A 57,205-nucleotide genomic window follows, 5' to 3' on the forward strand; every position below is an offset into this window, starting at 1 on the left:
AAGGATACTTGTTGGGAAATACAGTCAATACCGACACCAATGCACTGGATATCCGTTATTTCTTCAATCCTAAGACACGTGTAACAGATAGTCTGACAATAGATACGTATGAGGAATCTGATTCTCTGATGAAAGAACTGGCTAATTATTTTACCGTTCGTTTTGGAGAACCCGTTATTAAAGAAAAGAAATTATTAACCTGGAATCTCAATAACAACCAGATCGTCATTCGGGATGTAGGTGTAAAACTCTCACCAGGCTTACAAGTTGTAGCTAGAAAGTCTCCCAAGCATCACTAACGAATTAGTGATGCTTTATTTTAATGAAAAAGTTACCGGCAAAGAATATTTGACAGGTACAGCACGTTCACTCTGAATACCAGGAAGCCAGCGAGGCATCAGTTTTAGCATACGAATTACTTCTTCGTCACAACCATAGCCCAGTCCTTTTGTAATAGTTATATCAGAGATAAACCTGTCTGCACCTACTACAAACTCAACAAATACTTTTCCTGTAATGTGGTGTGCACGAGCCTGATCCGGATAAATAATAGTTGTACTGATAAATTTTCCAAACTCCGCTATCCCGCCCGGAAACTCAGGCATGATTTCTCCGACGTCAAATTTTCTTTCATATACATTCTTTTGTCCATCATTGTCATATCGTACACCCTTTACAAGTAAACCATCCTTATATAGTTCTTTATAAAGTAACTTCGTTTCTTCTTTGTCCTTATACACAATTATCTCTCCATTCCCATCTGTTACAGTTTGGTTACCATTAACATCCCAATAATTTATCAATACTTCTTTTACCCTTGGTGCAGCCCATTCTGTTTCTTTTTGTAGTTGACCATTGCTATACCAGTAGCATCCTTTTCCTACTGGATAACCACTCAACCACTCTACCCGACTCTCAAGAATACCATTTTGATAATAAGAAATAGTAACCCCTTCCGGCTTCCCATTTACATGGGGCTTCAGTTCTTTTAAAGTACCATCACGATAATATGTCTTTAGATCGCCTGTTATCTTTCCGCTATTATCACGAAAACCTTCCTGATAATAGATAGCCATTTCCATATCTTTTATTTGTATCCAGATTTCATCAAAATACTCTTTAAAATGTCCTTTAGAAACAACTTGCTTGTCGGTAAAACTTACAGGTTTAGATAAAAGAGATTTTAGGTAGTTAAATAATCTCATACAAGAATGTATTTTATTGAAGATATGGATTTGCCCGCTTCTCCTCTCCTACTGTAGTCATTGGGCCATGCCCAGGATAAACTTTTACAGCATCTCCTAATGGAAATACTTTTTCCCGAATGCTTCTCAGTAATGTCTGATGGTCTCCTCCTGGTAAGTCAGTTCGTCCAATACTGTGTTGAAATAATACATCACCTCCAATTAAAACACCTTCTTTTTCAGCATAAAAGCCTATATGGCCAGGAGCATGTCCGGGTAGAAAAAGCACTTTGAGTTGTGTATTGCCAAAATATACAACGTCTCCCTCTTCCAGGAGACCATCCGGCTCAGCAGGCTCATACCGCACAAAGCCATAGATAGAAGCATACGTTATGACAGATCGTAAGGTAGCTTCGTCCAATGGATGAATAAATAAGGAGACGCCAAATGTTCGCTTCACATAGGCATTGCCAAACACATGATCAAAATGTCCATGTGTATTCAACAATTTCATTACTTTCAATCCTTTCTCTTCAATAAATGCTGCCAATGTTTCCTGCTCATCCCGTTCATAACAACCTGGATCAATAATTACACACTCCAGCGTATCATCATAAAGCACATAGGTATTTTCGGCAAGAGGATTGAAAGTAAAAGTCTGAATATGAAGCATACGTAGTAGATTGTAACTGGTTTAGGATAAGTAGTTAGAGATAGGGCTAAAAGAATACTTAGGCATACAACAAAAAAATTGTTGGCTTTTTATGCAAATCAGGTTTACCGGCGTTCCACTGCTTAACAGTTTTGGTAACAATCATCTCGTCCGGAGCGGTTACCTGAGTAGCAATGCAAAGCAATGTCTGTGGTTGACAGTTCTGTAGAATATCTTTCAGCAAAGAATTGTTGCGATAGGGAGTCTCCATAAAAATCTGTGTCTGTTTTTTTTGGATAGCCTCTTTCTCAATATTTTTTAATGACTTAACACGTTGAGCCTGATCTATGGGCAAATAACCATGAAACACAAAAGACTGCCCATTCATACCCGAAGCCATTAACGCCAACAGAATAGATGACGGACCAATCAGCGGTACAACCTGAACACCCTGCTGATGTGCCCATCGAACTGCCACATTACCAGGGTCAGCCACTCCAGGGCAACCCGCTTCTGATAAAATACCAGCATCCTTTCCCTCCAATACGATCTTCAACTGTTGCGTAGTCTCCGATTCAGGTGTATTCTTATTGAGTTCATAAAATGTCATGGACTCAATACGACGTCCGGTTTGCAATTCGCTGATAAATCGACGGGATGTCCGCAACTCTTCTGCAAAGAAATAATCCAGTTGTGTGATAACCTCTTTAATTTGTGGAGATAACACACGAGTAGACGTATCTGGAGCCAGTACCGTCGGAATCAAATATAGTTTACCTTTGTTCAAAACAATGAAGATTTATTCTGGAGGGCGAAGTTCGGATTTATTTAGATAGTACGATAATACAAAGGCTTAAAAATCGCAAAACACAGCTCAGCAGCTTTCCGGATTAGTATTTATATTATCGGGTTATTATAAAACATGGGAAGGACACTTATTATTCTCGGCATTATTCTGGTCATAGTGGGTATAGGAATTACCTATGGTCCTCGTTTACCTTTTCTGGGGAAGCTACCAGGAGATATACTGGTGAAGAAAGAAAACTTTACATTCTATTTTCCGCTGGCAACCAGTATTTTATTAAGTGTAGTATTTTCACTGGTGTTATATCTGATCCGCAAGTTCGGGCAATAGATAAACCAAACATTGAGTCATCCTGAATTTTGGATGTGAGTAACCCAAGCCCACGCTTTTGAGAAGAGTGCAGGCTTGGGTTATTTTTGAGAAATGTTTCTTTCACAGTTGGTTTATTGTTCCTTACATTCTTCTTCTTGCGGCTTCTTCATTTTTTGCTTGTCCAAAAAATGAAGCAAAAAAGGACACCTTTTCCCGATTCTCCCACCCGCAAGGCCAAAGGCCAACCTCGCGGGAAAAGGAAACCCTACGCACCTACACTACCATCCACGATTAAAGTCATCACCACTCTCTTTGTAGCTTAGCTTTCTAGAAAATTCGGGATGAATCATCTTGTATTCTGGAATTTATTTCTTTTTTGCACTCTCATCTACCCTCAGTACCAATACCCAGTCGTTTTTATCAGGAGATTCGAACAACATTTTGTAGCCAATAGGGTATGGGTCAGAACCTCGTTTTTCTCCTGTGCGTGGGTTGTACCAGCTTGGAATTAGTAAGCGGCCATCCAGCATACCCGTATTTACTGTGATTCCCCGTGCAGAAGGCACATAAATAACAGCGACTTTATGGTCTCTGGTAATAGCGGCTGTAGCAAAATCGTTGGTGGCGTATTTTTCATTGCCTTTGGCAATCAGCGCTCCGGCAATATCAGGTTCCAGCGCAGTCCAGTCAAATGTCTGAAATAACTCTGTCAGATGTTTTAACGACTTAGCTCCCGGTAAATCCAGATACGATTTCCAGCTGGCATCTACCTTCCAGAATGGAGAACCGTAGGAATGCCCACCAGCACCTGATAACATAGCCCAGTATGCCTGCTTGCGAACTTGCAAATCTGATCCTAGTGTGCCATGTTCTCCTTCATAGGTAGACTCACCCAGTACAAAAGGCCGTACCGGACTCTTTCTGTACTCGTTGTACCCTACCTCATATACATCAGGCTGTACTTTGTTCCATGCCTTGGTAAATCCTCTGAAATAGGTATATGTCATAGATATGTCCAGCCAGCTTTCGTTGGCAGGCCATACATCAGTGCTGGAATGTGAGGCTGCCGCATGGTATGTAATCAAATGTTGAGGATCTGCCTGTTTCAGGCCACGTGCCATTTGTCGCACTTCCTCCAGATTATCATACGGATCGTTATCCCCACCAATGATCCAGAGTATATTGTTAAACTTTTTATAGCGATTACCGACAAATTGTCCCAACAAATACGACTTCTCTTTTCCATTCTTTTGCATATATTTTTGTGGACTTGTAGCCCAGCCATCATTACAGCAACTATACCAGAGCGGTGCAATTGCCAGCAACATATTGAGAGAGTCTGCCAGGCTGACAATCCGATCTACATGTTTGAAATAGGCTTCATTAGGCTTTACAAAATCGTATTCCACAAAGGGTTCCTGTCCCTGCTTGTTTTTATCGCCTGGAATAGAGGTCAGCATCACATGTATTGTATTGAAACCCTGCTCTTTTCGCTTTAGCAAATATTCTCTGGCTTCAGTCTCAGTCAACCCCATAAAAAGCCGCCATCCGGAATCTGAAACATAGAGAAACGGATTGTTATTCTGATCTACCAGATGCCTTTTGTCAGGACTGATTTTCAGTGGAAATACTACTTTAGTTTGAGCAATAGAAAAGCTACATGCAAGCCATATAGCAAAAAAAACAGGCAGTATTTTGCGCATAGATGTCGTTAGTTAGATAGAAACTTAACGTATAAAATCCTGTACCAGGGTAAGCAATTCTTCAGGTTTCTCTGCATGAACCCAATGTCCTGCCCCTGCTACTGTTTCCAAACGCGCATTGGGAAAATGTTTTAAGATCAAATCCATATCACCGTCCTTGATGTAATGAGAAAGCCCACCACGAATAAATAAAAACGGTCGTTCTGAATAAAAATGTTCAGGTAGTCCTTCCCCTACATTTTCTATCTCCTGATTCAATATATTCAGATTAAAACGCCAGCCAAAACCTCCTTCATCTTTTCTATATAGGTTTTTCAGCAAGAATTGTCGTACATCCATCTCTGGTATAGAACGCGCCAATACCTCATCTGCCTGAGTACGACTTTGTAAACTCTGTAAATCAACACTTTGCAAAGCGTCGAGTATAGAACGATGATGTACAGGATAATATTTTGGAGCAATATCCACTATCACCATTTTATCAAATAATTCGGGCTGAAAACGACCAGCAAAATACATAGCCACCTTCCCTCCCATCGAATGTCCGATGATATGAGGATTCTCAATGGCATGTTCTTCCATGAACTTACGCAAATCCTGACTCATGGCCTCATAATCAAACTCATCCGAATGAGGTGAACGTCCATGGTTGCGCAAATCCAGCAGATAGACTGTATAGTTTTGAGAAAGAACCTTCGACAGTCCCATCCAGTTATCCATTAGCCCAAAAATGCCATGCATAATGATGAGAGGTTTTCCTTCTCCCAGTACTTTGTAGTTTAATTGCATGAAAAATAAATATAGAGATTATATAAGCAAAAAATAGTAAAATTTCTGTTCTTGTTTTAGTATAGAAGGTAAAATTCAGGATGTTAGTTCTACAACAACATATATCTATTTTTTCTATCCCATTTTACTCTTTACTTCCCCATTATTTTTTGTACAAACTGACACTGACATATAAAAAATTAAATTTTTTGGTTTCAGAAAATAAGCATATTTTTGAACAAACATTATACTTATACGTCTTTCTGCCTCTAAAAAAGTCTTCTTTTATATAAAACCAGCTCAAATTTATAAAAAATGCCCTTTAATTTACTAGGTAAGGGTTAAAGACAACGGATTTCTCAAATTCATTTTATCTAAGTATTAATAAAAATAATACAAATTCCAAGCAATTCAATTAACAATTAATTAATATTAATCATTATCGAAAGATAATTGCAGGAAGTAGTTTTGCAAGGTAAAAGGGGTGTAAGATTTCACTACTCTTACCTGTAAAATCCAACTATCAAAGACAAATTGTTTCACACCTTTTCTCATCATCTAAATCCAATTTCTTCATTTATCTTAAACCTTAATTATGCTTAAAAGATTACTCACGCTTTCAATCCTGTTCTTAGCTTTATTAGCTGGAAAGGAAGTTGTAGCACAGGGGATTACCACGGCATCTATCAGCGGGGTTGTTACAGACACCAAAGGAGAAGTACTGCCGGGGGCTACCGTAGTTGCTGTACATACTCCTTCCGGAACACAATATGCACAAATCACACGTGCAGATGGACGTTATAACTTTCCAACTGCCCGCGTTGGTGGTCCGTATACCATCACTGTTACATTTGTTGGATACAAAGAACAAAAGCAGGAAGGTGTTCAGCTTAGTCTTGGACAAAGCTTTACTGCCAACTTCAAGCTTTCTGATGAAAGTACACAACTGTCAGAAGTTGTTGTTTCCGGAGCCAAAGATCCGATTCTTAACTCTGATAGAACAGGTGCTGCAACAAACATACGCCGTGAGCAGTTTGAAAGGCTTCCATCTATTACACGTAGCTTTCAGGATTTTAGTGCGTTGACACCACAGGCAGGTACAAACTTTACCTTTGGAGGAAGAAGTAACCAGTACAATAACTTCTCTATTGATGGTTCTACTTCCAATAACGTATTTGGTTTGAGTGCACTTCCAGGAGGGCAATCCAATGCACAACCAATCAGTGTGGATGCTATTCAGGAAATTAATGTATCTGTAGCCCCTTATGATGTACGCCAGGGAGCTTTTACAGGTGCTGGAATTAACGCAGTTACTCGTAGTGGGACAAACGAATTCCAGGGTTCTGCTTATTGGTTCTATCGTAACGAAAGTTTTGCAGGAAAAAAGATTGAGGGAGTAAAACAACCACTGGTTGAGTTCCGCAATCGCAACATGGGTTTCCGTTTGGGTGGCCCAATCGTAAAAAACAAACTATTTTTCTTTGTAAACGTAGAGTTGGAGAAACGAATTGATCCAGCAGTAACATTCCCTGCTGATGGACAATCTGCCAGTGGAACACCTTATCAGCAGACTTCAGCAGAATTAAATCGTTTAAGAGATTTTCTAATAAACACTGAAACTGGGAAGGATTGGACATTTGACCCGGGCACTTTTGCTAACTTTGATGCACCAAGCCAAAGCAGCAAGTATCTGGCTAAATTAGACTGGAACATTAATCAGTCTCATAAATTAACGTTGCGTTATAACCAGTTGAACTCATACAGAGATGTGCCTCCAAGCAATTCAGGTGGTTTCGGTTCCTCACCTCCCGGTGGACGTCAAAACAGCAACAATGCGCTGCCATTCTCTAGTTCCTGGTATCGCATCAACAACAATATGTTGTCTGTCATCGCAGAATTAAACTCCAGCTTTGGAAATAAATACTCTAACACATTAACTGCAGGTTACACACGTTTCCGGGATTTCAGAGAGCAAGCAGGTGGAGGAGCCGTTCCAAAATTCCCAACGGTTGACATTCTGGGACCTAACGGACAAACATTAACAACTTTTGGTCCTGATCCGTTTACGCCTAATAACTTACTTAACCAGGATGTATTCCAGCTTAATGATAACTTTAGCATCTATCTGAAGAACAATACAGTTACAGTGGGAACAGCAAATGAGTTCTTCCACTTCAACAACGTATTTACACAACAGATACAGGGTGTTTATCAATTTAATAGCGTTAGTGATTTTATTGAGAATGTTAGAAACCAAAGTCGCACTAGTACAAATAACAATTATGCTAGTCAATATTTATTACAGTATTCAGCCCTAAAAGATCAACCTGCACCAAGAGCAGAATGGTCAGCCTTGCAATTAGGATTTTATGCTCAGGATGAATATACGGGTATTAAGAATCTAAAATTAACAGGTGGTATTCGTGTAGACATTCCTATTTTCCCGACAAAACTGGATGGCAACCCTGTGTCTGATACAATGAAATTTGCAGGTAAAGAACAAATTCTTGTAGGAAAGCTACCTAAATCCACACCATTGTTCTCTCCTCGATTAGGGTTTAACTGGGATGTAAAAGGTGATAAAACGACTCAATTACGTGGAGGAACAGGTATCTTTACAGGTCGTATTCCATTTGTTTGGGTCTCTAACCAGATTAGTAACAATGGTTTATTCTTTGGAACTATTAATGCAACCAGCAATGCTGCGACTCCTGTATTTAGCCCAAATCCGAATGCAAACAATCCTTCACCTGAGACTATTCAATCTCCACCAGCAACATTCTCTATTAACTCAACTGTGAGAAACTTTAAATTCCCGCAAGTATGGAGAAGCAACATTGCGATTGATCAACAACTACCATGGGGCCTTGTTGGTACATTGGAATTTATCTATACCAAAGACCTCAATGCAGTGTATATTCGTGATGCAAACTTAGCAGATCCTGTAGGTACTCTTGTGGGTGATGGTCGTCCATTATTTGGAGGAGTTGCAGGAGATGCGACTGTTATTGCACCTAAAGACAGACGTATCAATGACAGAATCGTACAGGCATTGGTATTGGATAATACAAACAAAGGATATCAGTGGAGTATTACAGCTCAGTTACAGAAAAACTTTAGTAATGGTATCTATGCTTCTGCAGCCTATACGTATACAGATTCCAGAGATTTGAATAGTCAGAGTGGATCTACTGCTGGAGGTCTATTCTCAGGTAACCAGGTTGTAGGAAATCCTAATTCACCTGTATTATCATACTCAAGTAACCTTACTCCTCACAGAGTTATAGCTAGTGCTTCGTATCGTGTTGAATACTTAAGCCGTTTAGCCACTACAATCTCTGCTATTTATGAAGGACGTTCAGGCGCTAACTTCTCTTATGTATATGGTAATAGCCCTAATAGTGATGGTGTTAATTCTAATGACCTGATCTATATCCCTAGAAATCAGAATGAAATTATTCTGACAACAACAGATGCAAACGATAAACGTACACCTACTCAGATTTGGGAACAGTTAGATGCATACATTAGCCAGGATAAATACCTGAATAGCCGTCGTGGCCAATATGCACAACGTAATGGAGCTATTGCCCCATGGGTACACCGTCTGAACTTACGTCTATTGCAAGATGTATTCCAAAACATTGGAGGTAAACGTAATAGCTTACAAATATCTGTAGAGTTAATCAATGCACTGAATCTGATCAACTCTGATTTGGGATTAGTTAAGAACCCTGCAAGAAGCAGTATCCTTAACTTTGTTGGATACGAAACAACTCATAATGCAACACCAACAACTGGCAGACCAATCTATACATTTGCTACCAACTCTAATGGCACACCATTGAGCAAATCATATTTATCAGGTACTGACATCAATTCTCGTTGGCAGCTACAGATTGGCTTACGTTATACTTTTAATTAATCTATACTTACAGAAGGCCTTAGCATAGTAATAGGTCTTCTGTATAGTTCTTAAAACATTAAGCTATAAAAAGAAGATATCATGAAAATTACAAGATATAGCCTTATTGCTGGTGTGATGGCAAGTATGTTGGCTGCATGTAGTGAACCGGAAACTCCAACTCCTGTTCCTGCAACGGCACCATCCTCTTTAACAGCAAACATTTTGTTTGTTAATGCATCACCTGATGCTCCACAATTAAATTTCTTTATCAATAACATAGCTGCAGGAACAGGATTAACATTTCCAAATATTCAGGAAAGTTACAATACTCCACAAGCAGGTCCCCTCCAGTTTCGTGCTAAAGCAGCTTCAGGACAAATCGGAGGTACTCTTGGCTCAAATGATGTAGTATATAGAGCAGGATCAACTAATAATACCAACTTTACGACTACAGCAGGTAAGTACTACACTGTATTTGTAACAGACACAACCACTCGTCCAAAACCTACTACACCTGCCGGTGTAACGGATCAGGGAGGATTACGTTTATTTCCGGTAGAAGATATTGTACGTAGTGCAGTTGCAGGAAAAGCGTTTGTTCGTTTTATTAACTTATCACCAAATGCACAAGCGTTAGAACTTGTAGATGCAGATACAAAAGCAAGTATCCTTCCAACGAAAATTGCAGTAAAAAATACAAGAACTAACAAGACAGATACAGTTAGAAACGCACAAAGAAGACCCTATCTGGAAATATCAAAAAGTGTGACAATTGATAATGATAGAGTAAGCACAAATACAGCTGCATTTACTGCCATTGATGCAGGAAGTTATGCATTGCAAATCATCAATAGCAATGTAACACTAGGCACAGGTGTTAAACCGCTAACAGCACCTATTGACTTTACTGAAAACTTTGAAGAAGGAAAACTATACACAATTTTTGTGAGAGGTTTGATTGGTGGAGGTGGAGCAAAAGAAATAGATGTTGAATCGATAAAACACCCAACCAAATAAAATTTCATACTAGATTTTATTACGTATACAAACTGCCCGGCTTTTAAGTCGGGCAGTTTTATTTCAATAATACTATAAAATAGCAGATCCAGGACAAGAAATTAAAATTTGTAGTCCTATCAATTTTAAACTGTTTAAAGCTATCGCTTATTAACCTTTTCGATTCCCAAGTTTAAAATAAGAGAGTAGATTATGCTATTGAAGTCAGCCTCTACTTTTTGGTTTTCCTTTAATTCACTATCTTTCCTATCTGATTCCAGCCTCTATGCTCTACTCTAAACAGTTCATTAAAAACTCCACTGCCGAATGGGTCGTGTTTATCCATGGTGCGGGAGGAAGCTCCTCTATCTGGTTTAAACAACTACGGGAATTTCGTCAGCATTTTAATGTATTACTGATTGATCTGAGAGGCCATGGAAAATCCAAAAACCTGTTACAGGAACACCTTCGGAAAACGTACACTTTTACAGATGTGACAAAAGATGTACTGGAAGTATTGGATGATAGACGAATCAAAGCGGCTCACTTTATCGGTATATCTCTGGGTTGCCTGATTATCCGTACACTCGGAGAGTTACAGCCTGAACGTATCAAGTCTATGATTCTGGGTGGAGCCATTACAAGGCTTACCATACGATCAAAAGTACTCATGCATGCAGGGAATGTACTGAAGCGGGTTATGCCCTATATGTGGCTATATAAGTTGCTGGCCTGGATTATTATGCCTAAAAAACGACACGAGCAATCCCGGCACTTATTTATTGAGGAAGCTAAACGCCTGGCACGAAAAGAGTTTCTTCGCTGGACACGCCTGACAGGAGAAATCAATCCATTGCTCAGATACTTTCATGAAAAAGAGATTTTCATCCCAACTCTTTATCTGATGGGAGAAGAAGACTATATGTTTCTGGCTCCGGTACGGGCAATTGTCAAACAACACCAATCTGCTATACTGGAAGTAGTTTCCAACTCAGGCCATGTGGTCAATGTAGACCAGCCTGACATTTTCAATCAGCTTTCCATACAGTTCATCCAGAAACATAGCTAAGCCAGTGGATTATTCACCATGTGTCTTATTCTTCATACCGAAGATGCCCCTGCCCTATCTTTAAGACAACAACGGCCTTTTCCTTTTTGAAAACTTCCTGAATATGTAAAGGTAGTAGTTCTTTCATCACAAAGTCATACTCCCCAAAGATTTGTGTACTCAGACCATTGGTTTCAACAACCACTTCAGGATGCCTTCTTAATTTCTCAATAAACGCCAGTACAGAGCTTTCATATTGCTCATGCAATGGATACAAGCTAATTTCTACAGTTACTTTCATAATGCTAGTTGTCAATAAAAAAGGAGCAAGAACGATAGTAGCGAAACTACAATCATTTTCTTGCTCCTCCATGATATTTATTGAAAAAACAACAAGAATCGCTTACATCATGCGATACCAGTTCATAATTTTCTCCTTGGTTAATACATTGCGCCAGTCTGGACCGTAGGCATGTATCCACATGTGTTCCAATGCAATAGCTACATCTGCCATTTTAGAAATCTCTTCCTCAGTCCAGGTAGCAGCCAGATTTTTAGGCAGCGTTACTTTATGTAACGCCAGCATCTGACGAAATTCATTTACGTAATCACCGTATACTTCATCCAGTACATCAAATGCAATACAGTTGGCAATACCATGACGGTAGCCAAATACAAACGACAAGCCGTAAGACAAAGCGTGGCAAGCACCTACTTCAGAATAGGTAAGACTCAATCCTCCCATATAGGAAGCAATCATCAGTTTTTCATCTGCTTCCAGGCGAGAAATATCTTCCCGTAAAAATACTTCCTGGCACAAAGTCAACGCCTTCTCTCCAAACGCTGTACTGAATGCATTATTCTTTGTACCTGTCAGTGACTCTACACAGTGGATATAGGAATCCATACCTGTATAGAAACGTTGATCAATAGGAGCATCTGCGACTACTTCCGGGTCCAGGATGATCTGGTCAAAAATGGTATAATCACACTTGATACCCAACTTCTTTACAGGACCTGTCAATACAGCTGTCATCGATACCTCAGCCCCTGTACCTGCCAGTGTAGGTACACCTACTTTGTAAATACCTCTGTTTTTAATCAGATTCAGTCCCTGATATTGTGTAGCAGGTCCGGGATTGGTCAACAACATAGATACAGCTTTCACAATATCCATTGTACTTCCTCCACCTATACCAATCAATCCAGCAGGCAATTTGCCAAATCCATGAATTTTAGCAGTCAGTGCATCTACCTGTTCGGTGGTAGGCTCTTTGTCTACGTTTACCCAAATCAGTTTGTCCTGATCTTCGAGTACAGGGATACGTTGTGCAAATGCTTTATTCTCAAATACATCATCTACTACAAACACAAAATAGTCATCTGCACTCTGTTTCTTTGCATCTATAATTTCACGCAACTGGTTAAAGCTTCCATTGCCGAATACACATTTTTCGACACTCTTAAAGTTTTTGTAATTCATATCCTTAAATAAAAAAGAAAATCAATAAAAGGAATTGTATAGGGACGCAAAGGTAGACTGATTTATAGATTATTCATACATAAAAATAGGGAATAATACTACCTCAGGCAGGGATAACGACCCCAGTTCTATTTGTTCTTTCCTTTATTCAATCCCATTCACAGTTTACAGAAAGGAAATAACTAAAAACAGTTTGTGTCAGTTCAAGTAAAAGCTTTTATTACCAGATGTTTTCTCAATATGAATGATATAATCAAAATCCTCAATAGCATCACCTGTAACATATTGACTCTCTGGAAGACCAGATGGGAGTAATCTGTATTTTTTTGGTCTCTCATTGACTTTTACCAAGTTGGAAATACGGGCAGTTTCTATTAGAAAAACAGGTTTTTGGGTCAACGAAAAATAGTACTCAAATGTATCAGGATCAGGTGTTGTGAGAGGATTCGTATTTGAAATCTTTCCAATTGATGGATTGAAAGATGTAAATGATCCCTTCGATGTTGTTAAGCCGATTACTTTATAATTGCCACCCAAGCTTCTTTTCAAGAAATATCCCATTGATTTTGAGTAGACATTTATCGTTTTCTGAACATGTGCATTGTGCGCCAGAATAATTATCTTAGAATTGCTGGTGACTTGGTTGAGCACATTTACGGCCATCAAAGAATCTCTTATCTCCGACATTATACCTGTATCCCAGTTAGTCACTGGGTCATTCAACGCTAGAAATTGCCGATAATTAGTTTGATAATCACGAATAGATAAACCATTTTTTGTTGAGGTAAATACACCTGAAAGAAGAGGTTGACTGATATATTTTAAGGAGTCAAAATCCTCTCTGGAAAAGTTATGAGAATATACCTGATTATTCAATAAAGTATAATCGGATAATAATTTGCTGATCGACTCGACAGGAATAGAGGTATCCTCTTTGGCAAACTCTCTGATTTTCTCCAAAGATCTAAATGGGCTTTGAATATCAAACCCAAAGAAAGTAATCTTGGTTTTTCTATTCTTATTTATTTCCTGGACTTGATTGACCAGATCAACAAACTCGGCACATTCATAGTTATAAAGTCTAAAACTTTTCAGAATACTTTTCAAATCTCCCCGACCATCCAATACATACCCATTCAGATCTTCGACTTCTGCCATAGGCGCTTCCAAACCAATCTTTGAGAGTTTAGGATCTGAAGAGAAAAGTTTGATTAGCTTTTTTCGGACCTCAAAAAATTCGCTGGTTCCATGTGACTGTTCACCAATTGCAATAACCTTACTATCTACGCTAGTAAAAACAGCTTGTAGTTTTTTCAAATCATCTTGAGACTCGTTGCCAAGAAGTGTTGGTACACTAACCAGATTTGCATTCAGGATGGCAACCAATTGGTTGTCCAAATTCCGAAAAGATGTAAACAGCAGGAGTACACAAGTGGCTGTGAGTGACCATCTCCACTTCGCATTGTTTTTTTCAGGTGTTGAGTTCATAAGTAACATTCAGATTGCGACTGTGTTATGATAAAAACCAAATCAATATAAATATATTTCTATATTTTCTACAATTAATAGAGTAATTGAATGATTTGTAGTAACCAGTTATTAGTATGTTATTCTTTTTCAATAGACGACTCCTCGTTTATCATACTAACAAAATAGTACTTGTTTATAGAGTGAGCCTTTATCATTGATAAAATGTTGGAATAAACCTATGTTACCAACCACAGATAATACACCTTGAAAATCTCGCTGTCCTCCTGAAAGGAACCCGTGACAAGATCGGCAGCCTTTCCGATTGGAATTATTTTCTCTCTCAGAAAGGAAATGTGACTCTATTTGTCACAAGATTCTTTCAGAAGGACAAAAAAGTAAGAGGAATTTTTAGGAAGATAGGTGGGAGTAATCGTTTATTAAGATAAAGAGGAGGTTGTTCAAAAAGGTAACGGACACAAAATCAGTAAAATACCTTCAGAATAACAGAAATGGGAATGTTATTTTCTTGCAGATAAAGGGGAGACTGATTCTTTCAGAAAGATAGACAGCAAGAGTGTTCTACAGGAATATCAAACAGATAAAAGGGAGATAAAGGAGACCATTGCTCTTACATTGACATCACTGAATGAGAATCCAAATCAGCATCTTGGTCTTAGAGCCACAATTGCTCTCCACAAAAATACAGAGACAGGTTAAGAGGGAAGATTTCCCCTTCTATTGGCATTGGCTTTAGAAGGGGAAAATAAGAAGACTTATTTAGTTAGATATAATGTGAACAAACTTGAATACAACAAGGTATCCGGGTCATCCAGGAAAGCCATGTATTTGGTTTTTAACTGTTGTGCAGCTTCTTCACTACCCAAAGCCTCAGCAGCCTGCGGCATAAAGATATCAAACTTCATCTCCCATAACCAGCGATTGTAATCATCAATCTTGCCAGGGAATAAGTGATATGCCCGCACATCCATTTTGTCTAACACTAATCCAGCCTGACGGGAATAAGCAAATAGTTTACGTCCAATGTACGGATCAAAGCCAGTCTTCTTATTCAGGTAATCAAACACCTGTTCCATTTCAGGTACACTGAACGGATATTGGAACAATAACTGTCCATCCAGATCCTGTAATACTACTTTACCTCCCGGACGGATGATACGCTTCAGCTCACGAATAGCAGCAACTGGTTCTTTCAGGTATTCAAGCAGAAAGCGGGTATATACCACATCTACCGAGTCTGATTCCAGTGGAATTTCATAAATAGATCCCTCACGGAAAGAAATGTTGGTAAGTGCATTTCCTTCTTCTGTAAAGCATTTCAGCTGTGCCTGTTCCAAACGGGCTGCACTGACATCTACTCCAAAAAACTGCTTTTCAGGAAATTTCGCTGCCAATGCAGAAATAATAGCACCTGCCCCACAACCCAAATCTGCAATAGTTTGTGCACCTTCTGTCAATACAGGTGACAAGAAAGTAGAAATAAACTCATCCGGATTTACTTTAGCATCCAGGCGTTTTGCTTCGCGAGGATCATCCATCAGATAACGGGAACGACTATAAGCCTCAGAGGAGTTTACAGTGGAATTCTGTTTCGTAGCAGAATTCGTAGAAAGAGATTGAATAAGTTCAGACATGAATAACTAATAGTAAAATATAGAAAATATGTGTGCTTCGTATTAAGAGGTTAACTAAAGGCTAAGTAACTTTAGAATTATCAACAGATATATCAACCGAAAAGCTTACGCAGCTTCAATAGTCATTGTATCAGATTGATTTATTGAATAATTCAGAGATTTCTCGTACTCCTGCATCAGATACGTAATCCAGTTTATAAAATTGGCCCGGTTACAAATCATCAGATTATATTGTCTCTGAAATACCAGTCCAGGCACTGACATTTGTTCCGCCTGTGAAGATTTAATCAAAAGAGGCACTACCTCCAGTTCACAATCTGCATAGGCTTCTTTGCTGGCCTGAATAAGGGTACTCAGAACTTCGGATAATTCTGTAGGAGACAACAGGCTATTGCCAATAAATTCAGCGGCATTTTCAATTTGCGAAAAGTGCAGACCTACAGACCCTCGGTTAATGACCAACGCACCAGCTAAAAGACCAGATTCTCTGGCATAACATAACAAAATTGCCCGGCGACGAGTAAGCCCTTGCTGCTGATAACGCCCATCCAGTTTGCTCAGAGTCATATCTTCGCCTTCCAGATCCAATGCCTGAGTATATAACTGGCCTCTTTCAGCCTGCAAAAGATCAGCGAAAGCAGCATGATCCTCTCGCTGAATGGATTGGATTTGCCAACGTCCTGTATTATTAGTGCCAACTGGAGAAGTCGCATTTCTCTCTTTATCCTGTATACCCTTGTTAAGCCATTTTTCCACCAGAGGTTTTATAACCTTTTTAGCACCAGCAGAAGAGGATTCATATCCGGGTATAGCAGAACCATTGACATATACTAATTGACGGTCAAGCTCTTTTATGATATTATAGGTAGACGGTGAATTCTGACCCTGTGTGTTGTCTATGCTGTTACGCTGAAAGGCATAAAAGTGAAAAGGCTCAATCAGTACCCCTTCATCTACACGTCTTTCATATAGATGTGTAAACATGCGATGCGCAAAACGCGTCTTTGGCTGATAATATGTTAATATCGCCTGTACTGGCTCCTGCTCAATAGCAGCCAGCTTTAAGATGTGGTAGAAAAAGATCTCACGGGTTTTTACGGGTTGATTGGATACCAGATGCAGAATAATCATGGAAGAAGGTGTATACTTCCAGGCTGCAATAGAAGCAAACATCTGTTCGGCTCCATCATAGAAGGTAAGCGTACGATACATTGAATCAGGAAGACCAAACGCACGTTGCAGATTTTGTTTGATAGCTCCCAATACGGGAATAAGTTTCTCCTTTTTGGCAGGATACAAAAAGTTATTCCGCTCCATTAAGTCAAGCAGTTGCTCGACTTCCATGGCATTTATCCGAATTCGGTTCATGCTCAGATTATGGGATAAACTGTAAATGAAGATAAACTACTATTAAATGATCCTTAGGAATGGTTTAGCGCTGTAAGATGTGAATACACTATCTGTACTGATCGTTTATGAATCGACCGTTTGAAACGAAATACACGAATGAGATTGAGTTCTGACTAGAAGCTTATCAGAGAAGTTGTTTAGGATAATTTTATAAGGCTACAAAGGCAGATTTAATACAAGTTCTATAAGAACTAAAAATACATGTGCTGCGCCTTCTCCCATCGTTGGTGTTATCACCAACGAGTTGTTTCTCATTATGCAGGTTGGTGAGAACACCAACCTGGGGGCGTGAAATTGAGGCTCGCCACAAAATCTGTTCGTTGAGCGTATTTAAAAATTATCCTAAACAACTTCAGAGAAATTAATTGCAGAATACGAGCATTGATAGAATCTTTCTATCAATGCGGATATAAGAAAGTACTATATGAGTGTAGCGTAAAACCCCGGTATCGTTGTTGAGTAAGTAATGCTTTTCAATGTATTCTCACACTGGATATACATTGAAAAGCCATCAAACTATAGTCTTTAGTAAGCTTGTACCAGCCCTATTTTACAGTTGCTCCTTCAAGAAGCCAATCTGTAGCCTTATTCATCTCTCCAAAAATCCGGTAACCTAAACCAAGTCTCTTGAAGTCAGCATTTTCTTTCAATTGCTCTACAGAAAGTTGAGTAAAGTAACTACCACTCATCAACACACCTGCTTTTTTAAGACCTACTTTTAATGCAGCAGGAACCCAGTAAGAAATAAACCACTGATTAACTTCTGTAAAAGGTCCTGTAAAGTTTACTACGTCTTCTACCAACCCGGTCACATTATGATCTTTTATTACGGTTAACGCTTTTTCGTGAGCTTCTTTAATCAAATCAGCCTTAACAAAGCCCTTCCACTCCATAATTAATACGTTATCTTTCCGTAAAAGAAATTTAACAAAAGGTATATCAAAACCTTCTTTTTTCAGTGCGCCGATTTCTTTCATTATTGAATACTATTTTTAAGATGAATAAAATTAATAGTCAAAAATAAAAAAGTGTCTGCTCTCCTATTGAGTGAAAAAAGCAAAAACATTACCGTGTCATTTCATCACACTTTATTTATGCTAAAAAAATACACACTGAAATATCAGTAAAAAGGTAACAGCAATTTATGAATATTATCTTAAAAGTATATACCTGAAAAATAAGTACATTCTCTAAAGTAAACATATACATCAAAAAACAGCCATATTATACTACACCATCTCTATTTAAAAATAATCAATAAAATAACATCTATATTTTTACAATATTATCATCAAAACTCTAAAAAAATACCCAAAAAAATCTACAAAATAAATATATAAAAATTAAAAAATTATTTATATACATATTTAATTCACTACCTATTAGCGATTGATAAACTTTTTTATTTTTACAGACATATGTATTTTAGTTTCTCCTCAAAAAATTTAAAAAACCCCTAATCAAGCTCATAGTAAATATTCAATATAAAAACTCTTCTTTTTATTTTCTAATTAGTAATACTACTAGTAAATTAATTAACCATTATTAATCCTCCCGGCAACAATATCCTAAAACAACGAATGTAAGTTTCAAAAAAAATACCCATTTTTTATGTGTTATCTATCCACTCATTTATTCAAAACGCTAATTTATACCATTACCACACATAAAATTATAAAAACCATTACAAGTAAATTGTCGTACATGGAGAGATGAAAATGCAAAAGTGCCCTGTAATATAGTCATGCTTAGCTTGTTTGGTCTGTAGCATGACTATATTACAGGGCACTTTCAGGCTTTATATACACCTAACTCTTCTTTACATCCTTTACCTTCTTCAGGTCTTTAAGTCGCAATGTACCTCCCGGATGAGTAAAGCTAACACTTTGGCTACTATTGTCCTGCGATTGCTGTACACCAGTTAGCTGATATCCTGTTGTATCGTATTTTGCTTTTTTTCCGTTATCATCAATTTCAAGTACGTTTTCAGAAGCGTAGTAGCTATAATGAAGACCATTCTGACTCCCCTGAAACGAAGCACTTCTGGTAGAAGTAGCTTTTGTTGTAGATTTATCAGGAGTAGCTTTATGATGATCAGGTAGAATCTGAGTTTCAGCCTGTGTCTCTGCATTTCTTACCCATACTGCCAGTTCTGTGCAAATCTGATTCACTTTATCTTTGAGGCTGGAGTTAAACATATCTCCAATCATAACCATTCCGGATTGCCATTGTCCCATACCTCCCAGTTCCGGAATATTAAACTGTACCTGCGTTCCACCTGATAGCCGTAAGCCATATAAGAGAACTTTTACAGTTTCTTCACTGACATGATACTTGGCGGCAATTTCTTTGCTGTTGTCCATAATTGTTTTAGTTACCTACGTTGTAAATGCATGCATTATTCTACAGCATACAAGATACATTATTATCTATAAAATAATGTACCTCAGTGTATTCCAGTCAATACTTATACGCAGTATCCTCGTAAAAGATTAGTTTTTCTATCCCATACCATATTTACGCCACAGTTCAGGCATGGGAGCTTCCAGTATAATCTCCTCTTTTTGTACCGGATGAATAAACTTAGTATAACGGGAATGCAGAAAAATACTGCCGTCCGGACTGCTGCGTGCAAAACCATATTTAAGATCGCCTACTATCGGGCATCCTATAGCTGATAGCTGCGCCCTGATCTGATGGTGCCGGCCTGTCATCAGATGAACTTCCAGCAAGCTGTATCTGTCCGAACGTTGAATCAACTTATACTGTAATTCTGCTCGCAAGCTACCCTTTACTTCCGTTTTATGTGCTTTTGATAAATTGCTTTTTTCACTCCGGGTAATCCAGTGCACCAGTTTCCCTTCTGGCTCAGCAGGTGTATTCCCAACCACAGCCCAGTATACTTTCTCAATATCCCGCTGTTTAAACAGTTCATTCATACGCACCAGAGCTTTGGACGTTTTGGCAAATATCACCAGTCCACTTACGGGCCTGTCCAGCCGATGTACTACACCCAGAAATACTTCTCCTGGTTTAGTATATTTTTCTTTGATGTATTGTTTGATCAGTTGCTCCAGTGCAGGGTCACCATTCTTATCAGGTTGTACTAATACACCAGAAGCTTTATTTACGACAATCAGGTGATTGTCTTCATAGATAACAGTAAAAGGAGGTTGATTCACAAATTTTTTGTTTGGAATAATTTTAATAGCCTATTATGCCAATTGTCTCTCAAAGATCGTATACTCTTTCAAGTCGGCTCCATACAGCAACCCCAGAGAATGTTTATCTGCCAATAGCAACAGATTGTAAAAATCCTCATCATATACCTTCTGATCCAAATCATCTCCAGGGTTACTTCTAAGTTTTAGATTATCAAAATCTATAAGCAATAGTTTCACATCTTCATTCGTAATCCAGTTAACAATACCTATGTTATAGTACGTATGGATAGTTTCATTGGCGATGTCTCCTAGTATATCATCTGCTATTGAACCTCGCGTTGTATTTCCAAAACGTGAATTTATACCAAACTTACCACAATAAAGTTCGGGCTTATAGTAGGCGCATTCATGAAAAACGACAAGCTCAAATAAGGCTGACCATTCATAATACCAAGGATTTTCTTTTTCAAAAGCAGACAGTTCGTTTGAAAAGGGATCATATCCTGGATAAGATTTAAACTCTGCATTAAGGCGTAAAGCTATGGATGCAATAATTTCAGTAGTCAGACTGGTATGATGATCGAGACGCGTCTGTTTATACAAATCAAACAAATCCTGTCGATCTGCAAGACCTCGTTTCAAAGAAGGTACTACAGCTTCAGTAAATTTCTCTTCATCAAAAGGATACAAAGAGTACCAGGTTCCCATTTTATTTATTGGAAGATTTGTAAGAAATAATAGTGAAAACACTTTGCTTGTACAAAAATAACAAAGCCTCACGGATTCTGAGAATCTGTGAGGCTTTCGATTATTCAGATTATACTTAAGCTGTTACAGACAATTTTTTGGCAACAGCTTCAAATGCGTTGGAAAGCTTCTGACAACGTTCAGTTAGTTGTTCGTCAGTCCAGCCCACCTTTACCTGCAAGGAGATCAAACGACTGATCAGATTGTCAGTTTTAGGAATATAGCTACGGATTTTAGACCAATCCTGTGGCTTCTCCTGGTGGTGGATAGGCATAGGATTTACACTGGTCAGACTGATCAGGTGATCCCAGTTTTTGATGTAGTGATAGTTATTGTCAAACCAGTAAGCATAGCTATCCAGGTTTTGTGCTTTAAATTCTTCTACGGCCAAACGGGCAGTGGCTTCATCCGGCATGAAGAACGACAGAAAGGTAGCAGAATCACCTGCTTCATCTGTCATCTGACGGAACTGGATAAACGGAAACTTACTTAACGTATTAACCAGAGTAGCTTTGTTTTTGCGTTGGATCTCGATAAACTGTTTGATTTTACGCATCTGAGCCAGACCTACAGCAGCATTGAACTCACCAATACGGAAGTTGATACCCAGTGCAGGGTGTTTTTCCATCCCCCGGTTGTTTCCTATGTGATCGTGTCCGTGATCGGAGAATACGTCTGCGTTTTTATACAGTTGTTCGTCGTTGGTAACCAATACACCCCCTTCACCACAAGTAGTAATCTTAAAGAAGTCAAAAGAGTAACAGCCCATACGTCCCCACAATCCTGCCGATTTACCTTTGTAGCTTGCACCCAATGCCTGTGCTGTATCTTCAATCAGCATGACATTGTTATCCTGGCATACCTTTACTATCTCATCCATCTTAGCCATCGCACCACACATCTGCACCAATAGAACAGCTTTGGTTTTAGGAGTAATACAGGCTTTGATACCTTCTGGTGAAAGATTTAAGGTTTCGTCAATCTCAGCAAATACAGGGATGGCACCTAACCACAATACGGCTTCAACAGTCGCAATAAAGGTGAAAGGAGGCACAATTACTTCATCATTATAACCCACTCCGCATGCAGCCAGTGCACATACAACGGCAGCACTTCCATTACTTACAGCATGCGCATATTTAGCACCTACAAAATCAGCCACTGACTTTTCAAAATCACGGGCTTTCCAGTGCCCTTTACGCTCTGCATCATGGTTGTAGCGAAACATTACACCAGTTTCCAGTACATCCATTACTTCGCGGCGTTCTTCTTCGCCAAAAAACTCTATTCCAGGCATAATAAAATCAGTTTTAAAGTTCTTAGTTCACAGTTAAGAGGTACAAAGGAACGACTTAACCCAGAGAAAAACAAAAATGCAGCCAGTACATGTCGGGTATTCTATTATTACATGGTAAAACACCTTTCTAACAGCCCACCATAAATGCCTATAACATACTGAAAATCAATCGATAAACAAACCACAACTATCCTACAAATCTGTTGAATACCAACGTAATTTTTTGTATATTTAAGGTAACAAAACTATATAATAAACCATTTTACACGTCTTACCTAGATGCCTCGTTATCACAGCAATACAATAGCCATTCGCAAATACAGATCTGAGTACTATCGTTTGAGAAAGCAGGAAGCCCGTATGAATCATGAACTGTTTCGTATGAAAAAACGCATGAAAGATCTTGCTGAAGATGAAGAAAATTCTCTAACCAACCATAAACTTCTAACAAGGTTAGTAGCTCATGCCGAACACCAAAAAGCTGAACTGGAAGCCCAACCCGTTTCAAAACAACGAGACAAACAACTCAAAAAAGCGGAAAGAGAGTTGAAAGATGTTCGTGTAAAATACAAACGCAGTGACCTCCACCTGGCTGTGATTGACCAGAAGAAAGATAAGGACAATGCGTCTAAGTATATTCTCAAAGAAGCCAAACGTGATGATGTGACTATCCGTATTGAAGCAGCCTATGAGGCATGGCAAAAATTTGAGCAACTTGAGCAACAGGAAAATGCTGATTTTGAAGCGTATGTATTGCAGCAACAAGCACAAGTAACTACTGAGGTGAAATCTTTGACTCAGGAAACACCTTCTTTACCGAAAACTCCTTTGTCTGAGGTGCAAACATCTACCCGATTTACAGCCTACGTTTACCCAGCCAAAACACAGAGGTTGGTGTTTCAATCTTATCAAACCTGTACCTATCAACACCATAAACAGGAACAAATCTGTGATTCTTTTGCAGTGATTCCAAATTCAGGAGAATCAATACGAAAAGGAAATGCACTGATTACCAACAATTCCTTTAGATAACAATCTTCAGATAATCAATCTGTTCTGAAATAGTTTCTTATTCCCGGCAAATACATATTTACTGGGTGGCTATCTTATTTTATATTAGCCAGGAAATAAGAAACTACCTATGCGATTTGTTACCTGCCTAACCCTGTTTATCTTTCTAAGTATGTCTTTATCTGCTCAACAATGGAATAAAGCTGAAACACATCAGTTGTTAAATCAATTGCACCAATCAGGAGTGATCTCTAAGCAAGGTGTAGATTATTTTTATTCATCTCTGGCATCTTTTGATAATAGCTTATATGCAGATTATTTAGAGATCTCCAAGCCATCAATGTATTTCAGTTCCGTTAGTGATTCTACACAACAGGATACAGCATTCAGCCTTTCCCTTACCTACCTATTATCTCAATTTAGCTTTGTCACAAAAATAATAAATCAGTCTGGGATCAATTTATCTCTGACACCTGGACAAAAAACAGAGAATAAAGCATTTGTGCAAAAGTATGAAAGTATCATAGGTCCTGTATGGCGTAATACTTTATTTTCGCCATACAAGCTCAAATCTTTATCAGATAAAGACCAAGTATATAAACAACTACAGACTGATTGTCATGCATTAAATGACACCTTGCACAAATACCATGTTCTTGAAGATAAAGTATATCAGGAAGTGAAAACCTGGATCGAAAATGAATTTATAAGTAGTACTATATTTACTTCTCTGTTTGAAAGAGCATTTGTACAAAGTAGTTTCTATGATGACTATGAACAGAGTAAACAGAAACAACTTGCCTATATAGACACTCTGCATATGGCAGGGATTATATCCACACACAATCTCCAAGCACTGAAGAGATCATACAAACCATACAAATTACTGAGTCCTCCTGAAGTGTTAACCTATGCTCACCGAGCATTTGTATTAGATTTTAAGGCATTACCTAACGACAGTCTCCAAGCACTTTTACAAGTCTATACAATGCTACGGGATTCTCTGTTACCGGAGTTTGATTTTACCTATCAAAAGACCTTTGACGAAATTGTTATAGATGAGTATGACAAAGAATACAAAGATACTTTCGTTGACTTTGTAATTAATAAAACATCATATCAGCAAAGTCTATCTTTTACTCCTATGAAAGTAATAAACCGTACTCTAAATGATATTACAACAGAAAGTGGTGTAAACATTAGTAACTTTAAGATTATAAATGACTTTCTGGCAGACCAAAATAGTTCTTTGAGATTATTTGTCATTGACGACAAAGACGAAAAGCAGCTAAAGCTTGGTACTCATATTAGCTTTATACTAATGGATAGTTTACAAGCTACTGCCCTAGACAAGGCATACCCCATAATTACAGAAATAATCCTGCACTCTACGACTTTTGATAAAAAATACAACAGACAAGGTTTAGAAAAGATGATTCGGGAATATCAATCAATTGGTATTATTCCATCTCTGTATCAAGATACGCTAAAGGTTTTATTGACTAAGATGATCAGGGATAATGTAAATTCACAAGAGCGGCTGCTTAGATATATGTCCAATATAATAACATGTCCGGATTATAGCGCATCTGATGATGACACAGAAGAACTTAAAAATAAGTATAAAACATTCCTCCTCGATTTACAGAATATTTCTCGAAATAGTTTTATGCCAACAAAGAGTATAGATATGAAAATCATAAAAGGAAAACACAAAACCTCTTACGAATATAGATTTACCCTAAATGGCAAAACATATACTCAGAAAACAATTGATAACTATTCATTTTTCTGGGAAGGAAAGCTTATCCAATCAATCAATCAGGTATTAAAAGAAAATAATGTAAAAGGAGCTTTTTACCAGATAGGGTATAATAAATACTTTATTTTTCTATCACCTCAGCAATACCAACACTTAAAAACAGCTCAACCTGAACTCTTTCCAGAATCGCATTAGAAAGATAACCTTTGGTTAAGTACATCCCTTTCATATAGGTAATCTGAAAGATACAGAGTATCTTTTGCCAGTTTATCTACCTATTTCCCATGATAAAAGATTTTGATTCGCTGGAAACTCAGCTTGCAGATGCTATCGATGCCTATGATTTGTCTGCTATTGTACATATATCCCAGCAACTTCCGGCAGATGCTCCCGAAGACTGGAGGCAGTATGTACTGGAATCCGGGTTTCTGGTTTTGCTTTCCTATCTTGAGTACGATCAGATGTGTGGCAAATTAAGTGATGGAGGCCTCGATTTTATGGATGAAGTTATTGAAGAGGCAGAGAAGTTTTATGGTTCTCCTTTGCCATTTCAACGGGCTCAAGTGTTGTACCAACGTTATGAGGAACTTGAATCTACAGACATAACACTCGCACAAGTATATCTCCGACAGGCTATTGCCGAACTAACAGAGGCATTAGAGGTTCACCCAGATGACACATTAGCCAGATCCCTTAAAGCCCGGTTATACGATCAACAGGCGCAGTTGGATGTAGAGAATGCGTATTCTTACTGGAAGTCCGCATTGGATGATATCAATAAGCTAGAAGAATCCATAGAACTAAAATTGTGGATTCTTTATCATTCCTGGGAGAAACCAGATCCTTCTTTACTAAAGGCACAAGAACTGGCACAGAAACAGTTTGAAGTAAAGATTGAATATCAATTAACGACGAATCCGGATCTGATCTGGCAATTGTTGGAAGGAGGCATACGCATTTTAGAATGGAAAGACATGCCCGAACTGAAAGAGGCGGTATCGATGTGGCTCGACCAATCTCTGGATTGGTATAACCCTCAGGCAACACCTTCTGTCTTACGCAGTGCAGGTTTACTTCTGAGTGGTCAGGGTAAGAAACACCAACGGGTAGATTACCTGGATAAGGCGGCAGAATGTTTTGAACAATTTATCCAGAAAGAACCTGCCCATGCTATGGAGGTATACTATCTGGCAGAAGTATGGAAAAGCTATGCGGACATTATCGACAAACAAGGCGAATCAGGACTGAAGTATATTGCCAAGGCATGGCTTGTCTATCGGGAGCATGAAGAGATTGTGAAAATCAACTTCTCTCCGTTGTTTCATTATGCGGAGTTTATGGAATACTTGTATTACCAGGATGATTTTCCCAATCGTCCTTCAGAAGAAGAAGTATTATCATTGGCAAAAGAAGTAGAAGAGGCAGGCAATGGTCACTATAGTGGTCCAGGAATGATACAAACACGTATGGCATTAGTTAACAACGATACAGATACAGCCCTATATCATATTTCCCGTCTGCTATTACGATTTGAATTACTGATTGATGAGCAGATTAAAACCCTGTACCAAACATTACCTCATCAAGCTCCAAAAATCCTCACCGACTTTCTGAAACAGGCAGTTGAGTTTCTGGAGGAAATTACCCCTCACTACTGTTATGATCCTAAGTTGTCCCTGGCTGAACTTAATCAACTTACCAGAGAAGAAACAACTGAGGCGTGGCAGAATAGAATGGAAGAACTACGTCAGGCACAAATTCGTAGGCGAAACTATGAAGATCAAAACCCGATAGTGTAAGCCATTGCTTACTAATAACATAGTACATTGACAGAAACAGACAGGCACAGTTTTAGTACATGTTCTGTATTATCCATCAATTTATATGTTATGAAAAAGTATAATATAAAAACCAGTGTTCTTACAATAGCCTTAGCCTTAGTGGCACCACTGGCGCTACTAGCGCAAGAGTCTGGCAATACAAAAGAAAATTCTGCCATGATAGGAAAAATCAGCAAAGTTGATTTTGAGCGTATGAACAAGGAAGGTGCAGACAATGTAAAGGCAATTACTCCTACATCGAAAAAGCTTTCAGAGGAAGATCAAGCTTCGTTTCTAGAACTAATCAACGCAGGCAATCAGCAAATGCTAATCAGCCAGATTGCAGCTCAGCGGGCTACCAATCCACAGGTAAGAGAATTGGCTCAGGCGGAGGTAGAGGAACAAGCTGGCCTTGCAAGCAAACTACAGGAAATCTCAATAGCAAAGGGGATTCAATTACCCAATGGGGTCTCTAATCAAACGCAGGAAATGTTATCACGGTATGATAAGCTTACAGGAGGTCAGATAGATCGTTACTATATTGCGGAGAGTGCAGTAAAAGGCCATGAAAAGTTATTTAAACTAATCAGTTCTATTGAAGCAAAGGCTAAGGATAATAATCTGCAAGACCTGGCAGCAGTGGTTCGTCCACTTGTAAGTACCCACTTGCAGGTATCTAAAGATGTATTAAGTTCTTTAAGTGGAGGTACAGTAGGTAACAAATAAAATTAGTTACTTCACTATGAGACCACCCCAATTTGGATGTGGGCTTATTCTACAAATAACCCAAGCCTACGCTTTTAAAAAAATGTGGGCTTGGGTTATTTGTTTAAGCATACCTATAATAACGCTTCCAGATGGATTGGGAATTGATTGATTCGTTTGCCAGTGGCGTGATAAATCGCATTGGCAATGGCTGGAGGCATAGCTACCAAACCGATCTCCCCTACTCCCTTGATACCTAACTCGTTCAGAATCTCTTCTTTCTCCTCTACAAACATCACATCTAGCTCGTGTATATCCGCATGTACTGGAATATGGTATTCTGCCAGATTGGGATTCATGTATTTTCCCAGGTTAAAGTCGCTGATCGTCTCCTCACGTAGGGCCTTGCTAATACTCCATACCATTCCACCCAGAATCTGGCTTCGAGCCGTTTTTGGATTGATTATTCGTCCGGCAGCTACAACTGTTAAAGCTCTGGTTACATTTACTACACCCAATTCCTCATCTACTTCTACCTCTACAAAAGCGGCACTGTGTGTAGCCCGTGAATATTTCTTCAGCTTAAATACATTGGGCACAGCGAAGTTGGTTGTTTTTACAGGGCGTCCTTTGTTGGCATCAATGACTGTTGTGAGTTTTACAAAAATGGATGGATCGTCCTTACGGTACATAGAACCTTCTCTAAAAACAACATCATCCATGCTGGCATTTGCAAAAGCAGAGCCTTCCATTTTCTGAGCCTTCTTTAACAATTTTTTGCGGAGTGCCTTACAAGCCTCACGCACAGCAGTACCCACAGAAGCTATTGTGAATGAACCACCTTGTATAGGTGCAAATGGCATTTTACTATCTCCATATGAAAAGTTCACATCTCCCAAAAGTAAACCTAACTCATCTGCTGCAATCTGGCTTATAACAGTCAATGTCCCTGTGCCAATGTCTGTAACAGCACTCTTTACCTGCAACTTTCCCTGTTTGGTAAAAGCAACTTCTGCACGAGCAGGTAGTCGGTTTGCTTCCCATATACCGGTTGCCATACCATAACCTATCAATTTATTACCCCGCTTCATACTACGAGGTTGAGGATTCCGGTTAGCCCAGCCAAATTTCTCAGCACCCTTCAAATAGCATTCTTTCAGCTCTTTACTTGAATAAGGTCGATCTACACTAACATCTTTATCTGCATAGTTAATCAGCCGCAGTTCCAAGGGATCAATATTTAGTTTGTAGGCTAGTTCATCCATTGAACTTTCAATGGCATGTATACCAGTACTCCCTCCGGGTGCCCGCATATCCAGCGGACTATATACATCCAATGACACTAGTTTGTATTCCATTAATGTATTTTCTGCCGGATACAACATATGAGACCAGTTAACTACTACCTCTGTATAATCTTCAAACTGTGATGTTTCAGCAAACGCACTATGGTTCAGCGCATTCACCTTTCCATTTTTATCCGCACCAAAACGGGTATATTGTATGGTAGGCGGGCGATGCCCAAATGTGAACATCTGGTGTCTCTCCAATACAACCTTTACCGAGCGTTTCAGTTGCAAGGCAGCCAGTACAGAAAAGAACAACTGGTATTGTGGCCGTAAGCCAGAACCAAATGCCCCTCCGACATAGGGAGAGATGACCCGCACATCTTTAAAAGACAATCCAAATACATTGGCTACATACACCTGACAGTTTACAGTTCCTTGAGTCTTATCATAGATGGTAAGTTTTCCATCTTTTTCATAAATAGTTGTAGTAGCAAATAACTCCAGTGGATTATGATGCTCTGTACCATGACAATACTCAGCCTCAACCTGTGCATAGGATTGATTGAATGCCTTCTCAAAGTCTCCCACAGGTTTTGGTGGCAAAGGCTTGAGCAAAGTTGCTAATCCAACCTTAGGTGCACGTGCTTTATCCAGATTATTTTTAAGATTGGTTTCAAAGTGTTCTTCTTCGTAATCTATCTTTACCAGGCTAGCGGCATACCGTGCCAGTTCAAACGTCTCAGCTACCACCAATGCAATAGGTTGTCCATTGTATAAAATATCGCCATTGTGTAAAGGTTTAAATACCGTTCCGGGAGGCGCATCCATATCCGCATATTTGAGATCAAGCCAGGCTAGTGAAGGTTTGTTCTCATGTGAAAAGACTTCGATTACGCCTGTCAGGGCTTTGGCTTCTTCTGTATGAATAGCGATGATTTTGCCTTTGGTAATAGTGCTGTTGACGATATAGCCATACAACAAGCCGGATGTAATGTAATCACCTGCATATTTTGCTTTGCCAGTCACCTTCAGATGTCCTTCCAAACGGCTTACAGACTGGCCTATTAAGGGTTGTGTTGACATATATTTTTTTAAAAGTGAATAAAGTTTTCTTACAAAGAAGGTTGGGCGCCGGGTAGTTGTGTTTCCGGATGGAGGGCCATCATGCCGTTACGGATGATAGCTCTTTTGGCTAGCTCAATCTTAAAGTTATTGTGCATAAATCCGGTAGCTCCCCGCAGGATTATATCGGCAGCAGCGCCAAAGTTCTCTCGTGATGCCGTTTTGCCTCTCAGAAACTCTTCTGCTTCTGGTACTCGCCAAGGTTTGTGAGCTACTCCTCCCAAAGCGATTCTTGCATCCCGAATAACATCTCCCTCAAGTTCCAGTCCTGTGGCAACAGATACCAGTGCAAAAGCATAGGAGTTACGATCCCGCAGTTTGAGATAGGAGTAGTTGCGTGAAAATCCTTGACCCGGTAAATCTATGCTGGTAATAATTTCACCAGGTTGCAGATTATTGTCCAGATGCGGTGTATCACCTGGCAAGCGATGAAAGTCAACCAGAGGAATAGTATGATCTGAATACGGGCCTGACACATTTACTTGTGCATCCAGAGCAGCCAATGCCACACACATATCGGAAGGAAACACAGCAATACATTGTTCGCTTGTGCCTAGAATAGCCATAATGCGATTGTAACCATCAATAGCCGAACATCCAGAGCCTGGCTCTCGCTTATTGCAAGGAGCATTGGTATCATAAAAATAATAACAACGTGTCCGCTGCAACAGGTTACCTCCATTCGTAGCCATATTACGAATCTGTGGTGATGCTCCAGCTAAAATAGCTTTTGCCAGCAAAGGATATCGTTGTTCAACGAGTGGATGGTAGGCCGTATCCGCATTGGTAACCAGTGCTCCTATGCGTATACCTCCGTCTTCCATTTCTTCTATGGAATGGTACTCCTCGATAGGATTGATATCAACCAAAGCATCCGCAGAGGTAATGAAATATTTGAGCAGGTCAATGACATTAGTTCCTCCTGCTATAAACTGTGAGTGTCCGTGAGAGTTTAGCTGTTCTATAGCGTCTGTCACTGTATGTGCCCGTGAATATGCAAAGTTATTCATCCTTCCCTCCCTCCTTTACTTCCATAATAGCATCAATAATGTTTGTATTGGCCCCACAGCGACATAAGTTGCCACTCATCAGTTCTTTTACATCCTCACGGGTCTTGGCTTTCCCTTCTTCCATCATACCAATAGCACTGCATATTTGTCCGGGAGTGCAATAGCCACATTGAAAAGCATCATGTTCAATAAATGCCTTCTGCAATGGATGCAACTCTCCTTCTTCAGGAGTTACCCCCTCAATAGTTGTGATGCTTGACCCATCTTTCATGACAGCCAGAGTCAGACAACTATTGATTCGTTTGCCATCACAGAGTACTGTACAGGCTCCACACTGACCATGATCACATCCTTTCTTAGTACCTGTCAGATGAAGATACTCACGTAATGCATCCAGTAAACTTACCCAAGGCAGTATCTGTATCTCTTTCCGGGTTCCATTGATAGTAAGAGAAATAGTATGAGGACTTCCCATTTCTACCTGGTCTCCCTGCATTGATGTTGGTGAATACAGTATTGACATATTGTTTCTCATATCAGAATGAATAAAAAATAGTAAAACAATATGTGTGATAAATAGTATGCCTCAGATACAGGGGCTAACTCAATCCGAAGACAGAGGAAGAAGAGTCTGGAAAAACAAAACCAGTTTATGGGATACCTTTATAGCACATAATCCTGTAGAGGTGAAGAAGAACATAGACTGCTCTCATTTTTCTCAGCAAAATCGCACTCGTAATACAGAATTCTTCTTCCTCAAAAAAGCGTAAAATTCATTTATAAACATCTACAACACAAGCAATTTCACCTAGTAAACCGGGGCATTATTTTCACTTTTTTGCTTAGAAAAAACTATACCTTCCTAAAGAATTAACAATGACATTCAGACAATGCTATACTGTAGAACAAGTATAGCAATACATTGGCATTCAGGAACGTAAAGAATGCAGGATTGGTTAACTCTTTACAAAACATCTCTTTTGAATGTATACCATCTATCCACCTTCAACTACAATAACCTATGCATCCAATCGAACAGGAATTAGAAAACCGAATACTTATTCTGGATGGAGCGATGGGAACCATGATACAACCTTATGGTTTATCAGAAGCTGACTTCAGAAACGCTTCACTGGAACATCATGCTATAGAGCTCAAAGGGAACAACGATTTGCTTAACGTAACCCGTCCGGATGTTATCAAAGAAATTCATCTGCACTATCTACAGGCAGGTGCCGACATTCTATCGACTAACACTTTCGGAGCCAATGCGATTTCTCAGGAAGACTATAAAACTGCCGATCTGGTGTATGACATCAATTATCAGGGAGCCAAAATTGCCAGAGAGACGATTAAAACTTATCAGGAAAATAACAGATCCCGGCCTCTTTTTGTAGCAGGAGCAATGGGACCTACAACCAAACTTGCTTCGATGTCACCTGATGTCAACAATGCAGGGTTTCGTTCTGTTACTTTCGATCAGTTGGCAGCAGCTTATACGGAACAGGCCAAAGCCCTTATCGATGGCGGTGTAGATCTGTTTTTACTGGAGACTATAACAGATACATTGAATGCCAAGGCGGCGTTGTTTGCATTGATGCAACTCTTTGATGAGATTGGTCAAAAATACCCAATCATGGTATCAGGCACTATTGCTGATGCCAGTGGACGAATTTTGTCAGGTCAAACTATTGAAGCATTTATTATTTCTATTTCGCATGCACCTCTGTTGTCTGTTGGTTTAAACTGTGCTCTTGGTGCTAAAGAGTTACGACCTTATATACAGACACTGGACAAAGAAGCTCCTTTTTATGTAAGTACCCATCCTAATGCCGGACTTCCTAATCAGTTTGGAGGATATGATCAATCTGCAGAGGAATTTGCGTCGCTTGTTTATGAATTTGCGAAAAATGGCTGGCTTAACATCGTAGGTGGTTGTTGTGGTACTACTCCTCAGCATATAGAAGCACTAGCCAGCAAGATCAAAAATCTACCTCCCAGACAAAAGCCAGCTCGTCGCATGCAGAGAGAAGGTGTAACTTCTCATCCCAAACAAGGTGAATACAGTGGAACAAGTAAAAGTACGAATGCATTGTCACTACAGGAGCTTTTGCAAAAGGTTTCCGAGGCAGAGGATGAACAATCCTTTTTACAGGTCAAAGAAACATTTGAGCAGAATAAAAAGCAGTATCATCCAGAACAGGCAATGCTAATCAATGCACATATTTTTGGCCGCTATCAGTATTTACGTAGTGCCAATAAATTTGCCCGCTAATTTTATCCCTAATTCTAGTTTCCTCAGCACAGGTTAGATCCTGTGCTTTTTTGTTTATTCCCTTTAAGTCATACTACACTATTTTGAGTAATTCTTTCTAATTGTCTCTACTTACGCCCTCTTAAAAAACATGATTTTTATCATCGTTTTGTCCAGTAAAGATCACTCAAACATACACTGTTGCTCATCATTCTTGCCGTAGCCATCTAGTAGTTTTGAAGTGTTTCTCAGGTGATATAAAATCTAGTCTGATCACAGAGAAAAGCTTAACCAAAACAATTAAAGGATGTCTTCCCAGTTATCTTCTACTCAACAAAATCTGACCTGTTACCATTGTGGTGACAAGTGTCAGGACCATAGTCATCAGGTTGATGATAAAGTATTTTGCTGTAGTGGTTGTCAGACTGTCTATCAGATTCTGGAGGAAAATAAACTGGAGGCATTTTATACTATAGATAAAAAGGCAGGAATACGTACAGAAGCCATTGATAAAGGAAAGTTTGCCTATCTGGATATTCCTGAAATCAAATCCCGTCTGATCGACTTTACAGATGGCAATATCACTAAGGTTAGTTTCTTTATACCTACTATCCATTGCAGTTCATGTATCTGGCTATTAGAAAACCTGTACCGCATCAATGCGGCTATCACTTTTTCGAGAACAGACTTTCTGAAAAAACGTATCTCCATTACGTTTTTGGAACAAGAGACCTCCCTGAGGACCATAGTGGAACTGCTGACGAGTCTGGGCTACGAACCTCAGATCTCTCTGGATAACGTAGAGAATCCGGAAAGAAACAATAATGCCGGAATCCCAAAAACATTTACCTCACATAAATTACTGGTTGCCAAACTGGCAGTCGCTGGCTTTGCATTCGGTAATATCATGCTGATCAGTTTTCCGGAATACTTTGGCTTTGATACACATTCAGAGCATTCTTTTCGGTATCTGTTCAACTTTCTGAACATTTTACTTGCCCTACCTGTATTCTTCTTCAGCGGCTGGGGGTATCTGAAATCTGCCTACCAGAATCTGCGTCGTGGAATCTTGAACGTAGATACCCCACTAGCCCTGGGAATGATCGTGGTATTTACACGTAGTCTGGTAGATATCTTTATGGGATATGGTCCGGGCTATCTGGATACCTTATCAGGATTTGTGTTCTTTTCACTGATAGGCAAATGGTTTCAGCAAAGAACCTATGATACTTTACGGTATGACCGTGATTTCAAATCTTATTTTCCAGTAGCTGTTACTGTAAAAGATGGCGAAACCGAAAAACAGGTTCCGGTAAGTGAACTACAGGTAGGCAACCGGATCATTATCCGCAACCAGGAACTGGTTCCGGCAGACAGTCTACTTATCAGCCCAAAAGCTCATATAGACTACAGCTTCGTGACAGGCGAATCCATGCCAATGCCCAAACAAGCTGGTGAAACACTATATGCAGGTGGAAGACAAGTTGGAAATGCGATTGAGATGGAAGTAGTAAAGCCAGTATCTCAAAGCTATCTGACTCAGCTCTGGAATGACGAAGCGTTTGCTTCTTGTCGCACCTGTGTGTCAGATCCTGCAACTACTCCAGTAACTAGTAGTTCAGAATCTATTCAAAATCTATTTAACCGTTATTTTACTGTTGCCCTACTTCTTATTGCCACTGTTTCAAGTGGTTTCTGGATAGTACAACATGACTATAGCCGTGCACTGAATGCCTTCACGTCTGTATTGATAGTAGCATGTCCTTGTGCACTGGTATTAGGTTCTTCCTTTGCACTAGGTAACGCCATCCGTATTCTGGGCAAATATTCCTTTTTCGCCAAAAATACGCAGGCTATAGAAAACATTGCTCGTCTCGATGCCATTGTATTTGATAAGACCGGAACAATCACCGAAAGCAATACATCAGACGTAGAGTTTGTAGGATACGAACACCCTCTGACAGATACACAAAAGAAATATATTCTGGCACTGGTAAAAAATTCTGTACATCCCTTATCTCAACATTTGTACAAACACCTGTCACAATTTATAACCAGTGACTATACCACTGAACAGTTTCAGGAAATATCCGGAAAAGGACTTTCAGGTCTAGTGAATGGACATCAGGTATGGATAGGCTCTGCCGAATTTATGTATGAAAAACTGGGAGCAGAATCTGTAGCCTTTCATTTTCCTGATACACTGACAACACGAGTACTGGCAGGTATTGAAGGTGAATACCTGGGCTACTTCCAATTCCACAATCATTACCGTAAAGGATTGGATGCCATGAATCTGGAATTGTCTATGAACTACGATCTGCATCTGCTTTCAGGTGATAATGCAGGAGAAGCACCTAATCTGAAGTATTTCTTTAAAGATGAACAACACCTGCACTTTCATCAAAGTCCGGCAGATAAGCTAAACTTTATCAAAGCACTTCAATCTGAAAACAAACAGGTGATGATGCTTGGCGATGGTCTAAATGATGCAGGAGCTCTTCAGCAAAGCAATGTAGGTGTAGCAGTCAGTGACAATATAGCCTATTTCACACCAGCGTCTGATGTGATTCTGGATGCATCCAACTTATGGTTTCTACCAGGCTTCATCTATTTCTGCAAGCAAAGTGTAAAAGTTATCAAGGCCGCTCTGGTGCTGGCAGCGATCTATAATCTGGTCGGAATCTTCTTTGCAGTACAGGGAACATTATCCCCACTGATTGCAGCCATCCTGATGCCTGTCAGTTCTATTAATGTGATTCTCTTTACCACCTTTTCTGTACGATACTTTGGAAAGCGGTTAGAGAAAAACAGACACCAACTTAAGACATATACCTTTTCAGCGATATGAGTATCATATATATACTTCTGACAGTCAGCCTGATTATGGCGAGTGTGTTTCTGGGAATTTTTCTCTGGAATCTCCGTAACGGACAGTTTGACGACGACTATACACCTTCTGTCCGGATGTTGTTTGACGATGAAGATATATCTGCAAAACAAGATCGACAAACAAAAACATCAGGCTAACCACCGATCTATTTCCATACTTAAAATCAGTTAAATCTACCAATCAAACAATTACATACATGCAAATCGAACACTTTCATTATGACAACAAAATTGTCCGGAACTTCGGGATTGCCACGATGATCTTCGGGGTTGTTGGTATGCTCGTTGGTGTAACGGTTGCTTTTCAGTTAGTGTTTCCTCAGCTGAACTTTGGCATTCCGTATACATCTTTTGGACGTCTCCGTCCACTGCATACCAATGCCATTATCTTTGCTTTCGTGGGCAATGCCATATTTATGGGAATTTATCACTCCCTGCAACGTCTCTGCAAAGCACGGATGTTCAGCGATCTGCTAAGCCAGATTCACTTCTGGGGATGGCAGGCTATCATAGCAGCAGCAGCGATTACACTGCCACTAGGTATGACTAGCTCCAAAGAATATGCAGAGTTAGAGTGGCCAATTGACATTGCGATTACACTGATATGGGTTGTGTTTGGTGTCAATATGCTGGGCACCATTCTGAAACGTCGCGAACGTCACATCTATGTTGCTATCTGGTTTTACATAGCTACCTGGGTAACAGTTGCTCTTCTGCATATTGTTAACTCCTTCGAAATGCCTGTTAGCTTCTTCAAAAGTTATTCAGCCTATGCAGGTGTACAAGATGCACTGGTTCAGTGGTGGTATGGACACAATGCGGTTGCATTCTTCCTGACCACTCCATTCCTGGGCTTGATGTATTACTATCTGCCTAAGATGTCTAACCGTCCTGTATATTCCTATAAATTATCTATCCTGCACTTCTGGACACTGATCTTTATCTATATCTGGGCAGGACCTCACCACTTGTTGTATTCTTCTCTTCCTGATTGGGTACAATCACTAGGTGTTGTCTTCTCCATCATGTTGATCGCTCCATCATGGGGTGGTGGTATCAACGGTCTGCTAACACTACGTGGTGCATGGGATAAAGTACGTGAAGATATCCGGTTGAAATTTATGGTTGTTGCCATAACAGCCTATCTGATGGCAACATTTGAAGGACCTCTGTTGTCTCTGAAAAATGTCAATGCCATTGCACACTTTACTGACTGGATTGTAGCACACGTACACGTAGGTGGACTAGGCTGGAACGGATTTATGGTATTCGCAATATTGTATTACCTGGTTCCTAAAATGTGGCAGACTGAAGTATATTCTAAAAAGCTGATGAACTTTCACTTCTGGATTGGCACACTGGGTATTCTGTTCTATGCAATTCCGATGTACTGGGCTGGATTTACAGCAGGTCTGATGTGGAAAGACTTCAATCCGGATGGAACCCTGCAATATCCTAACTTCCTGGAAAGTGTAACCAAAATGATTCCTTTCTATGCGCTACGTGGTATTGGAGGTGTGATGTATCTGTCAGGAACATTAGTTATGATCTATAACCTTTGGATGACAGCTCGTCAGGGAACATTCTTAGCAAATGAAGCAGCCTCTGCCCCTGCATTGGAAACTAACACTACAGTAGCAGGTCATCATCACTGGCATAAAATATTCGAACGTAAGCCATTGCTTCTGACTGCAGTATCATTGGTTGTAGTTGCGATAGGTGGTATGATTCAGATTATCCCAATGCTTACAGTTGATGAAAACATCCCAACTATCGCCAGTGTAAAACCTTATACAGCACTGGAACTGGAAGGCCGTGATTTATATATCCGTGAAGGTTGTGTGTCTTGTCATACTCAGTTGGTACGTCCGTTCCGCAGTGAAACAGAACGCTATGGAGAATTTTCAAAATCCGGAGAATACATATATGATCATCCATTCTTGTGGGGCTCTAAGCGTACAGGTCCGGATTTGCAACGTGTAGGTAAGAAATATCCTGACAGCTGGCATTATCACCACATGCGTGATCCAGAATCCATGTCACCAGGCTCGATCATGCCAAAATATGAGTGGCTACTGGAAAACCCACTAAGCTTTAGTCTTACCAAAGACAAACTGGCAACCTTGCGCAAAGTAGGCGTGCCTTATACAGATGAAGAAATTGCCAATGCCGAAACAAGTATGAAAGAACAGGCAAAAGTTATTGTTGACAATCTTCAGAAACAAGGGGTGAAAGTAGATCCGGACAAAGAGATTGTAGCGATGATTGCCTACCTGCAACGTTTGGGTACAGATATTAAAAACAAAGAAGAGGTGACTTTAAAATAATAACAGCACCTTCTAAGTAATCTAAAATCTATCGTCTGTGCAAACAGGCAACTACACCCGAGTAGAACATTAACTATTCTCCCTTCGGGCTCCGGGAGAATATCTTCTACGATCATGTTTAAGCAATTCTTAGATAAAGTAGCTGGTGCGGATGTGTATTTAACCATCTCTCTACTCATATTCATTTTCTTCTTTATAGGAATGGCAATCTGGCTTGTGTTTGCCGACAAGAAATACATTGAGAAGATGAAGCATTTGCCAGTAGAATCAGAGGACTAGTTCAACGCTCAAACGATAAAAGACATACATATATGTTACGAAAAACATTCACTTCATTATTCTTTAGTAGTCTGACTATACTTCCTTCTATGGCTCAGACAGCATCAGCCCCTAAAGCTGGTGACGAGGAATTATTCCGGTACATTCTGGTTGTTATTTTCGGAGTTGTCATACTTATGCTTTTTCTGGTTGTATTGATTTTGTTTCAGCTAACACTGGTAGTTAGCAACAAAGTAACCAGAAAAGAAGAAATTCCAGCAGAAGAGAGAACTACCATCTGGCAGCGTATAGCAGGTCTAAAACCAATCTCAAAGGAAAAAGACCTTCTGTTGAAAGAAGATTTTGATGGGATATCTGAACTTGACAATCCCGTTCCAGGATGGTTCAATGCTTTCTTCTATGGTACTATATCCTTCGGTATACTTTATCTGCTTGTATTCCACGTTTGGCGTACCTCTGACCTCCAAGATGTAGAATATGACAAAGAAATGCAGATTGCAGAAGTAAAGAAAGAAGCCTATCTGAAAACAGTAGCCAGCAACATCGACGAAACCAGTGTAAAGCTATCTACCAATGAACAAGATCTGGCTAAAGGTAAGGATGTATTCATAGCTCAGTGTGCGGCCTGTCATGGCCAACAGGCACAGGGTATAGTAGGTCCTAACCTGACAGACGAATACTGGTTACATGGCGGAAAGATCAATGATGTCTTTAAAACCATCAAATATGGTGTACCTGCCAAAGGTATGATTGCCTGGGAAAAGCAACTCAATCCATTGCAGATGCAGCAGGTAGCTAGTTATATATTAAGCCTTCAGGGTAGCAATCCTCCCAATGCAAAAGAACCTCAAGGTGATAAAGTTGATACCAAACAATTATCCATGAATTAATCAACTTTCTCCACTCTCAGTTACATGAGAGTGGAGAAAGTTACTTCATCAATAAACTAACAACTGCTTGTGTGCAGTAAGACTATGAGTGCAATGGCAGATACAGGTAAAGAATACAATCCTACCTTTCGTGAGAAGCTGGATGTGTTGGATAAGAAGGGACATCGGGAGTGGCTATATCCAAAATCCGTAAACGGTAAATATTTCAAAGCACGTTTGATTGTGGGTTTAGTTCTGCTGGCTCTGCTATTCTCTGGTCCTTTTCTAAAAATTAACGGGCAACCTGTTTTACTTTTTAATGTACTTGATCGCAAGTTTATCATTTTTGGGGTTTCCTTCTTCCCTCAGGATTTTTACCTGTTTGCTCTGGGAATGCTTGCCTTCGTTGTATTTATTGCCTTGTTCACGGTTGTATTTGGCCGTGTATTCTGTGGGTGGGCATGCCCACAAACCATATTTATGGAAATAGTATTCCGGCAGATTGAGCAATGGATTGAAGGAGATGCCAACCAACGACGTAAATTGGATGCTGCACCGTGGACTACCCAGAAAATTGCTAAAAAGACATTCAAGCATATTTTATTTTTTGCAGTATCCTTTCTGATTGCCAATACCTTTCTAGGTTATCTGATAGGTATTGAAGAACTCGAAAAACTTATCATTGATACTCCTGCCAAACATCTGGGTACTTTTACCGCACTGATTATCTTCACAGGTGTTTTTTATACAGTCTTTGCGTTTATTCGTGAGATTGTCTGCATTGTTATTTGTCCGTATGGCCGTTTGCAAGGTGTAATGCTTGACAATAACTCCATTGTAGTGGCGTATGATTTTATTCGGGGAGAACCTCGTGGCAAAATGCGTAAGAATGAAGTACAAAGTCATGGAGACTGTATCGACTGCAAACTCTGTGTACATGTATGTCCTACAGGCATTGACATCCGCAATGGTACACAAATGGAGTGTATCAACTGTACAGCCTGTATAGATGCCTGTGATGAGGTAATGATAAAGATTAACCGTCCTACAGGTCTGATCCGTTATGACTCAATCAAAGGCATACAGGATAAGCTTCCATTTAAAGTTACCCCTCGTATCATTGGTTACTCACTGGTATTGGTATTTCTCCTGTCACTTGTGACCATTCTGTTTAGCATTCGTAAAGATGTAGATGTGACCATTCTTCGCACTCCAGGTATGTTATACCAACAAATAGATGAGAAGACCATTGGTAATCTCTATAATGTAGAATTTGTAAATAAGACATTCCAGGATATGTCGCTGGAACTAAAGGTAAAAAATAACCAAGGCAGAATACGCTGGATAGGCAATCAGCAATCTCAGGTATTGCATAAACAGGAAATTGCCAAAGCTGCTTTCTTTATCGAGATACCCAAGAATACGATTCAAACCAGTAGTACCAAACTTACCATTGAGGTCTATTCAAAGGGAAAATTGATTAGCGAACAAAAAACTTCATTTCTGGGACCTGTTGAATAAGCAAAATCATCTTTTATATTTCTGAGCAGAGTTAAATCTTAACTATCATGAACTGGGGAAAAGGAATTATTATCACTGTTGCATCCTTCATGGCTTTTATATTAGGCCTGAGCATCTATATGATGAGTCAGACACCTGAACTGGAAGAGAAAAACTATTACGAAAAGGATCTTGTTTATCAACAGATCATAACAGCCCGTCAGAATGCCATTGAATTGAATAAGCCAGTCAGCTTTTCTTACCAGAAGTCAAATGGACAGGTAGTCATAGCCTTTCCCATAGAAAATTCTTCTTTACAAGGCACCATTGTCTTTACCCGCCCTTCTGATGCTAGTCAGGATAGTAGGCTTCCTTTGCATCCTGACAATCACCAGCAAGTAATTCCAGTAACCCATCTTACCTCTGGCTTATGGCGTATCCATATTGACTGGACAATGGACGGAAAGACCTATCAGAGCCAAACCTGGGAATTTATCAAATAGGTAAGCAGGCTTAGTCATTCTTCCTACAAATCAAATTAACAAAGCCATGTATATTGCGTTTATAACCGGTCTGATCAGTAGTTTGCATTGTATGGGTATGTGTGGCCCCATCGCTTTGGCTTTGCCTGTAAGAAAGCCTCAAAATGCAATCTTATATAACCTTGGTAGAATCAGCACTTATACAATGCTGGGTGCAATCTTTGGCATATTTGGTAAAGGGCTCTATCTGGCAGGCATTCAACAATACATTTCTATAGTATTGGGAATACTGATTATTACCATCATTATCTTCCCAAAACTACATTTCTCTTTTACAGATAAGTTTACAAGTAAAGTCAGACAATGGTTCACCCCCTTCTTCAAACAAAAAAGTCCTTTCAGTATGTTTATGATTGGCGTGCTGAATGGTTTACTCCCCTGTGGCATGGTATATCTGGCTATTTTGGGAGCCATTGCCATGTCTGGCATTATAGAAGGAAGTCTTTATATGTTTCTTTTTGGTCTTGGCACACTGCCGTTGATGTTATTGGTTAGCTTATCGAAGACCATCATCAAACCACAGTTTCGTTTCCATATCAATAAGTTAATTCCAGTCTTTACACTCTGTATTGGAATCTTATTCATAGTACGTGGCTTAAACCTGGGTATTGCTTATATAAGTCCAAGAATAGAGAAACAGGAAAAAACCATGAGTTGTTGCCGACCATCCTCTACTTTATCTGAAAAATAAGATCTTATCTAGCTTCTAATTTCCTAAAAAGCAAAATACCTCCTTTATAAGGAGGTATTTTGTATTCAATCTATATACCTGGATTTTAGTCTTGCATCAGTTTCACAAAATCATCGAACAGATAACGTGAATCGTGTGGCCCTGGTGAAGATTCAGGGTGATATTGCACAGAGAAAGCAGGTTTATCTTTCCGGCGAATACCTTCAATTGTATTATCGTTCAGATTGATGTGTGTTACCTCTACATTAGCGATATCCCTTACAGTATCTCCTTTTACAGCAAAACCGTGATTCTGTGAGGTAATTTCACCTTTACCTGTAATCAGATTTTTTACAGGATGATTCAGACCACGATGTCCATGGTGCATTTTGTATGTCTCAATTCCACTTGCCAATGCCAGAATCTGATGTCCCAGACAAATACCAAACATAGGTTTTTCTGCGTTCAATACATCTTTCACTGTTTCAACAGCATATGGCATAGCAGAAGGATCGCCAGGGCCGTTAGAGATAAAGTAGCCATCAGGATTCCACCTTTGCATTTCTTCAAAAGAAGTTTTCGCAGGAAACACCTGACAATAGACTCCCCGATTAGCCAGATTCTGAACTATGCTGTTTTTTATTCCAAGATCCAGAACAGCCACTTTCAAAGGAGAATCTTGATTTCCAACATAGTAAGCTTCTTTTGTACTTACTTCTGAGGATAGTTCCAACCCATTCATATCTGGTATTTCAGCCAGCTTTTGACGCAGTACTTCTTCATCCAGAATATCAGAAGATATAATCGCATTCATTGCTCCCTGATTCCGGATATGGCGTACAATTTGTCTGGTATCGATACCGTAAATACCAACAATTCCTGCTTTTTCAAAATACGCCTGCAGAGATGCATCAGCAATGTTTCTGGAATGTATTGATGAAAACACATTACATACCATACCACTGATTTTCACAGAACTAGATTCCTGTTCTTCACTCAGTGTACCATAATTACCAATATGCGAGTTTGTATTTACAATGATTTGACCATAGTAAGACGGGTCGGTATAGATCTCCTGATAACCGGTCATTCCCGTATTAAAACACAGCTCGCCCCCCTTGGTTCCAATCTTGCCAAGAGCATAGCCCCTGTACAAAGTTCCATCTTGTAACAAAAGTAAGGCTTCAGTGCGGGTCGGATACTTCATGTCTGGAATTGTTTTTTAATATGAAAAGATACTATTTGATAAACAGATTATATTCTAAATAATTCACTTTATGCATAAAAAAAGGATTAGAACCTAAAGTTCTAATCCTTCCTTATATTGTGAATGGTATTATCATTCTTTCGTTTCAGTTACTTCAGTATCAGTACTTACTTCTGTGATTGCTGGTTTTTCAGTTTCTGCTGATGCATCAGAAGCCAATACTGTAGCTTCTTCAACTTTAGCTTTACCAGTAGAACCACGACGGCTACGACGAGTTTTTGTTTTAGCTTCAGTACGAGCGTTCAACAAGGTTTCATTGTAATCTACTAATTCAATCAAACACATATCAGCATTATCACCCAAGCGATTGCCTAACTTGATAATACGAGTATAACCACCTTCACGATTAGCGATTTTTTCAGCTACGTCGCCAAACAGAACTTTTACGGATTCTTTGTTTTGTAAGTATGAGAAAACAACACGACGTGAGTGAGTTGTATCATCTTTCGCCTTAGTCAGAAGAGGCTCAACGTATTTACGTAGTTCTTTAGCCTTTGCAACTGTTGTTTTAATACGCTTATGCAAAATTAAAGAAGAAGCCATGTTAGACAATAATGCCCGGCGGTGGCCTACTGTTCTACCTAAGTGATTATCTGTTTTTCCGTGTCTCATTTTATTTGAATCTTTAAGCGGTCAGGTTTTGACATTACTTTTAGTCAACTACTGCCGACAATCAATCGTATTATTAATCTTCGTCTAACTTATATTTTGAAACATCCATCCCAAATGACAGTCCTTTGTCAGAAACCAACTGCTCTAATTCAGTCAAGGATTTCTTACCAAAGTTTCTGAATTTCATCATTTCTGAGATATCCAGTTTTACAAGATCACCTAAGGTACGCACATCAGCAGATTTCAAACAGTTATAAGCACGTACGGAAAGATCCAGATCAGCCAAAGGAGTTTTCAGCAATTTACGCATATGCAGATATTCTTCATCTACAGTATTCTCTTCTTCAGGCTTCATTGTATCAAACGTCATAGTCTGATCAGAGAATAACATGAAGTGTTGAATCAGAATTTTTGCGGCGCCTTTCAATGCATCTTCAGGGTGAATAGAGCCATCAGTCTGAATATCGATCAGCAATCTCTCATAATCCGTTTTCTGCTCTACCCGTGTATTTTCAATACTATACTTAACATTTTTGATAGGTGTAAAGATAGCATCAACAGAGATAAATCCAATCGCCTGCTCATTCACTTTGTTCTCTTCCGCAGGAACATAACCTCTACCCTTCTCAATAACCAATTCTACTTCCATGTTAACTGATTCATCCATATTACAGATGACCAGTTCAGGATTCAGAATTTGGAAAGCAGATGTAAACTTACCAATATCCCCTGCAGTCAGTTGTTTGGCATTTTTAACATTTACAACAATTTTGTTGTCAACAACGTCAGAAACTTTTTTAAAGCGAACCATTTTCAGATTCAGAATGATCTCACTGACATCCTCCACAACACCTTCTATAGACGAAAACTCATGCAATACTCCAGGAATCTTAACTGCTGTAACGGCATATCCTTCCAAAGAAGATAATAAGATTCTGCGCAGGGCATTACCAATTGTTACGCCATATCCTTTTTCAAGTGGTTTGAATTCGAAAAGACCGTGAAAATCATCGGCTTTCTCCATCACCACCTTGTCAGGCATTTGAAAAGCTAATATCGACATATGTTGGAAATTTACTTTTTGTTAGAAAAACAACTCTACAGCAATAATCATGCAGATTATTTAGAATAGAGCTCGACGATGAGTTGTTCCTGGATATTTTCAGGGATCTGATCTCTTTCAGGATAACTAACAAATTTCCCTGCCATAATACCGCCATCCCATTCCAACCAATTATAGCGTTTAGCATTTCTCCCTGACAAACTGACAGTTATAGCTTCTAAAGATTTAGATTTTTCACGAACACCAACTACATCTCCCGGACGAAGAGAGTAAGATGGAATATTAACAACCTCACCGTTGATAGTGATGTGTTTGTGAACAACTAATTGGCGAGCAGCACGACGAGTAGGAGCAATACCTAAACGATAAACCGTATTATCTAATCTTGCTTCCAATAAGCGCAACAAATTCTCACCGGTAATGCCTTGTAAACGAGCTGCTTTTTGAAATGTATTTGAGAATTGTCTCTCTAATACACCATATGTATATTTAGCTTTCTGCTTTTCCTGTAATTGCACTGCGTATTCAGACTGTTTACGCTTGCGTCCGCGGCCATGCTGACCAGGACCATAATTCTTTTTTGCTAAAGCTTTGTTTCCGCCCAAAATAGGTTCGCCGAACTTACGCGATATTTTAGCTTTAGGACCAGTGTATCTTGCCATTTTTCAGTAAAGATTCTATTCTGAAGTAGTGATTATAAAACACTAAATACCGAACTTCACAGCCCGATATTTAGATGGTATAGTATTCTTAAACTCTTCTGCGTTTAGGAGGACGACAACCATTATGAGGGAGAGGAGTTACATCTTTAATAGATGTTACTTCAATACCGGCATTCTGGATAGTACGGATTGCAGACTCACGACCAGCTCCAGGTCCTTTCACAAAAACCTCAGCTTTACGCATTCCTAGCTCAAATGCAGTTTGAGCACAGTTAGATGCCGCCATTTGCGCAGCATAAGGCGTATTTTTCTTAGATCCTTTAAAGCCCATCTTTCCTGCAGATGCCCAGGAAATAACCTGACCACTCGCGTTCGTAATAGATACGATGATATTGTTAAAAGAAGCCTTTATATGTACTTGCCCAACAGGATCTACGACAACAACTCGTTTCTTGGCTTTGTCTTTTCTTTTAGTAGCTTGCGCCATCTTTTTATAGATTGTTTGTTACCTGTACAAATAAAATGATTGTACGATAATATATGAAATCAATTATTTAGTTGCTTTCTTTTTATTCGCAACAGTCTTGCGTTTACCTTTGCGAGTACGTGCGTTATTTTTGGTACTTTGACCACGCACAGGTAGCCCTTTCCGATGACGCAATCCACGATAACAACCTATATCCATCAAACGCTTAATGCTCAATTGGACTTCAGACTTCAATGCGCCCTCAACCTTAAACTCAGTTCCGATAACGTTACGAATAGCATTCGCCTCATCATCAGACCACTGACTAACTTTTTTATCAAAGCTAACTCCAGCTTTAGTTAATATTTGCTGAGCAGACCGACGGCCAATACCAAAAATGTACGTCAGCGAAATCTCTCCGCGTTTTTTATCTGGAATATCAACTCCTGCAATACGTGCCATAGTAAATTAACCTTGTCTTTGTTTAAATTTAGGATTCTTCTTATTAATTACATAAAGCTTACCCTTGCGACGGATAATTTTACAATCAGCACTACGTTTCTTAATGGAAGCTTTTACTTTCATTTTATTCTATATTTTATTGATTGCTAAATTACTTACTTATAACGGTAAACGATTCTACCTTTTGTTAAATCATAAGGAGACATTTCTATCTTAACTTTATCCCCTGGTAAAATCTTAATATAATTCATCCGCATTTTTCCGGATATATGTGCAATCAGTTGGTGACCATTCTGAAGCTCAACTCTAAACATCGCGTTAGAGAGTGCTTCGACTATAGTACCATCCTGTTCAATTGATGACTGTTTTGCCATGCTTATGTTTTAAAACCTCTTCTATAAACTCAAACGTTGTCAAGATATCTGCTTTACCATTATTCACAGCTACAGTATGCTCAAAGTGAGCAGAAGGCTTTCTATCTGCGGTACGAATCGTCCAATTATCTCTTTCCTGCACTACGTTTCTTGTTCCCAGATTAATCATTGGTTCAATCGCAAATACCATTCCCTCCTGTAACTTTACCCCTTGCCCCTTCTTTCCATAATTTGGAACTTCAGGCTCTTCATGCAAATATTTACCTACTCCATGCCCTACTAACTCTCGTACTATTGAATAACCACTTTTGGAAACATGTTGCTGTATGGCAAAACCGATATCACCAACCCTTGATCCTACTTCTACAGCTTCAATACCTAAGTAAAGTGATTCTTTTGTAACCTGTAATAATTCTAAAATTTTCGGATCGACTTCGCCCACAGGATAAGTATAAGCACTATCACTATGAAACTCATTCAAAAAAACTCCACAGTCAACCGAAACAATATCACCATCCTTCAATTCATAACTATTTGGAATTCCATGCACAACTTTTTCATTAACAGAAACACACAATCCCGCAGGAAATCCATTATAATTCTTAAACGAAGGCCAGGCTCCGTGATCCTGTATGTATTCTTCAGCTATTTTGTTCAAAAACTCTGTTGAAACACCAGGATTTATATATTTAGCTACTTCAGCATGCGTTTTCCCTAAGAGAACTCCACTCTGCCGAACTAGTTCAATTTCTTCTTTAGTCTTTAGAAAAAAGGCTTTCTTTTTCAATTTCTACAACATTAAACGGTAGCAACGCTTTCCGAACGACCTTTTACTCTACCAGATTTCATTAAACCTTCATAATGTCTCATCAACAAGTAACTTTCAATTTGTTGAAGAGTATCCAGGATTACCCCTACCATAATCAGTAAAGACGTTCCTCCATAAAATCTGGACAATTCAGAGGTAATACCAAACAGACTGGCAATTGCAGGTAGGATAGCTAAGAGAGCTAAAAATACCGCACCTGGCAATGTAATACGAGATAAAATGGTATCAATGTATTCAGAAGTCTGCAGACCAGGTTTTACACTAGGAATAAAGCCTCCATTACGTTTCATTTCTTCTGCGATCTGTGTAGGATTTACAGTGATTGCAGTATAGAAGAAACTAAACAGAATGATCAAAAGAGCAAATAATATATTATAAGCAGGATGGGTAAAATCAGCGAAAGCTTGAGCTACCGAACCCGCCGTTTCATTCTTATCTGTTAAATATGGAACAAGAAGACCAGGCAAAAACATCAATGATTGAGCAAAGATAATTGGCATTACACCAGCAGCATTTAATTTCAAGGGTAAATACTGTCTTTGTCCACCATAAACCCTATTACCGACAACCTGTTTTGCATATTGTATAGGGATTCTACGAGTTGCCTGTAGTATAAGAACTACCCCCATAACAATAAAGAAAAGAGCAATTATTTCAATGATAAAAATTAAAATCCCAGAAGTACCTCTATTCCAAAATTCTCCAATTAAAGCACTAGGTAAGCGAGATATAATACCGATCATAATCAGCATTGAAGTTCCGTTACCAATACCTTTCTCTGTTATCCTCTCACCTAACCACATACAAAACATTGTTCCAGTGGTTAGAATTATCATTGCTGTTATAGTAAACCCAGTTCTACCAACTCCAGGAAGAATTGCATCATCTGCAATTGTTCCAATTAGATAGGTATAAGACTGTGGTAATGTAACAAAGATTGTAAGTATTCTTGTAATATTATTGATTCTTTGTCTGCCAGACTCACCTTCTTTTTGCATTTTCTGGAAGTAAGGAACTGCCACTGTTAACAACTGTACGATAATCGAAGCAGTTATATAGGGCATGATTCCCAAACCAAAAATGGAGGCGTTACTAAAAGCTCCACCCAAAAAAGTATCTAACAATCCAAGAATACCTTTACCTGTCCCACTCTCTAAACGAGTAGGGTCAATTCCTGGCAATACTATATAAGACCCCAATCGAAAAATCAGCAAAAACCATAACGTATTTAAAATACGTGTTCTTAGATCTTCGATTGAAAAGATATTCTTAATCGTTTCGATAATTTTTTTCATATACTATAGAACAGTAGCCTTACCACCAACTTTTTCAATTGCAGCAACAGCAGAAGAAGAAAATGCATGAACTTTAATCTCAGCAGCAGTTTTTACTTCTCCTCTACCTAGCACTTTGACCAAGTCTTTACCGGAAATTAAACCATGTTGCTTTAGAAACTCAATATCAATAACAGAAACTTTATGTGTTTCCAATAGTTGTTGAATAGTATCTAAATTTATTGGTTTATATTCAACTCTGTTAATAGACTTAAATCCAAATTTTGGAATGCGACGTTGTAAAGGCATTTGACCACCTTCAAAGCCCCGCTTAGTACTATTACCAGAACGAGATCCAGCACCTTTATGACCTCTTGTTGAAGTCCCGCCCATACCAGAGCCAGTACCACGACCTATTCTTTTCTTACTTTTTACTGAATTCTCAGCAGGCTTAAGCGTATGCAATTTCATATAAACTACAATTCTTTTATTGTAACCAAATGACTAATTTTTTTGATCATACCTGCAATTTGAGGAGTATATTCTACCTCAATAGTACGATTAATTTTCCCTAAACCCAGTGCTTTAACTGTTAGTTGCTGATCCTGTGGTCTTTTGATAGCACTCTTGATTTGGGTAACTTGAACCTTTGCCATATTTCAATTAACCATTAAATACTTTAGAAAGAGATACTCTACGTTGTACTGCAACTTGATGAGGAGCACGCATTCTCAACAAGGCATCAAAGGTTGCTTTCACAACATTGTGTGGATTGGAAGAACCTTTTGACTTAGCCAAAACGTCTTTGATACCAGCACTTTCCAACACTGCACGCATCGCACCACCTGCAATTACACCTGTTCCGGCAGCAGCTGGCTTAAGGTAAACATACCCCCCACTATATTTACCATGCATTTCATGAGGCACAGTAGACTTCAGGATAGGAACTTTAATTAGATTTTTCTTTGCATCTTCTACTCCTTTTGTGATAGCATCTGTAACTTCGTTAGCTTTACCTAAGCCATACCCAACGATACCATGTCCATCACCAACAACCACGATAGCAGAAAAACTAAACCGACGACCACCTTTCACCACCTTAGCAACCCGTTTGATAGCAACGACCCGCTCCTTCAACTCTTGTTCGCCCGCTCTGACAATAGGTTTATTAATTTGTGCCATATAAATTTCTTATTTTAGAATTTAAGTCCTCCTTCGCGAGCTCCTTCAGCTAAAGCTTTCACTTTGCCGTGATACAAATATCCACCTCTATCAAACACCACTGCTGATATACCACTTGACAATGCTATCTCAGCAACTTTTTTTCCAACTTCTTTTGCTGTAGTTATATTTGCGCTCTTTCCTTTTGCCAATTCAGTTGAAGATGCACTTGCTAATGTTTTTCCAGTAGCATCATCAATCAATTGTGCATATATAGTAGTATTTGAACGAAATACTGAAAGACGAGGTTTTTCAGGAGATCCCACCACTTTAGAACGTATATTTCTTCTAATACGTAATCTGCGAAGCTCTTTTTGTGTAGCCATATTATTTATTTCTTAGCTGCTGTCTTACCAGCTTTTCTTCTAATCGCTTGACCTAAATTTCTAATACCTTTGCCTTTGTAAGGTTCTACTTTACGCAGAGACTTGATCTTTGCAGCCATTTGTCCAACCAACTCCTTATCAATCCCTTCTAATGTTACCACAGGATTTTTACCTTTTTCAGTAACCGCAGAAGCTACAACTTCTTTTGGCAAAGCTAAATAAAGACCGTGAGAATACCCTAAGCTCAACTCAAGAACGTTATTATTAACAGTAGCTTTATAACCAACACCGACAATCTCCAACTGTTGCTTAAATCCAGCACTAACACCAATAATCATATTATTTATCAGCGCTCTATATAAGCCATGCAATGCTTTATGACGTTTTTGATCAGTAGGTCTCTCAACCAAGATCTGACTACCTTCTTGCTTCACAGCAATATCAGCGTCTATTTTGCGAGAAAGCTCGCCTTTAGGCCCTTTAACAAGGACTACGTTTCCAGATCCAACAGAAACTGTAACATTACCTGGCAGGTCGATGGGCTTCTTACCTATTCTTGACATGACACACTATTAATATACGTAACACAAAATTTCACCACCAACATTCAGCGAACGCGCCTCTTTGTCGGTCATCACTCCCTTTGGAGTAGAAATAATAGCAATCCCTAAGCCACTCAAAACACGAGGCATATCTTCCACGCCAGTATACTTCCGAAGGCCAGGCTTACTAACTCTCTGCAAACTAACTATTGCAGGCTCTTTGCTAACTGGATCATACTTCAAAGCAACCTTAATTACACCCTGCACAGAACTATCTTCAAATTTATAGTTCTGAATATATCCCTTCTCAAATAATACTTTAGTAATTTCTTTCTTAATATTTGATGCAGGAATTTCAACTATCCGGTGCCGTGCCTTGATAGCGTTTCTCAATCGAGTTAGATAATCTGATATAGGATCTGTCATTTTTGACACGTTTTTTTTGCAAAAATCCCGCCTTCAAAACGGGAGTGCAAAGCTACAAAAACAAAATTTAAAAACAAAAGAAATATTAGATTTTACCAACTTGCTTTTGTCAAACCGGGAATTTTCCCATCGGATGCCATTTGACGGAATACGTTACGGCAAATTCCGAATTTACGCATATAACCTCTTGGTCTTCCTGTTAACTTACAACGATTACGTAAACGTACAGGAGATGCATTTCTTGGAAGTTTATCTAATGCTTCGTAATCACCAGCGGCTTTTAAAGCTTCACGCTTAGCGGCATACTTAGCAACTAATTTTCCTCTTTTTAACTCGCGGGCTTTAATTGATTCTTTTGCCATCTTTTTAACGTTATATTGTTATCTTTTCTGATTCGCAAAAGGCATTCCTAATGCTTTTAATAACTCCAGGCACTCTTCGTCAGTTTCAGCTGTAGTTACAAATGTAATATCCATACCGGAGATTTTAGTAATCTTATCAATACTAATTTCCGGGAAGATAATTTGTTCTTTCACACCTAACGTATAGTTACCACGGCCATCGAACCCTTTGTCACTTATGCCACGAAAATCTCTAACGCGAGGAAGAGCTACACTGATCAAGCGATCCATGAATTCAAACATACGCTCACCACGCAATGTAACTTTAGCTCCAATAGGCATATTTTCTCTTAACTTAAAATTAGAGATCGCTTTTTTGGAATATGTAGCAACTGCCTTCTGTCCCGAAATAATTGTTAACTCTTCAACACCTACGTCAATCAGTTTTTTATCCGCAACAGCTGCACCGATTCCTTTATTAATTACAATCTTAGTAATTTTAGGAACCTGCATAACAGACTTATACTTAAATTTCTCCATTAGAAGAGAAACTACGTCATTTAAGTATTTATCTTTAACCCTAGGGTTGTTAGTATTATTTTTCTGAGAATTGATATTAGCCATTTTTGCAGACTTAATAATATAAATGCTTATCTATAGAATAGGATATATTAAAACTCCGCTTTAATAAGAGTTCCTGTCTTTTTGGCATATCTCTGCTTCTTACCTTTCTCGTCAAGTTTACGAGAAATACGGCTAGCCTTGCCAGTTGAAGGATCAACTACCATCAGGTTACTTACATGGATAGGAGCTTCCTTCTCAATAAATCCACCTTGAGGGTTTTCTGCAGAAGGCTTAACACTTCTTTTAACCAGATTTAAACCTTCAATAACTGCTTTTTGCTTTTCTCTGTCTACTGAAGTAATCTTCCCAGTCTTACCCTTCTCATCTCCAGAAATTACAATTACAGTATCTCCTTTGCGAACATGCAGTTTTACTGTTGTTTTAGCTTTTGCTTTCATTTTATTATAAATGTATCAGAGTCAACTATAAAACTTCTGGTGCTAAGGAAACAATCTTCATAAATTGCTTCTCTCTTAATTCGCGAGCGACAGGTCCAAAAATACGGGTTCCACGTGGTTCATCGTTGTTGTTTAACAAAACAGCCGCATTATCTTCAAATCGAATGTAAGAACCATCTTTGCGACGAACCTCTTTCTTTGTCCGAACAACAACAGCTTTGGATATAGCGCCTTTCTTCAAGTTGCTTGAAGATAAAGCTGTTTTAACAGTCACGACTATTTTATCGCCAACTGAAGCATATCTTTTACCTGTACCGCCCAAAACTCGGATTACCAGTACTTCTTTAGCACCACTGTTATCGGCTACTGTAAGCCGAGATTCTTGTTGTACCATGTTATTTTGCTTTTTCGATAATTTCTATAAGTCTCCAACGCTTATTTCTACTTAATGGACGTGTTTCCATTATTTTAACCGTATCACCAATGCCACATTCATTCTTTTCATCATGAGCCATTAGTGTGGTAGTCTTCTTCATGAACTTACCATACTTAGGGTGTTTCACCTTACGCTCAATTGCTACGGTAATGGACTTATCCATCTTATCACTTACGACACGCCCGATTCTTTCTTTTCTGGCATTTCTTTGTAATTGCTGTTGCTCCATCTTTTCTTGGTTATTTAGAGTTTGCAATTTGTCTTGCTCTTAATTCTGTATTCAGCTGAGCAATCAGTCTGCGTGAAGCGCGTATCCGCGCTGGATTTTCAATAGGAGTAATTGCGTGTGCAAACTTTAATTTTTGCAGCGTTGCAGCTTCAGAGCCAATACGGCTTTGCAATTCTTCTATACTTAATGATTTGATATCCTGATTTTTCATTGTCCTTCAACGTAATCTCTACGTACAATAAATTTAGTTTTAATAGGCAACTTTTGCGCAGCTAATCTCAATGCCTCTTGTCCTATTTCACGGCTAACACCAGTTATCTCAAAAAGGATAGTACCGGGCTTAACAACCGCTACCCAATATTCTGGGGCACCTTTACCTTTACCCATCCGAACTTCAGCAGGTTTTTTGGTAATAGGTTTATCTGGGAATATGCGAATCCAAACCTGACCTTCCCGTTTCATTGTACGGGACATAGAGATACGGGCTGCTTCAATCTGACGAGCTGTAATCCAACCTGGTTCCAAAGATTTCACGGCAAATGATCCAAAAGAAATCTCATGACCACGAGTAGCAAGACCACGAACTCGGCCTTTCTGCATTTTTCTAAACTTGGTTCTTTTCGGCTGTAACATTTTCTTTCTATTTATTAGGATTCAGTAAACTAACCGAATGTTTATCTACCAGAATTATTATTTTTCTTTTTCTTCTTACGTCTGTTAGCGTCTCTGTCACCACCTCTGTCGCGACGATCTCCGCGTTCAGAAGAATCTCCACGACGATTTCCACGCTCCCCACCAGATGCATTACCAGATGCAGCAGCAGCACTGCCATATGTAGCATTAGGAGACAAATCACGCTTTCCGAAAACTTCGCCTTTGAAAACCCATACCTTAATACCAATTTTTCCGTATACAGTCAAAGCTTCAGAAATTGCATAATCGATATCAGCACGTAATGTATGCAAAGGAACACGACCTTCTTTATATTCTTCTGTACGTGCCATCTCTGCGCCAGCCAAGCGACCAGACAAACGAACTTTAATACCTTGAGCACCTACTCTCATAGCCAATGCAATAGCTTGTTTCATTGCGCGACGATAAGAGATACGAGCTTCTAACTGCTGAGCTATTGATTCGCCTACCAGCTTAGCATCTAATTCAGGTCTTTTTATTTCAAAAATATTGATCTGAACATCTTTACCAGTAAGTTTTTTCAACTCTTCTTTTACTCTTTCAACCTCAATACCATTCTTCCCAATAACAACACCTGGACGAGCAGTATTAATAGTTAATGTGATACGCTTCAATGTACGTTCAATAACCACTCTTGCAATACCTCCCTTAGGAAAACGAGCCAATACATATTTGCGTATTTTCTCATCTTCTACTAATTTCTCAGCAAAGTTTTTTCCACCGTACCAATTAGAATCCCATCCTTTAACGATGCCTAGGCGAAAGCCTGTTGGATTAACTTTTTGTCCCATGCGTGTTATTATTCAGTTTCTTGTATTTTAGTTTCGTTAAGAGCTGCAGGATTCGTTTTAGAATCTAACACAAGTGTAATGTGATTAGACCGTTTACGAACACGATATCCCCGACCTTGAGGAGCAGGACGTAAGCGTTTAAGAACGCGTCCACCATCTACAAATATCGTTTTGATATACAAATCTGCATCTTCTATTCTTTCTCCTTCATGAGATTGCTCCCAGTTAGCAATAGCAGACAGAAGTAACTGCTCAATGCGCTTCGATCCAGATTTGGAATCAAAGCGAAGAATATTCAGTGCATCATTAACCCGTCTTCCTCTTACCATGTCTGCCACAAGTCTCATCTTACGAGGAGAGGTAGGTACATTTTTAAGTTTAGCTATCGCTTCCATTATTATTTTTTACCTTTATCTTTATTACCTGCGTGACCTCTGAAATTGCGAGTAGGTGCAAATTCACCTAACTTGTGACCAACCATATTTTCAGTCACGTATACTGGAATAAACTTATTCCCATTATGTACAGCAAAAGTATGACCTACAAAATCCGGAGAAATTGTTGAACGACGTGCCCAAGTTTTAATAACAGCTTTCTTGCCAGACTTAGTCATGCCTTCAATTTTGGCTAACACCCGGAAATCAATATATGGCCCTTTTTTTATCGAACGTCCCATCTATGTAAAATGGATTATAATATGTATCAGATTTTAACCTTTTTTTCTTTTACTTCCGACGACTAACAATCAAGTCATTAGAATATTTCTTTGGTCTACGAGTCTTCTTACCTTTAGTATATAGACCTTTGCGAGAGCGAGGGTGTCCACCAGATGCACGACCTTCACCACCACCCATTGGGTGATCAACAGGGTTCATAGCAACACCACGTACACGAGGACGACGTCCTAACCAACGCTTACGACCAGCTTTTCCATAACTTACGTTCATATGATCTGCATTAGATACAGAACCTACAGTAGCAATACATGTAGCAAGAACTAGACGCATCTCACCAGAAGGTAATTTTAGGGTAGCATATTTCCCTTCACGAGCAACCAACTGAGCATATGTACCGGCACTTCTAGCCATAGAACCACCTTTACCAGGCTGAAGCTCAATGTTATGAACGATAGTACCAAGAGGAATAGAAGAAAGAGGAAGTGCATTACCTACTTCAGGTGCAACACTTTTACCTGAAACGATGGTCTGTCCTACAACGATACCAGCAGGCGCCAGTATATATCTTTTTTCACCATCTGCATAATTTACTAATGCAATACGGGCAGAACGGTTTGGATCGTATTCAACAGTCTCAACTGTAGCAGTAATATCAAACTTATCACGTTTAAAATCGATAATCCGATATTTACGCTTATGTCCACCACCGATATATCGCATTGCACGGTGTCCGTTATCATTACGACCACCTGTCCTTTTCAGGGTTTCAGTCAAAGACTTCTCAGGCTTGTCAGTAGTGATCTCCTCAAAAGAAGGAGCCATTCTGAACCTTTGTCCTGGAG

At 39.2% G+C, this 57,205-nt stretch carries 63 protein-coding genes and 1 pseudogene (2 of these 64 running past the window's edge); 19 read left to right on the forward strand and 45 right to left on the reverse strand.

All coding sequences use genetic code 11. The features are described from left to right. Nucleotides 1-299 carry the 3' portion of a hypothetical protein gene (locus tag QNI15_RS02360; protein WP_314030331.1) on the forward strand. Its footprint begins 256 nt before the window's first position, so only the last 299 of its 555 coding nucleotides appear in the window; its start codon lies beyond the left edge, outside the window; its stop codon occupies nt 297-299. 15 nt (nt 300-314) lie between these two features. Here the strand turns inward: QNI15_RS02360 and QNI15_RS02365 are convergent, their stop codons facing one another. From QNI15_RS02365 to QNI15_RS02375, 3 genes are read right to left on the reverse strand one after another with little or no spacing between them, the layout of a single operon-like run. Beyond that, on the reverse strand, nt 315-1,205 hold the full coding sequence (locus tag QNI15_RS02365; RefSeq protein ID WP_314030333.1) for an energy transducer TonB: 891 nt from the start codon (nt 1,203-1,205) through the stop codon (nt 315-317). Nucleotides 1,206-1,218: 13 nt separating this feature from the next. Beyond that, entirely contained in the window at nt 1,219-1,857 is a 639-nt protein-coding gene (locus QNI15_RS02370) for an MBL fold metallo-hydrolase (RefSeq protein WP_314030334.1), read from the reverse strand. Between the two features lie 58 nt (nt 1,858-1,915). Continuing rightward, entirely contained in the window at nt 1,916-2,623 is a 708-nt protein-coding gene (locus QNI15_RS02375) for an SAM-dependent methyltransferase (RefSeq protein ID WP_314030335.1), read from the reverse strand. Nucleotides 2,624-2,758: 135 nt separating this feature from the next. Between QNI15_RS02375 and QNI15_RS02380 the strand changes: the two genes are divergently transcribed. Beyond that, the gene (locus tag QNI15_RS02380; RefSeq protein ID WP_313993777.1) at nt 2,759-2,971 is read left to right on the forward strand and encodes a DUF2905 domain-containing protein; all 213 of its coding nucleotides are present in this window, start codon (nt 2,759-2,761) and stop codon (nt 2,969-2,971) included. Nucleotides 2,972-3,318: 347 nt separating this feature from the next. On the opposite strand, the gene QNI15_RS02385 is transcribed toward QNI15_RS02380, so the two are convergent. Next, nucleotides 3,319-4,656: an apiosidase-like domain-containing protein gene (locus QNI15_RS02385; protein WP_313993780.1), complete on the reverse strand. Its 1,338-nt coding sequence runs from the start codon at nt 4,654-4,656 to the stop codon at nt 3,319-3,321. Nucleotides 4,657-4,680: 24 nt separating this feature from the next. Continuing rightward, the gene (locus tag QNI15_RS02390; protein ID WP_313993783.1) at nt 4,681-5,445 is read right to left on the reverse strand and encodes an alpha/beta fold hydrolase; all 765 of its coding nucleotides are present in this window, start codon (nt 5,443-5,445) and stop codon (nt 4,681-4,683) included. 574 nt (nt 5,446-6,019) lie between these two features. Here QNI15_RS02390 and QNI15_RS02395 point away from each other — a divergent pair. The 3 genes from QNI15_RS02395 to QNI15_RS02405 all read left to right on the forward strand — a co-directional run bounded on the left by QNI15_RS02395 (nt 6,020) and on the right by QNI15_RS02405 (nt 11,396). After that, nucleotides 6,020-9,349, forward strand: a complete 3,330-nt coding sequence (locus tag QNI15_RS02395; RefSeq protein ID WP_313993786.1) for a TonB-dependent receptor — start codon at nt 6,020-6,022, stop codon at nt 9,347-9,349. A gap of 81 nt (nt 9,350-9,430) precedes the next feature. Further along, complete coding sequence (locus tag QNI15_RS02400; RefSeq protein ID WP_313975385.1) at nt 9,431-10,348, forward strand: DUF4397 domain-containing protein; 918 nt, start codon at nt 9,431-9,433, stop codon at nt 10,346-10,348. 265 nt (nt 10,349-10,613) lie between these two features. Next, the gene (locus tag QNI15_RS02405; protein WP_314030337.1) at nt 10,614-11,396 is read left to right on the forward strand and encodes an alpha/beta fold hydrolase; all 783 of its coding nucleotides are present in this window, start codon (nt 10,614-10,616) and stop codon (nt 11,394-11,396) included. Nucleotides 11,397-11,421: 25 nt separating this feature from the next. On the opposite strand, the gene QNI15_RS02410 is transcribed toward QNI15_RS02405, so the two are convergent. From QNI15_RS02410 to QNI15_RS02455, 10 genes are all read right to left on the reverse strand, one after another. Continuing rightward, complete coding sequence (locus QNI15_RS02410) at nt 11,422-11,676, reverse strand: hypothetical protein (RefSeq protein WP_314030339.1); 255 nt, start codon at nt 11,674-11,676, stop codon at nt 11,422-11,424. A gap of 102 nt (nt 11,677-11,778) precedes the next feature. After that, nucleotides 11,779-12,858, reverse strand: a complete 1,080-nt coding sequence (locus tag QNI15_RS02415) for an iron-containing alcohol dehydrogenase family protein (protein WP_313975389.1) — start codon at nt 12,856-12,858, stop codon at nt 11,779-11,781. 198 nt (nt 12,859-13,056) lie between these two features. Continuing rightward, the gene (locus tag QNI15_RS02420; RefSeq protein ID WP_314030341.1) at nt 13,057-14,346 is read right to left on the reverse strand and encodes an erythromycin esterase family protein; all 1,290 of its coding nucleotides are present in this window, start codon (nt 14,344-14,346) and stop codon (nt 13,057-13,059) included. A 755-nt stretch (nt 14,347-15,101) separates the two neighbouring features. After that, nucleotides 15,102-15,980 carry a class I SAM-dependent methyltransferase gene (locus QNI15_RS02425; protein ID WP_313993800.1) on the reverse strand — a complete coding sequence of 293 codons (879 nt, stop codon included), beginning with the start codon at nt 15,978-15,980 and terminating at the stop codon, nt 15,102-15,104. Between the two features lie 105 nt (nt 15,981-16,085). Then, nucleotides 16,086-17,348 carry a hypothetical protein gene (locus tag QNI15_RS02430; protein ID WP_314030342.1) on the reverse strand — a complete coding sequence of 421 codons (1,263 nt, stop codon included), beginning with the start codon at nt 17,346-17,348 and terminating at the stop codon, nt 16,086-16,088. Nucleotides 17,349-17,935: 587 nt separating this feature from the next. Next, the gene (locus QNI15_RS02435) at nt 17,936-18,367 is read right to left on the reverse strand and encodes a hypothetical protein (RefSeq protein ID WP_314030344.1); all 432 of its coding nucleotides are present in this window, start codon (nt 18,365-18,367) and stop codon (nt 17,936-17,938) included. Between the two features lie 831 nt (nt 18,368-19,198). Then, nucleotides 19,199-19,753: a hypothetical protein gene (locus QNI15_RS02440; RefSeq protein WP_314030346.1), complete on the reverse strand. Its 555-nt coding sequence runs from the start codon at nt 19,751-19,753 to the stop codon at nt 19,199-19,201. Between the two features lie 138 nt (nt 19,754-19,891). Further along, nucleotides 19,892-20,572, reverse strand: a complete 681-nt coding sequence (locus QNI15_RS02445; RefSeq protein WP_314030348.1) for an RluA family pseudouridine synthase — start codon at nt 20,570-20,572, stop codon at nt 19,892-19,894. A gap of 33 nt (nt 20,573-20,605) precedes the next feature. Further along, nucleotides 20,606-21,262, reverse strand: coding sequence for a hypothetical protein (locus tag QNI15_RS02450; protein WP_314030350.1), 657 nt, complete (start codon nt 21,260-21,262; stop codon nt 20,606-20,608). A 115-nt stretch (nt 21,263-21,377) separates the two neighbouring features. After that, nucleotides 21,378-22,598: a DegT/DnrJ/EryC1/StrS family aminotransferase gene (locus QNI15_RS02455; RefSeq protein ID WP_314030352.1), complete on the reverse strand. Its 1,221-nt coding sequence runs from the start codon at nt 22,596-22,598 to the stop codon at nt 21,378-21,380. 279 nt (nt 22,599-22,877) lie between these two features. Between QNI15_RS02455 and QNI15_RS02460 the strand changes: the two genes are divergently transcribed. From QNI15_RS02460 to QNI15_RS02475, 4 genes are all read left to right on the forward strand, one after another. Then, complete coding sequence (locus tag QNI15_RS02460; RefSeq protein ID WP_314030354.1) at nt 22,878-23,630, forward strand: hypothetical protein; 753 nt, start codon at nt 22,878-22,880, stop codon at nt 23,628-23,630. A gap of 151 nt (nt 23,631-23,781) precedes the next feature. Continuing rightward, a complete protein-coding gene (locus tag QNI15_RS02465) occupies nt 23,782-25,566 on the forward strand; it encodes a hypothetical protein (protein WP_314030356.1) in 1,785 nt (594 codons plus the stop codon). Nucleotides 25,567-25,655: 89 nt separating this feature from the next. Further along, on the forward strand, nt 25,656-27,170 hold the full coding sequence (locus tag QNI15_RS02470) for a hypothetical protein (RefSeq protein ID WP_314030357.1): 1,515 nt from the start codon (nt 25,656-25,658) through the stop codon (nt 27,168-27,170). A gap of 90 nt (nt 27,171-27,260) precedes the next feature. After that, nucleotides 27,261-27,917 (forward strand): DUF4142 domain-containing protein, encoded by a 657-nt coding sequence (locus QNI15_RS02475; protein WP_314030359.1) that lies wholly within the window; start codon nt 27,261-27,263, stop codon nt 27,915-27,917. Nucleotides 27,918-28,030: 113 nt separating this feature from the next. Here QNI15_RS02475 and QNI15_RS02480 read toward each other — a convergent pair whose 3' ends face one another. From QNI15_RS02480 to QNI15_RS02490, 3 genes are read right to left on the reverse strand one after another with little or no spacing between them, the layout of a single operon-like run. Beyond that, a complete protein-coding gene (locus QNI15_RS02480) occupies nt 28,031-30,268 on the reverse strand; it encodes a xanthine dehydrogenase family protein molybdopterin-binding subunit (RefSeq protein ID WP_314030361.1) in 2,238 nt (745 codons plus the stop codon). Between the two features lie 29 nt (nt 30,269-30,297). Further along, entirely contained in the window at nt 30,298-31,317 is a 1,020-nt protein-coding gene (locus QNI15_RS02485; protein ID WP_314030362.1) for an FAD binding domain-containing protein, read from the reverse strand. Continuing rightward, nucleotides 31,310-31,840 carry a (2Fe-2S)-binding protein gene (locus QNI15_RS02490; protein ID WP_314030363.1) on the reverse strand — a complete coding sequence of 177 codons (531 nt, stop codon included), beginning with the start codon at nt 31,838-31,840 and terminating at the stop codon, nt 31,310-31,312. Before QNI15_RS02490 ends, QNI15_RS02485 begins: the two co-directional genes overlap by 8 nt. 58 nt (nt 31,841-31,898) lie before the next feature. On the opposite strand from QNI15_RS02490, the gene QNI15_RS02495 reads away from it, so the two are divergent. The 10 genes and pseudogenes from QNI15_RS02495 (at nt 31,899) to QNI15_RS02540 (ending at nt 42,671) form a co-directional block, all read left to right on the forward strand. Beyond that, nucleotides 31,899-32,087: a hypothetical protein gene (locus QNI15_RS02495; RefSeq protein WP_314030364.1), complete on the forward strand. Its 189-nt coding sequence runs from the start codon at nt 31,899-31,901 to the stop codon at nt 32,085-32,087. Nucleotides 32,088-32,338: 251 nt separating this feature from the next. Then, nucleotides 32,339-33,286 (forward strand): annotated as a pseudogene (locus QNI15_RS02500) (homocysteine S-methyltransferase family protein); the annotation flags it as partial. 592 nt (nt 33,287-33,878) lie between these two features. After that, on the forward strand, nt 33,879-36,422 hold the full coding sequence (locus tag QNI15_RS02505) for a heavy metal translocating P-type ATPase (protein ID WP_314030366.1): 2,544 nt from the start codon (nt 33,879-33,881) through the stop codon (nt 36,420-36,422). Next, nucleotides 36,419-36,601, forward strand: a complete 183-nt coding sequence (gene ccoS / locus QNI15_RS02510; protein WP_313993846.1) for a cbb3-type cytochrome oxidase assembly protein CcoS — start codon at nt 36,419-36,421, stop codon at nt 36,599-36,601. The genes QNI15_RS02505 and ccoS overlap by 4 nt, the downstream gene beginning before the upstream one ends. A gap of 59 nt (nt 36,602-36,660) precedes the next feature. Next, entirely contained in the window at nt 36,661-38,790 is a 2,130-nt protein-coding gene (ccoN, locus tag QNI15_RS02515) for a cytochrome-c oxidase, cbb3-type subunit I (protein ID WP_313993849.1), read from the forward strand. 114 nt (nt 38,791-38,904) lie between these two features. Next, entirely contained in the window at nt 38,905-39,069 is a 165-nt protein-coding gene (locus tag QNI15_RS02520) for a hypothetical protein (protein ID WP_313993852.1), read from the forward strand. A 32-nt stretch (nt 39,070-39,101) separates the two neighbouring features. Then, nucleotides 39,102-39,959 carry a cbb3-type cytochrome c oxidase N-terminal domain-containing protein gene (locus tag QNI15_RS02525; protein ID WP_313993855.1) on the forward strand — a complete coding sequence of 286 codons (858 nt, stop codon included), beginning with the start codon at nt 39,102-39,104 and terminating at the stop codon, nt 39,957-39,959. A gap of 84 nt (nt 39,960-40,043) precedes the next feature. After that, nucleotides 40,044-41,459: a cytochrome c oxidase accessory protein CcoG gene (ccoG, locus tag QNI15_RS02530; RefSeq protein ID WP_313993858.1), complete on the forward strand. Its 1,416-nt coding sequence runs from the start codon at nt 40,044-40,046 to the stop codon at nt 41,457-41,459. Nucleotides 41,460-41,506: 47 nt separating this feature from the next. Continuing rightward, a complete protein-coding gene (locus tag QNI15_RS02535) occupies nt 41,507-41,941 on the forward strand; it encodes a FixH family protein (protein WP_313993861.1) in 435 nt (144 codons plus the stop codon). Nucleotides 41,942-41,987: 46 nt separating this feature from the next. After that, complete coding sequence (locus QNI15_RS02540; RefSeq protein ID WP_314030368.1) at nt 41,988-42,671, forward strand: sulfite exporter TauE/SafE family protein; 684 nt, start codon at nt 41,988-41,990, stop codon at nt 42,669-42,671. Nucleotides 42,672-42,756: 85 nt separating this feature from the next. Here QNI15_RS02540 and carA read toward each other — a convergent pair whose 3' ends face one another. The 27 genes from carA to rplB all read right to left on the reverse strand — a co-directional run. After that, complete coding sequence (carA, locus tag QNI15_RS02545; protein WP_313975435.1) at nt 42,757-43,857, reverse strand: glutamine-hydrolyzing carbamoyl-phosphate synthase small subunit; 1,101 nt, start codon at nt 43,855-43,857, stop codon at nt 42,757-42,759. 132 nt (nt 43,858-43,989) lie between these two features. After that, nucleotides 43,990-44,529, reverse strand: coding sequence for a 50S ribosomal protein L17 (gene rplQ / locus QNI15_RS02550; RefSeq protein WP_313993867.1), 540 nt, complete (start codon nt 44,527-44,529; stop codon nt 43,990-43,992). A 73-nt stretch (nt 44,530-44,602) separates the two neighbouring features. Next, nucleotides 44,603-45,592, reverse strand: a complete 990-nt coding sequence (locus QNI15_RS02555) for a DNA-directed RNA polymerase subunit alpha (protein WP_313975439.1) — start codon at nt 45,590-45,592, stop codon at nt 44,603-44,605. A gap of 56 nt (nt 45,593-45,648) precedes the next feature. Then, entirely contained in the window at nt 45,649-46,254 is a 606-nt protein-coding gene (gene rpsD / locus QNI15_RS02560) for a 30S ribosomal protein S4 (RefSeq protein ID WP_313993870.1), read from the reverse strand. 88 nt (nt 46,255-46,342) lie between these two features. Next, nucleotides 46,343-46,741 carry a 30S ribosomal protein S11 gene (rpsK, locus tag QNI15_RS02565; RefSeq protein ID WP_313975441.1) on the reverse strand — a complete coding sequence of 133 codons (399 nt, stop codon included), beginning with the start codon at nt 46,739-46,741 and terminating at the stop codon, nt 46,343-46,345. A 63-nt stretch (nt 46,742-46,804) separates the two neighbouring features. Further along, nucleotides 46,805-47,182, reverse strand: a complete 378-nt coding sequence (rpsM, locus tag QNI15_RS02570; RefSeq protein WP_313975443.1) for a 30S ribosomal protein S13 — start codon at nt 47,180-47,182, stop codon at nt 46,805-46,807. Nucleotides 47,183-47,188: 6 nt separating this feature from the next. Beyond that, nucleotides 47,189-47,305 (reverse strand): type B 50S ribosomal protein L36, encoded by a 117-nt coding sequence (ykgO, locus tag QNI15_RS02575; RefSeq protein WP_226390914.1) that lies wholly within the window; start codon nt 47,303-47,305, stop codon nt 47,189-47,191. 32 nt (nt 47,306-47,337) lie between these two features. Then, a complete protein-coding gene (gene infA / locus QNI15_RS02580; protein WP_313975445.1) occupies nt 47,338-47,556 on the reverse strand; it encodes a translation initiation factor IF-1 in 219 nt (72 codons plus the stop codon). Further along, nucleotides 47,534-48,343 carry a type I methionyl aminopeptidase gene (gene map, locus QNI15_RS02585; RefSeq protein WP_313975447.1) on the reverse strand — a complete coding sequence of 270 codons (810 nt, stop codon included), beginning with the start codon at nt 48,341-48,343 and terminating at the stop codon, nt 47,534-47,536. The genes infA and map overlap by 23 nt, the downstream gene beginning before the upstream one ends. Nucleotides 48,344-48,354: 11 nt before the next feature. Next, a complete protein-coding gene (secY, locus tag QNI15_RS02590) occupies nt 48,355-49,680 on the reverse strand; it encodes a preprotein translocase subunit SecY (protein WP_313975449.1) in 1,326 nt (441 codons plus the stop codon). Between the two features lie 3 nt (nt 49,681-49,683). Continuing rightward, nucleotides 49,684-50,130 (reverse strand): 50S ribosomal protein L15, encoded by a 447-nt coding sequence (gene rplO / locus QNI15_RS02595; protein ID WP_313975451.1) that lies wholly within the window; start codon nt 50,128-50,130, stop codon nt 49,684-49,686. A gap of 5 nt (nt 50,131-50,135) precedes the next feature. Beyond that, nucleotides 50,136-50,315, reverse strand: coding sequence for a 50S ribosomal protein L30 (rpmD, locus tag QNI15_RS02600; RefSeq protein ID WP_313975453.1), 180 nt, complete (start codon nt 50,313-50,315; stop codon nt 50,136-50,138). Between the two features lie 7 nt (nt 50,316-50,322). Then, nucleotides 50,323-50,841 carry a 30S ribosomal protein S5 gene (gene rpsE, locus QNI15_RS02605; protein WP_313975455.1) on the reverse strand — a complete coding sequence of 173 codons (519 nt, stop codon included), beginning with the start codon at nt 50,839-50,841 and terminating at the stop codon, nt 50,323-50,325. A 14-nt stretch (nt 50,842-50,855) separates the two neighbouring features. After that, nucleotides 50,856-51,206 carry a 50S ribosomal protein L18 gene (gene rplR, locus QNI15_RS02610; RefSeq protein ID WP_313993873.1) on the reverse strand — a complete coding sequence of 117 codons (351 nt, stop codon included), beginning with the start codon at nt 51,204-51,206 and terminating at the stop codon, nt 50,856-50,858. 5 nt (nt 51,207-51,211) lie between these two features. Then, nucleotides 51,212-51,769 (reverse strand): 50S ribosomal protein L6, encoded by a 558-nt coding sequence (gene rplF, locus QNI15_RS02615; RefSeq protein ID WP_313975459.1) that lies wholly within the window; start codon nt 51,767-51,769, stop codon nt 51,212-51,214. Nucleotides 51,770-51,778: 9 nt separating this feature from the next. Then, the gene (gene rpsH, locus QNI15_RS02620) at nt 51,779-52,174 is read right to left on the reverse strand and encodes a 30S ribosomal protein S8 (RefSeq protein WP_313975461.1); all 396 of its coding nucleotides are present in this window, start codon (nt 52,172-52,174) and stop codon (nt 51,779-51,781) included. A 92-nt stretch (nt 52,175-52,266) separates the two neighbouring features. Next, on the reverse strand, nt 52,267-52,536 hold the full coding sequence (rpsN, locus tag QNI15_RS02625; protein ID WP_313975463.1) for a 30S ribosomal protein S14: 270 nt from the start codon (nt 52,534-52,536) through the stop codon (nt 52,267-52,269). Between the two features lie 18 nt (nt 52,537-52,554). Next, complete coding sequence (gene rplE, locus QNI15_RS02630; protein ID WP_313993875.1) at nt 52,555-53,139, reverse strand: 50S ribosomal protein L5; 585 nt, start codon at nt 53,137-53,139, stop codon at nt 52,555-52,557. 47 nt (nt 53,140-53,186) lie between these two features. Next, nucleotides 53,187-53,537, reverse strand: coding sequence for a 50S ribosomal protein L24 (gene rplX, locus QNI15_RS02635; RefSeq protein ID WP_313975467.1), 351 nt, complete (start codon nt 53,535-53,537; stop codon nt 53,187-53,189). Between the two features lie 25 nt (nt 53,538-53,562). Beyond that, nucleotides 53,563-53,931, reverse strand: coding sequence for a 50S ribosomal protein L14 (gene rplN / locus QNI15_RS02640; RefSeq protein ID WP_313975469.1), 369 nt, complete (start codon nt 53,929-53,931; stop codon nt 53,563-53,565). 1 nt (nt 53,932) lies between these two features. Next, nucleotides 53,933-54,202, reverse strand: a complete 270-nt coding sequence (gene rpsQ / locus QNI15_RS02645) for a 30S ribosomal protein S17 (protein WP_313975471.1) — start codon at nt 54,200-54,202, stop codon at nt 53,933-53,935. Between the two features lie 10 nt (nt 54,203-54,212). Next, entirely contained in the window at nt 54,213-54,413 is a 201-nt protein-coding gene (rpmC, locus tag QNI15_RS02650; protein WP_313975473.1) for a 50S ribosomal protein L29, read from the reverse strand. Further along, a complete protein-coding gene (rplP, locus tag QNI15_RS02655) occupies nt 54,410-54,835 on the reverse strand; it encodes a 50S ribosomal protein L16 (RefSeq protein WP_313975475.1) in 426 nt (141 codons plus the stop codon). Before rplP ends, rpmC begins: the two co-directional genes overlap by 4 nt. 41 nt (nt 54,836-54,876) lie before the next feature. Continuing rightward, nucleotides 54,877-55,686 carry a 30S ribosomal protein S3 gene (gene rpsC, locus QNI15_RS02660; RefSeq protein WP_313975477.1) on the reverse strand — a complete coding sequence of 270 codons (810 nt, stop codon included), beginning with the start codon at nt 55,684-55,686 and terminating at the stop codon, nt 54,877-54,879. A gap of 8 nt (nt 55,687-55,694) precedes the next feature. After that, nucleotides 55,695-56,081, reverse strand: a complete 387-nt coding sequence (rplV, locus tag QNI15_RS02665; protein WP_313975479.1) for a 50S ribosomal protein L22 — start codon at nt 56,079-56,081, stop codon at nt 55,695-55,697. A gap of 2 nt (nt 56,082-56,083) precedes the next feature. Beyond that, nucleotides 56,084-56,362 (reverse strand): 30S ribosomal protein S19, encoded by a 279-nt coding sequence (gene rpsS / locus QNI15_RS02670; protein ID WP_313975481.1) that lies wholly within the window; start codon nt 56,360-56,362, stop codon nt 56,084-56,086. Between the two features lie 49 nt (nt 56,363-56,411). Further along, nucleotides 56,412-57,205 carry the 3' portion of a 50S ribosomal protein L2 gene (gene rplB / locus QNI15_RS02675; protein WP_313975482.1) on the reverse strand. The gene runs 28 nt beyond the window's last position, so 794 of the gene's 822 nt are visible here — the last part of the coding sequence; the start codon falls outside the window, past its right edge — the gene reads right to left on this strand; its stop codon occupies nt 56,412-56,414.

Origin of the sequence: Xanthocytophaga flava, from assembly GCF_030068545.1 — a bacterium.
Lineage (GTDB): Bacteria > Bacteroidota > Bacteroidia > Cytophagales > 172606-1 > Xanthocytophaga > Xanthocytophaga flava.

What these genes read in the sequence shown, in the direction of transcription:
- QNI15_RS02365 (WP_314030333.1), bottom strand. Translation starts at nt 1,205, where the DNA reads ATGAGATTATTTAACTACCTAAAATCTCTTTTATCTAAACCTGTAAGT.
- QNI15_RS02370 (WP_314030334.1), bottom strand. Translation starts at nt 1,857, where the DNA reads ATGCTTCATATTCAGACTTTTACTTTCAATCCTCTTGCCGAAAATACC.
- QNI15_RS02380 (WP_313993777.1), top strand. Translation starts at nt 2,759, where the DNA reads ATGGGAAGGACACTTATTATTCTCGGCATTATTCTGGTCATAGTGGGT.
- QNI15_RS02385 (WP_313993780.1), bottom strand. Translation starts at nt 4,656, where the DNA reads ATGCGCAAAATACTGCCTGTTTTTTTTGCTATATGGCTTGCATGTAGC.
- QNI15_RS02390 (WP_313993783.1), bottom strand. Translation starts at nt 5,445, where the DNA reads ATGCAATTAAACTACAAAGTACTGGGAGAAGGAAAACCTCTCATCATT.
- QNI15_RS02395 (WP_313993786.1), top strand. Translation starts at nt 6,020, where the DNA reads ATGCTTAAAAGATTACTCACGCTTTCAATCCTGTTCTTAGCTTTATTA.
- QNI15_RS02400 (WP_313975385.1), top strand. Translation starts at nt 9,431, where the DNA reads ATGAAAATTACAAGATATAGCCTTATTGCTGGTGTGATGGCAAGTATG.
- QNI15_RS02405 (WP_314030337.1), top strand. Translation starts at nt 10,614, where the DNA reads ATGCTCTACTCTAAACAGTTCATTAAAAACTCCACTGCCGAATGGGTC.
- QNI15_RS02410 (WP_314030339.1), bottom strand. Translation starts at nt 11,676, where the DNA reads ATGAAAGTAACTGTAGAAATTAGCTTGTATCCATTGCATGAGCAATAT.
- QNI15_RS02415 (WP_313975389.1), bottom strand. Translation starts at nt 12,858, where the DNA reads ATGAATTACAAAAACTTTAAGAGTGTCGAAAAATGTGTATTCGGCAAT.
- QNI15_RS02420 (WP_314030341.1), bottom strand. Translation starts at nt 14,346, where the DNA reads ATGAACTCAACACCTGAAAAAAACAATGCGAAGTGGAGATGGTCACTC.
- QNI15_RS02425 (WP_313993800.1), bottom strand. Translation starts at nt 15,980, where the DNA reads ATGTCTGAACTTATTCAATCTCTTTCTACGAATTCTGCTACGAAACAG.
- QNI15_RS02430 (WP_314030342.1), bottom strand. Translation starts at nt 17,348, where the DNA reads ATGAACCGAATTCGGATAAATGCCATGGAAGTCGAGCAACTGCTTGAC.
- QNI15_RS02435 (WP_314030344.1), bottom strand. Translation starts at nt 18,367, where the DNA reads ATGAAAGAAATCGGCGCACTGAAAAAAGAAGGTTTTGATATACCTTTT.
- QNI15_RS02440 (WP_314030346.1), bottom strand. Translation starts at nt 19,753, where the DNA reads ATGGACAACAGCAAAGAAATTGCCGCCAAGTATCATGTCAGTGAAGAA.
- QNI15_RS02450 (WP_314030350.1), bottom strand. Translation starts at nt 21,262, where the DNA reads ATGGGAACCTGGTACTCTTTGTATCCTTTTGATGAAGAGAAATTTACT.
- QNI15_RS02455 (WP_314030352.1), bottom strand. Translation starts at nt 22,598, where the DNA reads ATGCCTGGAATAGAGTTTTTTGGCGAAGAAGAACGCCGCGAAGTAATG.
- QNI15_RS02460 (WP_314030354.1), top strand. Translation starts at nt 22,878, where the DNA reads ATGCCTCGTTATCACAGCAATACAATAGCCATTCGCAAATACAGATCT.
- QNI15_RS02465 (WP_314030356.1), top strand. Translation starts at nt 23,782, where the DNA reads ATGTCTTTATCTGCTCAACAATGGAATAAAGCTGAAACACATCAGTTG.
- QNI15_RS02470 (WP_314030357.1), top strand. Translation starts at nt 25,656, where the DNA reads ATGATAAAAGATTTTGATTCGCTGGAAACTCAGCTTGCAGATGCTATC.
- QNI15_RS02475 (WP_314030359.1), top strand. Translation starts at nt 27,261, where the DNA reads ATGAAAAAGTATAATATAAAAACCAGTGTTCTTACAATAGCCTTAGCC.
- QNI15_RS02480 (WP_314030361.1), bottom strand. Translation starts at nt 30,268, where the DNA reads ATGTCAACACAACCCTTAATAGGCCAGTCTGTAAGCCGTTTGGAAGGA.
- QNI15_RS02485 (WP_314030362.1), bottom strand. Translation starts at nt 31,317, where the DNA reads ATGAATAACTTTGCATATTCACGGGCACATACAGTGACAGACGCTATA.
- QNI15_RS02490 (WP_314030363.1), bottom strand. Translation starts at nt 31,840, where the DNA reads ATGTCAATACTGTATTCACCAACATCAATGCAGGGAGACCAGGTAGAA.
- QNI15_RS02495 (WP_314030364.1), top strand. Translation starts at nt 31,899, where the DNA reads ATGCCTCAGATACAGGGGCTAACTCAATCCGAAGACAGAGGAAGAAGA.
- QNI15_RS02505 (WP_314030366.1), top strand. Translation starts at nt 33,879, where the DNA reads ATGTCTTCCCAGTTATCTTCTACTCAACAAAATCTGACCTGTTACCAT.
- ccoS (WP_313993846.1), top strand. Translation starts at nt 36,419, where the DNA reads ATGAGTATCATATATATACTTCTGACAGTCAGCCTGATTATGGCGAGT.
- ccoN (WP_313993849.1), top strand. Translation starts at nt 36,661, where the DNA reads ATGCAAATCGAACACTTTCATTATGACAACAAAATTGTCCGGAACTTC.
- QNI15_RS02520 (WP_313993852.1), top strand. Translation starts at nt 38,905, where the DNA reads ATGTTTAAGCAATTCTTAGATAAAGTAGCTGGTGCGGATGTGTATTTA.
- QNI15_RS02525 (WP_313993855.1), top strand. Translation starts at nt 39,102, where the DNA reads ATGTTACGAAAAACATTCACTTCATTATTCTTTAGTAGTCTGACTATA.
- ccoG (WP_313993858.1), top strand. Translation starts at nt 40,044, where the DNA reads ATGAGTGCAATGGCAGATACAGGTAAAGAATACAATCCTACCTTTCGT.
- QNI15_RS02535 (WP_313993861.1), top strand. Translation starts at nt 41,507, where the DNA reads ATGAACTGGGGAAAAGGAATTATTATCACTGTTGCATCCTTCATGGCT.
- QNI15_RS02540 (WP_314030368.1), top strand. Translation starts at nt 41,988, where the DNA reads ATGTATATTGCGTTTATAACCGGTCTGATCAGTAGTTTGCATTGTATG.
- carA (WP_313975435.1), bottom strand. Translation starts at nt 43,857, where the DNA reads ATGAAGTATCCGACCCGCACTGAAGCCTTACTTTTGTTACAAGATGGA.
- rplQ (WP_313993867.1), bottom strand. Translation starts at nt 44,529, where the DNA reads ATGAGACACGGAAAAACAGATAATCACTTAGGTAGAACAGTAGGCCAC.
- QNI15_RS02555 (WP_313975439.1), bottom strand. Translation starts at nt 45,592, where the DNA reads ATGTCGATATTAGCTTTTCAAATGCCTGACAAGGTGGTGATGGAGAAA.
- rpsD (WP_313993870.1), bottom strand. Translation starts at nt 46,254, where the DNA reads ATGGCAAGATACACTGGTCCTAAAGCTAAAATATCGCGTAAGTTCGGC.
- rpsK (WP_313975441.1), bottom strand. Translation starts at nt 46,741, where the DNA reads ATGGCGCAAGCTACTAAAAGAAAAGACAAAGCCAAGAAACGAGTTGTT.
- rpsM (WP_313975443.1), bottom strand. Translation starts at nt 47,182, where the DNA reads ATGGCACGTATTGCAGGAGTTGATATTCCAGATAAAAAACGCGGAGAG.
- ykgO (WP_226390914.1), bottom strand. Translation starts at nt 47,305, where the DNA reads ATGAAAGTAAAAGCTTCCATTAAGAAACGTAGTGCTGATTGTAAAATT.
- infA (WP_313975445.1), bottom strand. Translation starts at nt 47,556, where the DNA reads ATGGCAAAACAGTCATCAATTGAACAGGATGGTACTATAGTCGAAGCA.
- secY (WP_313975449.1), bottom strand. Translation starts at nt 49,680, where the DNA reads ATGAAAAAAATTATCGAAACGATTAAGAATATCTTTTCAATCGAAGAT.
- rplO (WP_313975451.1), bottom strand. Translation starts at nt 50,130, where the DNA reads ATGAAATTGCATACGCTTAAGCCTGCTGAGAATTCAGTAAAAAGTAAG.
- rpmD (WP_313975453.1), bottom strand. Translation starts at nt 50,315, where the DNA reads ATGGCAAAGGTTCAAGTTACCCAAATCAAGAGTGCTATCAAAAGACCA.
- rpsE (WP_313975455.1), bottom strand. Translation starts at nt 50,841, where the DNA reads ATGGCACAAATTAATAAACCTATTGTCAGAGCGGGCGAACAAGAGTTG.
- rplR (WP_313993873.1), bottom strand. Translation starts at nt 51,206, where the DNA reads ATGGCTACACAAAAAGAGCTTCGCAGATTACGTATTAGAAGAAATATA.
- rplF (WP_313975459.1), bottom strand. Translation starts at nt 51,769, where the DNA reads ATGTCAAGAATAGGTAAGAAGCCCATCGACCTGCCAGGTAATGTTACA.
- rpsH (WP_313975461.1), bottom strand. Translation starts at nt 52,174, where the DNA reads ATGACAGATCCTATATCAGATTATCTAACTCGATTGAGAAACGCTATC.
- rpsN (WP_313975463.1), bottom strand. Translation starts at nt 52,536, where the DNA reads ATGGCAAAAGAATCAATTAAAGCCCGCGAGTTAAAAAGAGGAAAATTA.
- rplE (WP_313993875.1), bottom strand. Translation starts at nt 53,139, where the DNA reads ATGGCTAATATCAATTCTCAGAAAAATAATACTAACAACCCTAGGGTT.
- rplX (WP_313975467.1), bottom strand. Translation starts at nt 53,537, where the DNA reads ATGAAAGCAAAAGCTAAAACAACAGTAAAACTGCATGTTCGCAAAGGA.
- rplN (WP_313975469.1), bottom strand. Translation starts at nt 53,931, where the DNA reads ATGGTACAACAAGAATCTCGGCTTACAGTAGCCGATAACAGTGGTGCT.
- rpsQ (WP_313975471.1), bottom strand. Translation starts at nt 54,202, where the DNA reads ATGGAGCAACAGCAATTACAAAGAAATGCCAGAAAAGAAAGAATCGGG.
- rpmC (WP_313975473.1), bottom strand. Translation starts at nt 54,413, where the DNA reads ATGAAAAATCAGGATATCAAATCATTAAGTATAGAAGAATTGCAAAGC.
- rplP (WP_313975475.1), bottom strand. Translation starts at nt 54,835, where the DNA reads ATGTTACAGCCGAAAAGAACCAAGTTTAGAAAAATGCAGAAAGGCCGA.
- rpsC (WP_313975477.1), bottom strand. Translation starts at nt 55,686, where the DNA reads ATGGGACAAAAAGTTAATCCAACAGGCTTTCGCCTAGGCATCGTTAAA.
- rplV (WP_313975479.1), bottom strand. Translation starts at nt 56,081, where the DNA reads ATGGAAGCGATAGCTAAACTTAAAAATGTACCTACCTCTCCTCGTAAG.
- rpsS (WP_313975481.1), bottom strand. Translation starts at nt 56,362, where the DNA reads ATGGGACGTTCGATAAAAAAAGGGCCATATATTGATTTCCGGGTGTTA.